This window comes from Nitrosospira sp. Nsp1 (genome assembly GCF_900100985.1).
Taxonomy (GTDB): domain Bacteria; phylum Pseudomonadota; class Gammaproteobacteria; order Burkholderiales; family Nitrosomonadaceae; genus Nitrosospira.
Genome location: NZ_FMUF01000003.1, coordinates 115,344 through 171,619, shown reverse-complemented (window position 1 = coordinate 171,619; position 56,276 = coordinate 115,344). Strand labels below are relative to the sequence as shown.

General features: G+C 53.3%; 58 protein-coding genes and 1 tRNA gene (1 of these 59 only partly in view). 16 read left to right on the top strand and 43 right to left on the bottom strand.

Annotated elements, in window-relative coordinates; genetic code table 11:
- Positions 1–412 precede the first annotated feature (412 nt).
- A complete protein-coding gene (gshA, locus tag BLP78_RS03045) occupies positions 413–2,077 on the bottom strand; it encodes a glutamate--cysteine ligase (protein ID WP_090456372.1) in 1,665 nt (554 codons plus the stop codon).
- 116 nt (positions 2,078–2,193) lie between these two features.
- Between gshA and BLP78_RS03040 the strand changes: the two genes are divergently transcribed.
- The 3 genes from BLP78_RS03040 (at position 2,194) to BLP78_RS03030 (ending at position 5,077) form a co-directional block, all read left to right on the top strand.
- Entirely contained in the window at positions 2,194–2,568 is a 375-nt protein-coding gene (locus BLP78_RS03040; protein WP_090456369.1) for a winged helix-turn-helix transcriptional regulator, read from the top strand.
- 482 nt (positions 2,569–3,050) lie between these two features.
- Positions 3,051–3,779: a c-type cytochrome gene (locus tag BLP78_RS03035; protein WP_176752767.1), complete on the top strand. Its 729-nt coding sequence runs from the start codon at positions 3,051–3,053 to the stop codon at positions 3,777–3,779.
- On the top strand, positions 3,776–5,077 hold the full coding sequence (locus tag BLP78_RS03030; protein WP_090456365.1) for a c-type cytochrome: 1,302 nt from the start codon (positions 3,776–3,778) through the stop codon (positions 5,075–5,077). Before BLP78_RS03035 ends, BLP78_RS03030 begins: the two co-directional genes overlap by 4 nt.
- Before the next feature lie 145 nt (positions 5,078–5,222).
- Here the strand turns inward: BLP78_RS03030 and BLP78_RS15105 are convergent, their stop codons facing one another.
- The 3 genes from BLP78_RS15105 to BLP78_RS03020 all read right to left on the bottom strand — a co-directional run bounded on the left by BLP78_RS15105 (position 5,223) and on the right by BLP78_RS03020 (position 6,820).
- Positions 5,223–5,456, bottom strand: a complete 234-nt coding sequence (locus tag BLP78_RS15105; protein WP_143002879.1) for a hypothetical protein — start codon at positions 5,454–5,456, stop codon at positions 5,223–5,225.
- A 76-nt stretch (positions 5,457–5,532) separates the two neighbouring features.
- Positions 5,533–5,988 carry a CHRD domain-containing protein gene (locus BLP78_RS03025; protein ID WP_090456363.1) on the bottom strand — a complete coding sequence of 152 codons (456 nt, stop codon included), beginning with the start codon at positions 5,986–5,988 and terminating at the stop codon, positions 5,533–5,535.
- A gap of 340 nt (positions 5,989–6,328) precedes the next feature.
- Positions 6,329–6,820: a CreA family protein gene (locus tag BLP78_RS03020; protein ID WP_090456360.1), complete on the bottom strand. Its 492-nt coding sequence runs from the start codon at positions 6,818–6,820 to the stop codon at positions 6,329–6,331.
- A gap of 420 nt (positions 6,821–7,240) precedes the next feature.
- Here BLP78_RS03020 and BLP78_RS03015 point away from each other — a divergent pair, with 420 nt between their 5' ends.
- Entirely contained in the window at positions 7,241–7,588 is a 348-nt protein-coding gene (locus BLP78_RS03015) for a DUF488 domain-containing protein (RefSeq protein ID WP_090456358.1), read from the top strand.
- Positions 7,589–7,821: 233 nt separating this feature from the next.
- Here the strand turns inward: BLP78_RS03015 and BLP78_RS03010 are convergent, their stop codons facing one another.
- The gene (locus tag BLP78_RS03010; RefSeq protein WP_143002878.1) at positions 7,822–9,222 is read right to left on the bottom strand and encodes a Dyp-type peroxidase; all 1,401 of its coding nucleotides are present in this window, start codon (positions 9,220–9,222) and stop codon (positions 7,822–7,824) included.
- A 43-nt stretch (positions 9,223–9,265) separates the two neighbouring features.
- The gene (locus tag BLP78_RS03005; protein ID WP_090456353.1) at positions 9,266–9,772 is read right to left on the bottom strand and encodes a hypothetical protein; all 507 of its coding nucleotides are present in this window, start codon (positions 9,770–9,772) and stop codon (positions 9,266–9,268) included.
- Between BLP78_RS03005 and BLP78_RS03000 the strand changes: the two genes are divergently transcribed.
- Together BLP78_RS03000 and BLP78_RS02995 are read left to right on the top strand one after the other, a co-directional pair.
- On the top strand, positions 9,771–9,962 hold the full coding sequence (locus BLP78_RS03000) for a hypothetical protein (RefSeq protein WP_090456351.1): 192 nt from the start codon (positions 9,771–9,773) through the stop codon (positions 9,960–9,962). The genes BLP78_RS03005 and BLP78_RS03000 overlap by 2 nt on opposite strands.
- Positions 9,963–9,985: 23 nt before the next feature.
- A complete protein-coding gene (locus tag BLP78_RS02995; protein WP_025040172.1) occupies positions 9,986–10,624 on the top strand; it encodes an SRPBCC family protein in 639 nt (212 codons plus the stop codon).
- A 143-nt stretch (positions 10,625–10,767) separates the two neighbouring features.
- Here the strand turns inward: BLP78_RS02995 and BLP78_RS02990 are convergent, their stop codons facing one another.
- Positions 10,768–12,354, bottom strand: a complete 1,587-nt coding sequence (locus BLP78_RS02990; protein ID WP_090456348.1) for a phospholipase D-like domain-containing protein — start codon at positions 12,352–12,354, stop codon at positions 10,768–10,770.
- A gap of 79 nt (positions 12,355–12,433) precedes the next feature.
- Entirely contained in the window at positions 12,434–12,748 is a 315-nt protein-coding gene (locus BLP78_RS02985) for a phage protein NinX family protein (protein WP_090456346.1), read from the bottom strand.
- Between the two features lie 394 nt (positions 12,749–13,142).
- On the opposite strand from BLP78_RS02985, the gene BLP78_RS02980 reads away from it, so the two are divergent.
- A complete protein-coding gene (locus BLP78_RS02980; RefSeq protein WP_090456343.1) occupies positions 13,143–13,328 on the top strand; it encodes a hypothetical protein in 186 nt (61 codons plus the stop codon).
- Positions 13,329–13,403: 75 nt separating this feature from the next.
- Here the strand turns inward: BLP78_RS02980 and BLP78_RS02975 are convergent, their stop codons facing one another.
- Positions 13,404–16,784: a bifunctional diguanylate cyclase/phosphodiesterase gene (locus BLP78_RS02975; RefSeq protein WP_256329986.1), complete on the bottom strand. Its 3,381-nt coding sequence runs from the start codon at positions 16,782–16,784 to the stop codon at positions 13,404–13,406.
- 341 nt (positions 16,785–17,125) lie between these two features.
- Between BLP78_RS02975 and BLP78_RS02970 the strand changes: the two genes are divergently transcribed.
- Positions 17,126–17,998, top strand: coding sequence for a hypothetical protein (locus BLP78_RS02970; protein ID WP_090456341.1), 873 nt, complete (start codon positions 17,126–17,128; stop codon positions 17,996–17,998).
- 12 nt (positions 17,999–18,010) lie between these two features.
- Here BLP78_RS02970 and BLP78_RS02965 read toward each other — a convergent pair whose 3' ends face one another.
- The 3 genes from BLP78_RS02965 to BLP78_RS02955 form a co-directional block, all read right to left on the bottom strand.
- A complete protein-coding gene (locus tag BLP78_RS02965; RefSeq protein ID WP_090456339.1) occupies positions 18,011–18,730 on the bottom strand; it encodes an HAD family hydrolase in 720 nt (239 codons plus the stop codon).
- Between the two features lie 6 nt (positions 18,731–18,736).
- A complete protein-coding gene (locus BLP78_RS02960; protein ID WP_090456337.1) occupies positions 18,737–19,735 on the bottom strand; it encodes an aminoglycoside phosphotransferase family protein in 999 nt (332 codons plus the stop codon).
- A gap of 130 nt (positions 19,736–19,865) precedes the next feature.
- A complete protein-coding gene (locus BLP78_RS02955) occupies positions 19,866–20,549 on the bottom strand; it encodes a dioxygenase family protein (RefSeq protein ID WP_218118902.1) in 684 nt (227 codons plus the stop codon).
- Positions 20,550–20,905: 356 nt separating this feature from the next.
- Between BLP78_RS02955 and BLP78_RS02950 the strand changes: the two genes are divergently transcribed.
- Positions 20,906–21,970, top strand: a complete 1,065-nt coding sequence (locus BLP78_RS02950) for an NAD(P)/FAD-dependent oxidoreductase (protein ID WP_176752766.1) — start codon at positions 20,906–20,908, stop codon at positions 21,968–21,970.
- Positions 21,971–22,181: 211 nt separating this feature from the next.
- On the opposite strand, the gene ygiD is transcribed toward BLP78_RS02950, so the two are convergent.
- Positions 22,182–22,916 carry a 4,5-DOPA-extradiol-dioxygenase gene (gene ygiD, locus BLP78_RS02945; RefSeq protein ID WP_256329995.1) on the bottom strand — a complete coding sequence of 245 codons (735 nt, stop codon included), beginning with the start codon at positions 22,914–22,916 and terminating at the stop codon, positions 22,182–22,184.
- 230 nt (positions 22,917–23,146) lie between these two features.
- Positions 23,147–23,338: a hypothetical protein gene (locus BLP78_RS02940; protein ID WP_090456333.1), complete on the bottom strand. Its 192-nt coding sequence runs from the start codon at positions 23,336–23,338 to the stop codon at positions 23,147–23,149.
- A 593-nt stretch (positions 23,339–23,931) separates the two neighbouring features.
- Here BLP78_RS02940 and BLP78_RS02935 point away from each other — a divergent pair.
- Positions 23,932–25,959: a GumC family protein gene (locus BLP78_RS02935; RefSeq protein WP_090456330.1), complete on the top strand. Its 2,028-nt coding sequence runs from the start codon at positions 23,932–23,934 to the stop codon at positions 25,957–25,959.
- 417 nt (positions 25,960–26,376) lie between these two features.
- Here BLP78_RS02935 and BLP78_RS02930 read toward each other — a convergent pair whose 3' ends face one another.
- Complete coding sequence (locus BLP78_RS02930) at positions 26,377–26,730, bottom strand: hypothetical protein (protein ID WP_090456327.1); 354 nt, start codon at positions 26,728–26,730, stop codon at positions 26,377–26,379.
- Positions 26,731–26,960: 230 nt separating this feature from the next.
- Between BLP78_RS02930 and BLP78_RS02925 the strand changes: the two genes are divergently transcribed.
- Positions 26,961–28,385, top strand: coding sequence for a homospermidine synthase (locus BLP78_RS02925; RefSeq protein ID WP_090456491.1), 1,425 nt, complete (start codon positions 26,961–26,963; stop codon positions 28,383–28,385).
- A 1,077-nt stretch (positions 28,386–29,462) separates the two neighbouring features.
- Here the strand turns inward: BLP78_RS02925 and BLP78_RS02915 are convergent.
- Complete coding sequence (locus tag BLP78_RS02915; protein WP_090456323.1) at positions 29,463–30,701, bottom strand: vanadium-dependent haloperoxidase; 1,239 nt, start codon at positions 30,699–30,701, stop codon at positions 29,463–29,465.
- Between the two features lie 263 nt (positions 30,702–30,964).
- Between BLP78_RS02915 and BLP78_RS02910 the strand changes: the two genes are divergently transcribed.
- Positions 30,965–31,192: a hypothetical protein gene (locus tag BLP78_RS02910; RefSeq protein ID WP_090456321.1), complete on the top strand. Its 228-nt coding sequence runs from the start codon at positions 30,965–30,967 to the stop codon at positions 31,190–31,192.
- A 482-nt stretch (positions 31,193–31,674) separates the two neighbouring features.
- On the opposite strand, the gene BLP78_RS02905 is transcribed toward BLP78_RS02910, so the two are convergent.
- Together BLP78_RS02905 and BLP78_RS02895 are read right to left on the bottom strand one after the other, a co-directional pair.
- Entirely contained in the window at positions 31,675–34,362 is a 2,688-nt protein-coding gene (locus tag BLP78_RS02905; protein WP_090456319.1) for a tetratricopeptide repeat protein, read from the bottom strand.
- A gap of 461 nt (positions 34,363–34,823) precedes the next feature.
- Positions 34,824–35,042, bottom strand: a complete 219-nt coding sequence (locus BLP78_RS02895) for a hypothetical protein (RefSeq protein ID WP_090456314.1) — start codon at positions 35,040–35,042, stop codon at positions 34,824–34,826.
- Positions 35,043–35,235: 193 nt separating this feature from the next.
- Between BLP78_RS02895 and BLP78_RS02890 the strand changes: the two genes are divergently transcribed.
- From BLP78_RS02890 to BLP78_RS02880, 3 genes are all read left to right on the top strand, one after another.
- Positions 35,236–36,369, top strand: a complete 1,134-nt coding sequence (locus tag BLP78_RS02890; RefSeq protein WP_090456312.1) for a PEP-CTERM sorting domain-containing protein — start codon at positions 35,236–35,238, stop codon at positions 36,367–36,369.
- 271 nt (positions 36,370–36,640) lie between these two features.
- Positions 36,641–36,796 (top strand): hypothetical protein, encoded by a 156-nt coding sequence (locus BLP78_RS15490; RefSeq protein WP_176752765.1) that lies wholly within the window; start codon positions 36,641–36,643, stop codon positions 36,794–36,796.
- A 310-nt stretch (positions 36,797–37,106) separates the two neighbouring features.
- Positions 37,107–37,182 (top strand) — tRNA-Asn (locus BLP78_RS02880).
- Here the strand turns inward: BLP78_RS02880 and BLP78_RS16180 are convergent.
- The 20 genes from BLP78_RS16180 to BLP78_RS02780 form a co-directional block, all read right to left on the bottom strand.
- Entirely contained in the window at positions 37,141–38,721 is a 1,581-nt protein-coding gene (locus BLP78_RS16180; RefSeq protein ID WP_371128849.1) for a recombinase family protein, read from the bottom strand. The two genes, BLP78_RS02880 and BLP78_RS16180, sit on opposite strands and share 42 nt — an antisense overlap.
- Positions 38,722–38,729: 8 nt before the next feature.
- Positions 38,730–39,224 (bottom strand): hypothetical protein, encoded by a 495-nt coding sequence (locus BLP78_RS02865; RefSeq protein ID WP_143002877.1) that lies wholly within the window; start codon positions 39,222–39,224, stop codon positions 38,730–38,732.
- Between the two features lie 234 nt (positions 39,225–39,458).
- On the bottom strand, positions 39,459–40,460 hold the full coding sequence (locus BLP78_RS02860) for a tyrosine-type recombinase/integrase (RefSeq protein WP_176752763.1): 1,002 nt from the start codon (positions 40,458–40,460) through the stop codon (positions 39,459–39,461).
- Entirely contained in the window at positions 40,453–41,322 is an 870-nt protein-coding gene (locus BLP78_RS02855) for a DNA adenine methylase (protein ID WP_218118901.1), read from the bottom strand. Before BLP78_RS02855 ends, BLP78_RS02860 begins: the two co-directional genes overlap by 8 nt.
- A complete protein-coding gene (locus BLP78_RS02850; RefSeq protein WP_090456303.1) occupies positions 41,312–41,581 on the bottom strand; it encodes a hypothetical protein in 270 nt (89 codons plus the stop codon). Before BLP78_RS02850 ends, BLP78_RS02855 begins: the two co-directional genes overlap by 11 nt.
- A gap of 460 nt (positions 41,582–42,041) precedes the next feature.
- A complete protein-coding gene (locus BLP78_RS02845; RefSeq protein WP_090456301.1) occupies positions 42,042–44,759 on the bottom strand; it encodes a toprim domain-containing protein in 2,718 nt (905 codons plus the stop codon).
- The gene (locus tag BLP78_RS02840) at positions 44,746–45,159 is read right to left on the bottom strand and encodes an ASCH domain-containing protein (RefSeq protein ID WP_256329982.1); all 414 of its coding nucleotides are present in this window, start codon (positions 45,157–45,159) and stop codon (positions 44,746–44,748) included. Before BLP78_RS02840 ends, BLP78_RS02845 begins: the two co-directional genes overlap by 14 nt.
- Positions 45,146–45,334, bottom strand: coding sequence for a hypothetical protein (locus BLP78_RS02835; RefSeq protein ID WP_090456297.1), 189 nt, complete (start codon positions 45,332–45,334; stop codon positions 45,146–45,148). Before BLP78_RS02835 ends, BLP78_RS02840 begins: the two co-directional genes overlap by 14 nt.
- A gap of 6 nt (positions 45,335–45,340) precedes the next feature.
- Entirely contained in the window at positions 45,341–46,507 is a 1,167-nt protein-coding gene (locus BLP78_RS02830) for a DNA cytosine methyltransferase (RefSeq protein ID WP_090456294.1), read from the bottom strand.
- Positions 46,504–47,172, bottom strand: coding sequence for a hypothetical protein (locus tag BLP78_RS02825; RefSeq protein WP_090456292.1), 669 nt, complete (start codon positions 47,170–47,172; stop codon positions 46,504–46,506). Before BLP78_RS02825 ends, BLP78_RS02830 begins: the two co-directional genes overlap by 4 nt.
- Before the next feature lie 5 nt (positions 47,173–47,177).
- Positions 47,178–48,008 (bottom strand): hypothetical protein, encoded by an 831-nt coding sequence (locus BLP78_RS02820; RefSeq protein WP_143002876.1) that lies wholly within the window; start codon positions 48,006–48,008, stop codon positions 47,178–47,180.
- A complete protein-coding gene (locus BLP78_RS02815) occupies positions 47,948–48,358 on the bottom strand; it encodes a hypothetical protein (protein WP_090456288.1) in 411 nt (136 codons plus the stop codon). Before BLP78_RS02815 ends, BLP78_RS02820 begins: the two co-directional genes overlap by 61 nt.
- Before the next feature lie 128 nt (positions 48,359–48,486).
- Positions 48,487–48,771 carry a DUF6378 domain-containing protein gene (locus BLP78_RS02810; RefSeq protein WP_090456286.1) on the bottom strand — a complete coding sequence of 95 codons (285 nt, stop codon included), beginning with the start codon at positions 48,769–48,771 and terminating at the stop codon, positions 48,487–48,489.
- On the bottom strand, positions 48,768–49,154 hold the full coding sequence (locus tag BLP78_RS02805) for a VVA0879 family protein (RefSeq protein WP_090456281.1): 387 nt from the start codon (positions 49,152–49,154) through the stop codon (positions 48,768–48,770). The genes BLP78_RS02810 and BLP78_RS02805 overlap by 4 nt, the downstream gene beginning before the upstream one ends.
- Positions 49,151–49,828, bottom strand: coding sequence for a tyrosine-type recombinase/integrase (locus BLP78_RS02800; RefSeq protein ID WP_176752761.1), 678 nt, complete (start codon positions 49,826–49,828; stop codon positions 49,151–49,153). The genes BLP78_RS02805 and BLP78_RS02800 overlap by 4 nt, the downstream gene beginning before the upstream one ends.
- A 31-nt stretch (positions 49,829–49,859) precedes the next feature.
- Positions 49,860–50,090, bottom strand: a complete 231-nt coding sequence (locus tag BLP78_RS15100) for a hypothetical protein (RefSeq protein WP_143002875.1) — start codon at positions 50,088–50,090, stop codon at positions 49,860–49,862.
- Positions 50,091–50,235: 145 nt separating this feature from the next.
- On the bottom strand, positions 50,236–50,436 hold the full coding sequence (locus BLP78_RS02795; RefSeq protein ID WP_090456277.1) for a hypothetical protein: 201 nt from the start codon (positions 50,434–50,436) through the stop codon (positions 50,236–50,238).
- The gene (locus tag BLP78_RS02790; protein WP_090456275.1) at positions 50,433–50,897 is read right to left on the bottom strand and encodes a phage regulatory CII family protein; all 465 of its coding nucleotides are present in this window, start codon (positions 50,895–50,897) and stop codon (positions 50,433–50,435) included. Before BLP78_RS02790 ends, BLP78_RS02795 begins: the two co-directional genes overlap by 4 nt.
- Positions 50,898–51,016: 119 nt before the next feature.
- Positions 51,017–51,640, bottom strand: coding sequence for a hypothetical protein (locus BLP78_RS02785; RefSeq protein ID WP_090456273.1), 624 nt, complete (start codon positions 51,638–51,640; stop codon positions 51,017–51,019).
- Between the two features lie 52 nt (positions 51,641–51,692).
- The gene (locus BLP78_RS02780) at positions 51,693–51,884 is read right to left on the bottom strand and encodes a ribbon-helix-helix domain-containing protein (protein ID WP_090456271.1); all 192 of its coding nucleotides are present in this window, start codon (positions 51,882–51,884) and stop codon (positions 51,693–51,695) included.
- A 31-nt stretch (positions 51,885–51,915) separates the two neighbouring features.
- On the opposite strand from BLP78_RS02780, the gene BLP78_RS02775 reads away from it, so the two are divergent.
- Positions 51,916–52,686 carry a hypothetical protein gene (locus tag BLP78_RS02775; protein ID WP_090456269.1) on the top strand — a complete coding sequence of 257 codons (771 nt, stop codon included), beginning with the start codon at positions 51,916–51,918 and terminating at the stop codon, positions 52,684–52,686.
- A 49-nt stretch (positions 52,687–52,735) separates the two neighbouring features.
- On the opposite strand, the gene BLP78_RS02770 is transcribed toward BLP78_RS02775, so the two are convergent.
- The 5 genes in view from BLP78_RS02770 to BLP78_RS02750 are tightly spaced (at most 41 nt apart) and all read right to left on the bottom strand, a layout consistent with a single transcriptional unit that may run on beyond the window.
- Positions 52,736–52,963 carry a hypothetical protein gene (locus tag BLP78_RS02770; protein ID WP_090456265.1) on the bottom strand — a complete coding sequence of 76 codons (228 nt, stop codon included), beginning with the start codon at positions 52,961–52,963 and terminating at the stop codon, positions 52,736–52,738.
- Positions 52,964–53,004: 41 nt separating this feature from the next.
- Complete coding sequence (locus tag BLP78_RS02765; protein WP_090456263.1) at positions 53,005–53,286, bottom strand: hypothetical protein; 282 nt, start codon at positions 53,284–53,286, stop codon at positions 53,005–53,007.
- 28 nt (positions 53,287–53,314) lie between these two features.
- Entirely contained in the window at positions 53,315–53,737 is a 423-nt protein-coding gene (locus BLP78_RS02760) for a hypothetical protein (protein ID WP_090456260.1), read from the bottom strand.
- Between the two features lies 1 nt (position 53,738).
- Complete coding sequence (locus BLP78_RS02755; protein WP_090456257.1) at positions 53,739–54,635, bottom strand: gp53-like domain-containing protein; 897 nt, start codon at positions 54,633–54,635, stop codon at positions 53,739–53,741.
- A protein-coding gene (locus BLP78_RS02750; protein ID WP_090456255.1) for a phage tail protein crosses the window boundary here: on the bottom strand, positions 54,636–56,276 show its 3' portion. 1,329 nt of this gene lie beyond the right edge of the window; the window shows 1,641 of its 2,970 coding nt (coding positions 1,330–2,970); the start codon falls outside the window, past its right edge; the stop codon is at positions 54,636–54,638.

The window sequence follows — 56,276 nt, the reverse complement described above, 5'->3', positions numbered from 1 at the left end:
GTTTGTTCGCTGTCAGAGCGAAGCAGCTTTCGCTGTTAAGGGAAAAGCACACCTTTCAGGCGAAGCTTCTTTCGGCGCTGGTATGTATTAGGGATGTTGCGGAAACTGCTAGAGGGGTCTGGGGAGCAATGGGGCAAAAAATAAGAAGTGTAGTGCGCTATTGTATTTTTCCGACCAGATCCTCAGGGTCGGATTTCAAAGGGTGTCATTTTCTTGGGGAGATAATTCTGAGTTGTATCCGGTGGCATTGTAAATACGGGATCAGTTATCCTGAATCCGGCAGTTGCCCGCTCATTTATCAGTTAAGTACTATAACCAAAAAGGATTTTTCGTGTCCTGTAAGCTTCACCTTTCTGGTGAGCTCGCTACGCACGTTCATCGCGCTGTTTCAGTTTTTGCTTCGCTTCTTTGACTACCCGCAATTCGTCAAGCAGCTGTTCCAATCCTGAATAGGTATTTTTTTAGATTCTTGCGAACAGATTTCATTAGTGGCGGCATCTTCAGAAAAATAATTATTCAAGTACTTATCGAACGGGATCTCGGTCATTGTATCCAACCGTTCCTGTTGCTTCAGCGACGCTTCGACCTGGAAATCAAAGCTTTTCTTTACCGAAGCCTCAAGTGTTGCATTCTGAAAATAACGTGTGTATTCATCCGATTTTTGCAACACCAGTTCAGTAATCGAAAGCTTCTGGTCCCGCATCGCCGACAACATTCTTGCTGAGGAAGTCAGCTCGGAGTGACGAACGACTTCTATCTGTTTGCGTAATGCCTGGGTATACGGTTTATGGTCATTCCCTTTATCCAGAACCTCGCAAATCTCCTGCATTTCTTCGCACACGCTCAACGCCCAATCTTGCAGGGAGACCGCCTGTCCGTTGTCGGATAGCTTCAGCGTTGGATCTCTTCCCTGGTTGGCGACGGATAACGCATTATTGTTAACCTCCTCGTACTGCTTCAAGTCATGGCCTGGGTTTCCGCGAAATAAACAATGCAGGCTGAGCGCTTCAAGAAACCGCGTCGTTTCGATCGAAATTCCCGCAGGTTCAAAAACATCAATATCGAGGGATCGCATTTCAATATATTCGATCCCTCTGCTTCCCAAGGCCTTGAGCGGTCTCTCATTGGGTCTGGTAGGTTGTTTCGGCCGTACCGAGGTGTAATACTCGTTCTCGATTTGCAGGAAATTAGTGTTCAACTGCCGATATTGATCGTCTGCCTTCACGCCGATTTTTTCGTAATCCAGATAAGATATCGTTGTCGCGTTGGCCAGATCCCTTATATATTCATCAAGACTATTAAAGGAAATATGAAACATTGCCTGAACCGGATTTACATATCCAATCTCGCTCATTCTCAGCGAAGTCGCAAAAGGTTTGTAATATGAGGCTTTGTCGAATTTCTCCAAAGTATGGGAACAAGCGGAGTTACGGCTGTCGACGAAGCTTTTACTGACCGCCGGTGAAGAGCCAAACAGGTAAAGGATGAGCCAGCCATAGCGCTGCAGGTTTCTGATCATTTCCATATACGCATTGGTGATGAATGATTGCAGGTCACCCTTATGCTTCTTGAACTGCTGATATTCCGGCCAGAATTGTTCAGGAAGCGAGTAATTAAAATGGATCCCGGCGATCACCTGCATGCAACGGCCATAGCGATAACCTAAACCGCGGCGATATATGTGCTTCATCATTCCTACGTTGGAGGAGCCATATCTCGCGATAGGAATCGCCGAGTCCTGCAAGGCGCCGACAGGCATACTTGCGGCCAGCAATAATTCGTCATTAATATTTGCACAGACGTATTTATGCAAGGCCGTCAAAAAATCCAACGTTTCCTTTCCATCCGATAATGCCGGTGTGATCAACTCAAGCAAAGCCTCGGAATAATCGGTTGTTATGTGCGGGTGAGTCAATGCGGCGCCTAGCTCGATCGGATGAGAGGATAGTGATATGAACCCCTCCCAGTTGATTCGGAGGCTTTCCTTTTCGATGCCTTTCAGGCCACCAATCAATAGCGGCTGAAGGGATTCGTGGATGGGTGCCTGGCGCTGACTATGAGATAATTGGTTTGACATTTTATCCTCCGATATTACTTGCAATAAGCAAGTTTGCGAAGCTTATCTTACAATATTGCAAAATGCAAGTAACTATACTATATTATTAACTCGCCAATTTTTCCTGCAGGCAAGTTATGAAAGATGACAAGACGGTGGAAGGAAAAGTCGCTTTTGAAAGGTCGTGCTGCCCCATCACTCATGCGCTGGATATTTTTGGTGATAAATGGACGCTGCTTATTGTCCGGGATTTGATTTTAGGCAAGAGCCGCTATCTGGAATTGATATCGTCAGCTGAAAAAATCGCTTCAAATATCCTTGCCGACAGGCTGAAAAGATTGGAAGCCGCGGGCCTTATCACGCGTCGAGCCTATCAGCAGAAACCGGTACGTTACGAGTATTCCCTGACCGAGAAGGGCGAGAGTCTGAAGCCTGTACTGTCTGCCATCATCTCATGGAGCCAGAAACATCATCCCGGTACTCAAATATTTCCCGCGGTTGAGCCGCGCTAGCGGTCCACCGGACTTGAGTTCGGTTATGGTTCCGCATCATTGACGACCCGCGCTCGGCGCAAGCAACGGTAGCGTTGTTTTGATGACATACTCGATGTCTGCCATTCCAGACAGGTTTCTGCCCCAACAAAAAATGACCAGGATTCGAATGTGCCAGGGCAGGCTCGAACTGGTAAGGTATTACTATAAAATCTCCAAAATTATTGTGCCTGACCTGCTTATTCCCTGCCATTCGACAAACACGATAGTCTGGATTTAATCCCTCAAAAACTTGCCGAAGCAAACGTCGCGAGCAGGCTCGGCTGTAGTGAATTTCCCGACCGCATCGGATTCCCGATGCAGAGAAAACGTCTTAGGCAGCGATAGGACGGGCCTGAGCCTACCCGCATTTCTGGACAAACTGAACCTCAGCCCTTGCGGCAACTTTGGCAGACTGTCATAGTCTCATCAGTGAAATTCCATAGGTCAGCATACAGCGGTTCATGAGACGACTTATTTTAGTGACATTTTTATTTGCTGCCGGGCTCGCCAATGCCGCGAAAGCAGTTCCTACCCCTGTGCCGGTTGATGTGCCCGACACCATGGCAGAACGGGTCAAGCCCTGCGTTGCCTGCCACGGCCTCGAAGACAGGGTAGGGCGGGACGCTTACTATCCACGTATCGCAGGCAAGCCAAAAGGATATCTTTTTAACCAGTTGCGCAGTTTCCGGGATGGGCTGCGTTATTATCGCCCTATGACCCTGCTGCTTGCAAATATGACCGACCAGTATCTGCTGGAAATGGCTGCCTATTTTTCGGCGCTTAAACAGCCTTTCCCGCCACCCGAGCGCATGGCCGCGTCACCGGCCCAAATCAAGCTCGCTCGCCAGCTTATCCATCAGGGAGATCCTGCACGGCAAATTCCTGCCTGCGTTCAATGCCATGGTAACGAACTGATGGGTACGGCGCCTTTTATTCCGGGTTTGCTGGGTCTTCCGCGCATTTACATGATCGCCCAGTTCGGCGCTTGGCAGAATGGGGGGCTGATACGCGGGCAGACTGCGGATTGCATGTCGGAAATCGCAAAGCGGCTTACTCCCGAGGAGACGAATGCAGTTGCGGCATGGTTGGCTGCCCAGTCCGTTCCGGAAAATACCGGCCCGGCTGCTACGCTTCCGGTTGAAATGGCAAGGCGTTGCGGCAGCATCGTTCAAAGCGCTACCATTCAATGAAACGCAGGATCGCTGTCGCAATAGCCTTACTCGTCGGCCTGGCGGGTCTCGCTTCTATGGGTACCTCGTTTACGTTGACCGGCGCGTCGCCTCCAGGAAAGACGGCAAATACCCCGAAGACGATATTTACCGAGCAATCGCTGAGCCGTGGGGCCTACCTTGCGCGCGCCGGTAATTGCATGGGATGCCATACGGCCCAGAGTGGGTCGGCTTACGCAGGGGGCCGCAGCCTTTCCACACCCTTCGGTACATTCATCACGACCAATATCACTCCGGATAAGGAAACCGGTATCGGCCACTGGAGCGAAGAAGATTTCTGGAAAGCGCTGCACGAAGGGAAGTCACGCGATGGACGGCCTTTATACCCTGCATTTCCTTATACCGAGTATACAAAAATTACGCGCGAGGATTCCGATTCGATTTTCGCTCATCTGCAGACGCTTGCACCCGTCGCGCAACGCAACCCCCCGAACCAGATCAAGTTTCCCTACAACTATCAATTGTTGTTGAGTGTCTGGCGCGCCGTATACTTCAAGCCCGGTGTCTATCAGCCGGAGCCCGGAAAAAGCGCCGAGTGGAATCGGGGCGCCTACCTGGTGCAGGGGCTCGGCCATTGCAATGCCTGCCATGCGGAACGCAACCCGTTGGGCGCGACGGCTGGGGATGATGCACTGGGAGGCGGACAGATCATGGGGTCAAACTGGTATGCGCCATCCCTTACCTCACGCGTGGAAGCAGGGTTTACCCATTGGCGGATCGACGAAATCATCCAGTTGCTCACAATGGGTGTTTCACCGCAGGCGACCACCTCGGGTCCCATGGCGCAGGTTGTCATGGAAAGCCTCCAGCATCTGACAAAAGAGGATGCGCGTGCAATGGCCGTCTATCTACAGTCATTACCCGAGAGCAATTCACTTTCCGCCAATAACGGTCCAGCCATGACAGAACAGGTGCAGGCCTGGTTTCGGCAAGGTGCCGCGATTTATGAGAAGCACTGCCAGGACTGCCACGGCGCTTCGGGTCAGGGCGCTCCAGGTGTATACCCGCCTCTGGCGGGCAACCGGAGTGTCACAATGACACCTCCGATCAACGCGATTCGCAGTGTTCTCAATGGTGGTTATCCTCCAGCCACCATGGGCAACCCACGTCCTTACGGCATGCCGCCTTTCGCCCAGACCCTGCATGATGGTGAGGTTGCGCTGGTGTTGTCATATATCCGCAATGCATGGGGTAATCATGCCAGCCTGGTCACGACAGCTCAAGTCGACAAGAGCCGGGAGGGCATCACATTGAAATGAAGTTCGGATTTGTGTTTGCTTGAGGTGCTCAATTTGTTTGAAGCACTTCGATTGCCGCTCTCAGCCTTGCTGAGAAAAGAACCGGACGCCTGCCGGCATTGTTTGCTCAGTTGCCGCCAGGCAACGCGCTGAAGACTATTTAGCGTTATGCCTGGAGTAGAGGTTCGTCCGCAGGATCGACGATCGGATCTCCCGGTGTCGGGTCGGGATCATACGGTCGAGGATCTACCGGCTTGTCCGGGTCGAAGGGTTGCGGATCTTCTCGTGGTTTATCGGGATCGATGGGGCGAGGGGGATCCTGTACCGGCTTGCCGGGGTATGGCTCATGCCCATGGGGCCGACCGGTTCTATACGATCCGGTTTGAAAATATTTTGTCATGGTGAGACTCTCCCCTCAGGCATATCTCAATGATTACCCTGTCTGCTGACAGGGTAATCCAACAATCCCGGATCGATTAGCGGGAACCGGTACCCAGGTCACGTTTCAATTGCCCACGTATCTCCCCGCTCTTGTTCGCGTCGCTATGAACGTTAACATAGAGGTTTCCCGCCTTGTAGGCATCATATTGGGCGTCGGTCAACTTTGCGTCACCGGGAACGGACCATTCGTTATCGGAACTCTTCTTGAGCGTGATGATATCCGGACCGTTTTTGCCAACCGCTCCCTCATGGATATGCGCGCCTGTGCCCTTTAAATCGGAAGTGGTTATCTTGCCTTTGACAGATCTGTCGTCCTCGACCGTTATCGTGCCGCTGCCGGATGCGGAGGTCTGGACAGGGGGGACTTCCTGATCGCCGCTCAGATTGACCTTGATTTCGCCAGCGGTCGCGAATCCTATACCCCCAGCCAGTGTGCCGGCTATTAACGCAACAATGGCCAGGGTGGATCGCGTACGAAGAACTGTATTCATGGGGTGCCTCCTTTAAAATAATAAATTATGGATTGTGATCGCTTTCTCAACCGCTCAACTGGTTCGCGCGCACCGGTTTTTATATTTGCCGCCTGGTTTTGTTTGGGTGTGCGCGGCGTCAATACGCAATGCTATGCATGAATTAATGATGAGTCCGTACGGTAGCGCACGTATAGAAATGAGTCTCATTCTTATTATAGAGCGATTGAAGCAGTGATTCTCTGAAGATGCCGGGCGGGACGTGGGGTATTGAACTCGGCAATTACTCCCGCAGCACCTTCCCAGGGCAGTTTTTAATGCGTCTGCTCACAATCCGAAATTATTGCCAACCCCCGGAACCCTACTTGACCGGAATGGGATTATTGCGTGCTACTGGAACAGCGGTAATACTGTTTTGCGGACTGCCTTCAATCAATCTATCGGAATAGGTCAGGTATATAAGCGTGTTGCGCTTGGAATCGACGACGCGCACAATATGCAGGCGCTTGAATAAAATAGACATGCGTTCGGTGAATACATCTTCCTGCCTTGGGATTTTCTCGGGAAAATGGATCGACTCCGTTACTTGCCGGCACGCAATGGACGCCTCCGCCCTATCCTCTGCCAGACCCACCGTACCTTTTAGACCTCCCGTCCTCGCACGCGAAACATAGCAGGTTATACCGTGAACCTTGGGGTCGTCATACGCTTCCATGACCACCCGGTCATCCTTTCCCATCCATCGGAAGGCGGTGTCCACCTCACCGATGAGTTCGGCTTTTACGGGCGTGCAAAACGCAACATACAGTAATGCCAGCGCGACCGTTTCCACGGCAAATCCAGTTTTCAGCATTTCTCCCCCTTGCCAGATTATTTTACCCGTTCAATACCGTCTATCAAGCCAGCGCCTGGCATATGGCGAACTACAGTGAACCTTCGTTTCCATCATTGATGTCATCGAATCAAAATGCATACCCGTTCAGGGTAAAACCTGCTGGAGTAGAACAGTCTTGGTTCTTGAGACGGACATGAGTATGAGATAACATGAGATCCGGGGCGATGACTGTCATCCAGCCCTGCATGTATGGCCTCTCATCTGTGCGTCGTACCAGAAATGGAGCGTTGCATTGCTACCTTTCTGGTTAGCTGGAACCAAAGCTGTGCTTGAACGATATCATACCTTGCTTATCCAGACTTTATTACGATTTAAGTCGGTAACGGCAAGCGCCATGCCGGTAAATTATCGGCAGATTATTGCGGAGAAGAGCCACAGATGAATATCGGCATAAAACGCGTTTATGAACCGCCGGAGAAAGAAGATGGGGTGCGCATCCTGGTCGACAGGCTTTGGCCTCGGGGGTTGACAAAAGAGAAAGCAAGCGTCGATATCTGGTTAAAGGAAATTGCGCCAAGCACCAATCTTCGAAAGTGGTTTGCTCATGACCACGACAAGTGGACCGAGTTCAAGACGCGTTATCGGGCGGAGCTCAAGGAAAACGATAAGCAGGTCGCACTGCTCAAAGAACAGGTAAAAAAAGGAAAGGTCACACTGATGTATGGCGCCAAGGACGAAGAGTGCAATGAAGCCGTTGTCCTTCAGGAGTTTCTGGAGAAACTCTGAACGGTATAGGGTTTCATATCATATGTCCCTTATTGATCGATCGCTCTCGCGGCAACCTTTCCGACCTGTCTTCCCTTAATGTTGGACACATCAGGTCACTGGGCCATAGCGAGTCGGCCCGCTTATCCGCGTAGGATCATCGCTACTGCCGAAACTGCCTGAAATAGGGTATAGACCAAAGTTTCAGGCCCTCGCGAGCTTTTTTTTAATGCAGAGATAAGCCGTTTGCCCTGTCAGGAAAGCGGCACGTCGGGTAAAGCAGAAATATAACGAAGTGCGGTGGCGCTGGGGAGGAAGCAATAAGCTGCGCCACGGCAGGTGACAAAACGGGAAAGTCCAGTAAGCTCGACGGGATGCTTCTGATTTTCCATGGGAACGAGAAAAGTTGCGCCTGAGGCCGAATTGTTCCCAATGACAGGATCTTTGGTATTGCGCAAGCCCGGCGCAAAGCTTCCCTTATTGCTCCAGTCGGACATCAGAAATTCGAACTGATCCTTGAGGCTTACGCCGATAAACAGACCCAATAACCCGCGCTCGATTCCATCATCGGGATTGGCCGGATCATAAGCGGGGCCATAGGGAAGGCCGCGGCGGATAATGCGATGCTTGAGGCCGCCGTTTCCGGCCACCACGGAGCTGCGCGGATTCATGCGGCGGATATGCGATCCCAGCGGGCAGCGGTAGCCGCGAGCATCATCGAATGCATCCGGTACGCTGCCGCTAGGTACGTAGTCGAAACTGTTGCGCTGCTCCATGGGGATTTGTTCGTCGGCGGAATGAGGCGAAAGGGAAAGCGGAACGCCATTTCGCCAGCGGCCGCAGAGCTTGGCGGCTATCAACTCCGGGTCGAGCCCGGTTTGACGGGCAGCGTCTGCCAGAAACTGTTCGAAGCCGTGGCAGTCCTGGGCCAGAATGCGAAAAGCCGCAAAGCTCCCGTTTTGGCCAAGCGCGGCAGGGACCGGCACCGGATAGGTAAAGTCGGCGTACTGGCTGGGGTAGCCGAGAAGGAACTCTCCTGCCGGCGCTTTTGGAAGTACATCTGGCATCGCCGAGGGAAGTCCGCCATCGATGGACGGTTGTGCGAAACCGTCGCGATATCCGAAGTGTGCCTTGCTTTCAGGCAGGCTGCGGGCTTCATGTACGGAAAGCTCGGACATTGCGCCGTGCGAATAAGTTGCCCTGAGCTGGGCGGTGACCTGCGCCAGCACATCCTCCGTTTGGGCGAAGAGGAACAGCAGGATATGGAGATCAGGGCTGGCGAATGGGTCCTTCCAATGCTCCGGGCTGCTTTCTCCTGTATCTCCCACCCGTTCGGCACGGGCTACCGCCCCTGCCACGAATTCCTCCGGAAAAGATGCAAGCGAACAAGCGGGAAGCCCAAGCGCGGCAAGGCCTGCGTAGGTAAGCCCGACATTGAGGCAATACTGCGGTTTTACCGTCCAATCCGTAGCGGTAGCGAGCTTGGGCGCGACATCGGCGGTGCCGGCAGAACCATTACTGCCATCAACCAGGCCGCCTAAAACTTGCCTGGCAGGTTCCGCTTGCTCTATCTTCAAGGCAATTACACGCAGGATCGGCATCGCATAAGTGCGGAGGATGAACCCCTGGATGTCTTCGTATGGTAGGTCAGGCATTGGAAACGGAACTGATAAATAGGAGGTTGTCAGAGAGCTGCGCTCAGGTCTGACTGAGCGCAGCCTGGATATCCAGCACTGTTGCCTGTGGGTAGGCGCTGTAGAAAGGCGCGATGCCGCCCAGATCGTTGGCTTTTATATAGTCCCGGAAAGCACCGCGATTGCGTTGAACAGGCAAGGGCGGCGCATCCTTCATGTGCTGGAGAAGCACATTGAACACGTCGCCAATCTCATCGATGAACTCATTCAGGTAGTCGTCGAACGAGCCGTCGTACGTCGTAATTATCGCCAGCTTGGTATTATTTTCGAGGAACACAAAACGTGCGAAATGTACGATCTTGAGCTTATCGAGCGCAACCCAGATGGGATTTCGTTCTGGCGGGGCCGATTGAATTTCTTTTATTCGCTTATGAAGAACCTGGAAATCCTCAGGTGAGCGAAGGGTCATGACCAGGGTAAGAGGGCTTTGTACTGCTTTTGATGCCTCTGATATGGAGGTGCTGGTGTCGGACGGGGGTGCTTTGTCGATGCCGAAATGAAATAGAGCCATGGAACTTCTCCTGAGATTGGCGGGTGTGCTTATGGCTAATTTTAGAGCCCGTCGTTTTGCTATTGTAGACCACGGAAGCGAAACCGGAAAAATTCACAGTGGGGCAAACCGATATGCCGTACCCTACCGCTCATTCTCATCAAAAAAAAATATTGTTCCTTTGCAAAAATCGGCGAATAATAAACGCTAACGCAGAACTACGGGTTCTGAACGATGAATAAATTCCAAGGTACTTTCGCCGCCATTCTCTTGAATCTGGTTCTTGGAGATTCAGCTTGGGCGCAAGAGGAGACGCAACCCGGGAGGGAAAAAGTACAGGCTTTGCATCCGGTCAAGCAGGCGCTCGAGCCCCACGATAAAAATATCAGGGTGGATGTGCGGAATGATGGCGACCAGATCACCATTGACGTCAATTTTGTCGTTCCGGTCGCGCCCCAGAAGGTATGGGCTGTACTGACCGATTTCGAAAACATACCCCAGTTTAATCCCGGTATTCTATCCAGTAGAATCACCGGCAGAACAGGCAATCATTGTCATGTTGCGCAAAAAAGTATCACGAAATACGGTTTCATTGTCTTTTCATTTGAATCCGTCCGAGAAATAAAGCTTGTCCCCTTCGAGAGAATCCACGAACGCATGATCAGCGGCAATATGCGGAAAATGGAGGAGACTACGGAACTGCTGCCAGAACGAGGGCAAACACGCATCATCTATCGTGCGGTTTTAGTTCCTGGCGTATGGGTTCCTCCAATGGTGGGGGATGTGTTCGTCAAACAGGAGGCGCGAGAGCAATTCCAGACATTAATCGATGAAATAATCAGACGAGAGCGGGTGAAAACCGTTAGCCGATAATGTAACGTCGCATCTCATTGCACCGGTTGGTAGATGCGGTTTTTCATTATGAAGGAATGAAAGGCTGGAAAGCGCAAATTGTCTTTTTAAGAAAATTAGAATGGATGGATTGATCTGTCTGCTGGATTCCCGGTAAGCTTGCTTCAAGGTTCATCTTGCGCGTCGCGCGGTTCTCGAGGCGGCGGTTCGGCAGCGGATTCACGGCGCAAGCCCGGAATCTCGACCACGTTGTCTCTGGCTCTGTCGGATGCCACATCAGCTGCGCTATCGTCTTTCCCGCTTTTGTGTAGCTGGTAAGCCTGGATCAGCAGCGAAATACCGAACCAACCAGCGATCAGCGCGAAAGGAATCACCATCAGCAGCGGCTCCACCAACGCAAGCACGGCCAGAACCAGCAACGCAGTGCCGCCGGATAGCATGATTTTCGCCTCGGCCGCGCCGAGGACAAGGCGGTTGGTAATGGCTGCCCCGACGGTGTTGCCGACCCGGATCGCGCCGGCGGTAAGCCTTCCCGCACTTCCGCTCTTGCCGCTACCCGTACCCATGCGTTGCAACCTGGGGAGAGGTTCGCGTTCCGCCACAGGACGTACACGGTCCTTTTCACTGAGCACGATTTCCGTAGCGTTGTCCAGATCCTGTAGATACATCTGTTCCATTTCATGCGCGAACCCCGGGTCTTCCACGGCAACATCCAATTCCCAATTGCCGAGCCAACTGGCCAGATTGAGGTTGCTTGATCCAACGCGCGCCCATCGCCCATCCGCAACGGCTGTCTTGGCATGCAACATCGATCCATTCCACTCAAATACACGCACTCCGGCTTCCAGCAAAGGCCGATAACCCGCGCGCGATATCGGCCGCAAGAACTTGAGATCGCCGCTCGATCCCGGCACCAGCAAACGGACGTCCACGCCATCCATTGCCGCGCCTCTCAGCGCTTGCACATAGCTCGTGGTGCCCACGAAGTAGGCATCGGTAAGCCACAGCGTTTTTTGCGCCAATACCGTTATCAGCTGTTCGAGACGGTATAATCCAGCGGTGGATGCGACATGGCCCAATACTCTCATGTCGACTGTGCCCGCTACAGGAATTGATTTCTGGTCCGGCAGTTCATCGGCTGGGATTTCCGGCCCAGCCTCAGCCCAGGCGCGGAAAAAGGATTGCACCACATCGGCCACTACCGGGCCGCGCACTACGATGCCCGTATCGCGCCACGGCGGAATATCGCGTTCGGGATAACCTGCCCACATCTGCCCGACACATAATCCGCTGACAAATGCAATACGATTGTCCACGGAAAGCGACTTTCGGTGAAGCCGGCTTACCCAGCCCAACGGGCTGTTGAAGCGTGGTGGATTGAAACAGCGCACCTCGACGCCGCCATCGCTGAGGCGCCGCCAGAAGCTGCCCGACGTTTCGGTCAGGGCACCCATCCAGTCATATAGAACTCTTACCCGAGGACCTTCTTTTGCTTTTGCGATAAGCGCATCGGCAAACTGCTGGCCAATATTATCGTCACGAATAATATAATTCTCGAAATGAACGTTCTTTTCCGCTGAACGGATTGCCTCAAGCCACGCGGGATAATTCTCGCTTGCATCCTTGAGGAGGCGAATGCTGTTACCGTGCACGAGCGGAGCGCCCGCCGCTCGTGAAAATGCCTGGGCGGCCAGAATTCGCGTAGACTGCGACGCCTCACGCAAATGTTCTTTCAGTTTTACGTTTGCCATATGTTATCGCATCATGCGCGCGTATCGCACAGCATACCTGCTTCAGGCCGCCTCAATTTTATGAATGACAGCTCGGGCATTACTCCTCAACTTCCTCGCCAAACTTGAAATCGACATAGCACCGCATGGCGGCGATCAAGGGCGTGAGTCCCTTTTGCCGGTTTCTTCCGGATCTCATATAGGCAGTGCAGTGCTCCGAACCGGCCTCCAGGCTATGGCTGAGGTTTATTCCCTCTCTTTCTATAATGGGTCCACCTTGCGACCAGTTGCGCGACGGCTCCCAGCGAACATGATTGATGACGCAGTGCGAATCAATTACGTGCACGTCCGTTGCACCATTTGCTTTTGCTGCCCAGTAATCGAGCAATTCATCTTTAAGCTCGGATACTTTCATAACCGTTCTCCTTTAGGAACTTTTCGATAGGGTCACAGGGGCTACAGCTTCTGCGTGCGGTTTGCGTAATCGTTCCGGCTTGCCTGTCACCGACAAGATTCATGATGGAGTAAGACCGCCATGATCCGACTCTCGTTTCATCTGGAATCATGAAATCGTCTTTCGCACATCATAGCTATATGGTCAAGTCGGCGGCGCTTCGTACGCGATGGCGGCGGTAACAGGATAATAAGAAGGGTAATAAGGACCCGTTTATATTCTAGTATACTGCGCGTACGCGATGACAAACGTTTGCAACCGCACAGACTTCAATGCGCATTCACTTATGATTTTAGCGATACACGGCTTTAAGCGGGACCACAAAACCAGCATTTTTTAACTCAGGAGATCGTTAATGAAAGTACGGACATTGCTTTATCTGGTAACGCTTTTGCTGACTGTACCCATGCTGTCAGGCTGCTGGCTGCTGGCAGCAGCGGGCGTAGGGGCTTATGGCGGCTATAAGGCAAATGAAGAGGGTTATACACTGCAGAATCCAATCAAAAAGGAGAAGACCGAGAATCGGGAAGGGAAGGATTAAGCGAGAGCGGCCAAGCCGCAATACGGGCCACTCGACTGATCCTGGTGGATTTCAATGCGCCTTTGCTTCTTCGATTCAGACTGCGTGCGACTTCCTGTCCGTTCGGCTCTGCCACTCCACTACCCATGCTTCAAACTCGTCGGCTGCCATCGGCCAGGCATACAGGTAACCCTGGCCTTCCTTGCATAAGACGCTTTGCAGAAATTCCGCCTGCGCTTCGGTCTCCACGCCCTCGGCAATAATGCGCAAGCCGAGGCTGAGGCCCATGGCCACAATCGCCGCCGCGATGGCTTCAGCGTCAACATTGCCCGGCAAATCCCGTACGAAGGACTGATCGATCTTCAATCTGGCGACCGTAAACTGCCGCAGGTATGAGAGGCTCGAGTAGCCGGTGCCAAAGTCATCGATCGCGACCTTTACCCCAAGCGCGTCCAGTTCCCGTAATTTTCCCAGGGTGGGTTCCACCCCCTGCATCACTACGCTTTCGGTGAGTTCCAGCTCCAGGTTGCCGTGCGATAATCCTGTATCCCTGAGCGCGCGCTCAACGGTGGTTACGAAATCGGTTTGCCGGAATTGGACCGCCGAAACGTTGACCGAGATACATATATCCAGTAACCCCCGGTCGCGCCATATCCGGGCCTGCCGGCAGGATTCGCGCAGCGCCCATTCTCCGATCGCGAGAATCAAGCCGCTGTCCTCTGCGACAGGAATGAATCGAATCGGCGAAACGAGCCCGCGCGCAGGATGCTGCCAGCGCATCAGCACCTCTACGCCGATTATTCGCTCTGTCGCAAGCTCGATTTGCGGCTGATACACCAAAAATAGTTCACCGCGTTCAGCTGCGCCTCGCAGATCGTGTTCGAGACTGAGCCGCTCGATTGCCCGCGCCGTCATGTCATGTGAGTAGAATTGATAACGGTTCCGGCCGGCCTCCTTAGCGGTGTACATCGAGGCATCTGCGTTACGTAATAGAATATTGGATTCCTTGCCATTATCCGGATAGATGCAAATGCCGATGCTTGCAGTCAACAGCAACTCATGCGCTTCGACCAGATATGGCTGCGATAATCCAAAAATAAGCTTTTGCGCAACACGTGCCGCATCCTCTGCCGTTTCAATCTCACTCAATAGAACAACGAATTCATCGCCCCCGACCCGGCTTACCGTATCAACGCTACGAATTGAAGCCAGCATGCGTTCCGCGACGGTTTTCAACAAACGATCGCCAATATCGTGTCCAAGCGAATCGTTGATCGGCTTGAAACGGTCGAGATCCACGAATAGCACAGCGAGCCGGCCAGCACGCCGTTCTGCACGTTTAATCGCGACCTTCATCCGGTCCGCTAATAACGCGCGGTTGGGAAGCGCAGTGAGAGGATCGTAGTGAGCGAGTTGCATGATGCGCTGTTCGGATGCTTTGCGTTCGGTGATATCGCGTGCGAGAACAATGAAGCGAGGCTCCAGCTCGGCACTCGGTTGCTTTCGGGAAACGGAGAGTTCGAACCACAACTTGCCTTTTTCTCCTGAAAGCTCCAGTTCCACTTGCTTGCCGGAGGACAATCCTTTTTTCCGGGCCTCCAGCAATGCTGACAGGACAATATTGGCCGCGCCCGGCGGAAGGACATCTGAAATTTTCTTGCCAAGCAGATCTGCAACAGGAGAGCCGGGCAGGTAAGTGCGAGCGGAATGGTAGGCATGGCAACAGCCGTCGAGATCGAGCTCGAATAGCAGGTCGGGTATGGCATCCAGCGTGGCTTGCAACTGACTTCGCGCCGCAAGAATTTCAGCCTTTTGCCGCTCCTGCTCGGTGACATCGCGGATCATGGTGACAACGTAATGCACTTTACCATTATTGCTGTGCACGCATTTGACATCCATGTTGGCCATTACAATCGAACCGTCCTTGCGGATGAAGCGTTTGTTCGTTGCATAGCCTTCCGACTCTCCCCGCAGGACACGTTCCAGATCGGCAGTGTCTTTTTCCATGTCCGCTGGATATGTCATCTCAACCAGATTCTTTTCGGCAAGCTCCTCGCGGGAATAACCGAGCATTTCGCATAACTGGTTATTGAATCGCAGCCAGCGCCTGGTATCGGGAGAGATGATTGCCATACCGATAAATGGCAATTCGTAAAAATATTTGAGGAGCCGGTCTTGCTCGGCGGTGCGGACAATCAACGCCAATTGATGAGCGCGCTGCTGCTGACGCCAGAGCAGAAACAGCATTACGCCTACTGTAGCCATCGCGATCAAGATTACCACGCTGACCCAGAACACCAGGGTCCATAATTGGGCAAGTACTTCGCTGTGATCGATTTTTGCGAGCAGCTGCCAGCCAGAGCCGGAAATTGGCCGGTAGACTGCAACGACCGGCTCGCCGCGATAGTCGGTTCCACTCGCCGTCCCACGCTGGCCTTCTCGTGCTGCAATGGCGCCAGGCAAGTCTTCTCTCGCCGCTAACGACCGGCGTTGCGGCGCGGTCACCCCGGAGCCGCCGGGGTAGCGCAATTTATTAAGATAGGTGATATTTTCACCTTCTTTGCGGACTAACAATGTTTCCGCGCTGCGGCTGTGGCCCGGCCATTTTTCGACCAGGGGGACCAGAAATTGCCCGAGATCCGCACGCAAAATGACTACCGCCACAGCCTCGTCGCTTATCGTATCGTGAACCAGAGGCACCACCATATCCAGCCGGGCTTCTCCACTTTCGTCCAGAAACAGGTCACTGCTCTGTATCTGGCGGGTCTGCAACGCAATAGACACCAGCCTCCTGGTAATGGGGGCCAGTTTATGCGACTCTCCTAACGTCAGGAGAGATTGGCCTCTCGTATCCATCAGCAGCACAGACTCGTAGCTATAAGCCTGTCGAACCGCTTCCAGCCGGTTGCGGATCAGCTGTTGCAAATGCTCATTCGTATCGTGCTTCAGATTCACTATCCGCTCGATGAGCGCCTGGCTCATCGCTAATGTTTCTGCATCGCCATGCCGCTCGGAGAGCCAGAGCTCGATCTGTTCTGCTTTAAGGTCAACGATAGTTTGGAGATCTGCGTATGCATCCCGCTCTATTTGTGGCTCATATACCTTGACGATGCCGATGCTGACCAAGGGTGCGACCATGGCCAGCGAAAAAAATATCAGCAATAACCGATTTGGCGAGACGTTTCCGGGATCAGGTACGGGTACGCCTAAAGGAGTGGCGGTGCCTCGCCCCCACTTAAGCAGCAGATAAAACATGACACTACTGATCGCGACAAGAATCAGTTCTTTCGCGAGATAGGCACGGCTCCGCAAAACCGGATCATCGAGGGAGAGCGAAATCAGATAGCCCGCAACGACAATCCATAGCGTTGAAAAGGCGGCGTAAAGCAAAACGATGAGCCATGGGTTGCGACTCGTCATATTACGGTTGAGCGGGAAAGGAACTTTATCATCGAGTATCAAAAAAGTGGAAGCCACTCCGGAGATGAGAACGTTCCAGTAGATGATGCGTGACTCTTCCGGTCATCTTGCCAACCATGAAATAATGGCGGGGCTTCCGCTTGTAAGTTGAGCATAAGAGCAAAGCGCTTTTCTGTGTGATGGCTAACAAAGCGGAGCATTAAAGTGCTCGTAATTCGCTGCAACTCTATGGATTTCTTCCCCATGGAGCAGAAACATCATATAACGAGCGCGAAAAAAAGAAGCGACCTGCTTTCTTGATTGAGCCGGCCATAAAAACGACTCCGGGGTCGATGGTTCCTATCTTATCCAGGAGGCCCATCTTAGCTATACTATGCGTACTGCCGCGGAGGAACATCATGAAAAACCGGAATGCCGTCATTGCCTTCATTTTATCCATTTCGTTTACTGTCTTCATCTTGCCGGGAAGCGCGTCCGCTGGAAGCGCCTGTCATAATATTCTTACGAACGGGTTCTACAGCGAATATGCCCGAATCGACGCTCGGCTGAGAGACCGATCGCTATACGCGGAATTATGTTCCTCCAATTTCGAGCAAGCATTGACCGCAATCAAGCGCGCGCGTCGATCCGCCGATGATGGCTCGTTAGGTCTTTCATATGGGCTCTTCACCCTCGACGATGGCGGAACGAGCACCGGTGCGAACTCCGGGGCAGGCTCATCGGGCCTGGTCTTGAACGAAGAGCGATTCATGCAGTGGAAGAGCGGCTACTGTTCGAAGAATTCAGCGGTGGATTCATCCCAGGCAGCCGAGTTTTTCATGCAGAAGGCAGCTGTCGGGCATCCGGTCGCCTTGAAGGCTGTGGAGGACTGGTCTGCCTGCATGCAAAAGCGGGAAGGGCTCAGCTGCTGGGCTTCCCCGAGCTTTCCTTTGCCGCGCAATGAAGAGTTTCTGCTGAATGTCAAATGGACAAAGACCGGTTCTTCACAATCCCGGGCGCGGCCGGAAGTACGGCATTCTTTCCTCACACGGGGTGCAGTCTCAAAATTTGAAGGTACGGAACCCCGGAGGATTTTACCGGTCGGCTATAAGCTAAACGCAGAAACGTCGCAGATTGGGGTGACACGACCCGTGGATAAAGCAATATTCGCCAATCTCAAGATAAACGATGAGGGTGCGGAGCACAGCTGTAGTGTTTTCATACCGAGTGACAGCGATTTTACACTTTCAGCACCCTTCGTTAACCGATTGAAGTTCAGGTATCCAGGCTAATAGTAGCGCTGCTTACCTCAGCATTGCCACGCCCTTTAGAACATCCGCGAATTGCTGGGCACGGTAGTCCGGAGCCACATCCTTATAGGATTTTGCGCCCTGGTTGGAATCAATGAAGATATTCTTGATGCCGAGCAACTTTGCTCCATGGATATCCCTGAACATGTCATTGCCCACCCAGATCACTTCCGTCGGCTTGAGGTTCATATTGCCGAGCATTCGTTGAAAAAGACGGGAGTCAGGTTTTCTGAAACCATAATTGCTGGAGATAACGGTAGATTCGAAGTAGCCTTCCAGTCCCACGGCACGGATTTCAGGCAGCGCAAAACAAGACTGGGCATCGGATATGAGCGCCAGGCGATAACTCATCCGCAATTCATTCAACACTTGTCTGACGCCGGGATATAGCTGAAGGCGATTGCAGGATATGCCGCGGTAAATATGGGAAATAACCTTGGCTATCTGCCCCCGTACGGACCCTGATCGGATGCCTTCCTGCATGAGTAATTCGTTCCATATGGCTTCCACATCAATTTCAGGATATTCCTCGCCGCGCGCTTCCTTCTGCTGTTTCATGATTTGATAGTAGCGGTCCCTTACTTCCCAGCGGTGCAAATATACGCCCTGGTAGGTCAGATAGTGAGCAATCGCGCGGTAGATTTCCTCCATCGACTCATCGGTCTCGATATCGATCAGCGTGCCGTAAAGATCAAATAAAATGCCTTTTATCATCGTAAGTTACCTCAACGTTTTTCTGGCTTCATCCAGTAATCGCCGGCTATATTTTTTATCGATCCATGCATTACGGGCAATGCGCAGGAGGGTGAGCCCCGAATAAAAAGGGATACGCCGCGTGATAGCGCCGAAAGCGGCGTCCCGATCAGGGAAGTGACAGGCATACTCCCATAAAAAGTGTCCGATAAACGGCTCGGCCAGCCATTTATCACCGGTTCTCTGCATGAAGAAATGCTGGAGTTCTCCGACCACCCTCCCAAGATCAAAAACCCTGTCCGCCGATTTCATCCGTTCCAGATCGATAACGATCACCCAGGGGCCGTCGCCAAAGAGAATATTAGCTGGGGTGACATCGCTGTGAACAAGGACCTGCTGGTCTTCCCACATACAGGTTTTCTCCCGCCACCGGTCCTTGAACCGGTAAAACTCCAAGGTCTCGTCCTGTCCCACCCGTTGGGCATTGGTCAATTGTTCCATAATGCGATCAAAATATACACTGTCTTTGTTGAAGTCTACTTTACTGTCCTGCGCAGTTCGGTTGTGCAGCGTAGCGAGAAAATAGGCTAGAGCAGCAAGTTTTTGAAAAAGAATATCGCGGGCGTTTTCGCGAATCGCCTTGACGATGAAATCCGCAAGCGGCGTGCCGTAGCAGAATTCTTCTACCAAGACCTTATTCAGATCGGCGTTTCGCCCCAAGGGGCGCGCGACGTAATGCGGATAGCCATTAAAGCCGATGCTTCGGAGATAATTCAGGTTATTGAATTCTCGCTCCATTCGATGAAAGGCGACCTCCGGCCCGAAGCTGGCGACGCCGCCAAAAAATTTTCCGATAATACGGGTGTGGCTGTGGCGGTCTTCGTAGAGGTAGACGTGATTGGAAGCCGGTAGCCGATATACACGGAAGTCGGGAGAATTCATGCCGACGCCCAGCAGAGGAACAATATCGTTACGAAGATATGTATAGAAAGGATCGTGCGTCGAAAGACGACCGAGGTATTTCACGTCCTATGGATTGCAATAATCATTGAAATTCTCATTGAAATTCTCAAGGTCATGCATACGTAAGACTCACGATTGATCTCTTTGCTATACAACCGGCCGAGGTTCAGGTATCCGTAATCGGCCAGCGACATCAACCTCTGAATACAATATCAAATACCGCGACCATGAACTCAGGTTCCTCTGTTGTCGGTGAGCGCAGTTTTACGATCAACGCTTCGGGATCGGGAGTGCTCTGGAGGTATGGATCCTTGTTGTTGTATGGATCGCCTTCGAAGTACATCTGCGTTACGAGGACGTCGTGGCGGCCTTTAACGTCGAAATGAATATGCGCCGGCCTGATGCCTGTGATTCCCGCGGGGTAATGTATCGGTTTGATTGTCTTGAACTGATAGAGGCCATCGGAACCGGTGGTTACCGCCCCGAAACCCTGGAAGTTCGGATCGAGCGGCGCCGGGTTCGTATCGTCGGGATGCGCATAGCGGCCAAAAGCATTGGCCTGCCATATTTCGATCTCCGCGCCCGCCACTGGGCTGCCTGCAGGATTCCGCACGCGTCCGGTAACAATAAGAGGCTGCCCTTTTGCACGACCCGACCCGCCCGGTACCCGAGTCAGGTCTCCGCTACGATCGGGCTTGCTCATGATGGGATAAAAGGGGCCCAGGATCTGATCTTGTGTCCGGTTCAGAGCGGGTTGCGCAAAAACCGCAGTGGCCGATGGCAACATGCCTGTGGCGAATAGTGCAGCCGATGCTTTCAATATCATGCGGCGACTCAACATGACGGGATGATTTTGCGTTCTCTTATCCGGACTCATGGTGGATATCCTCTTTCATAATAGCAGGTTAAAATTTGACGCGGTATTCTGCTGCGGCGCAGTACGATCCTCACCAAAAGGGGAAACATATCCTGTCTCCTGGAAGGGAAGCCTGCTCCTCCAATGAATTCTTCCATATAAAATTACGTTGGTACAGAATGAGTATACGCTTGCGCAATTGATGCTTGTTCTCGATACAGACGTTAATCGGCTTTTCTATTTTCCCATTATGTATCTGATAATGATTTTTAATACAGCTACAGCTGCCCTCGTGGATAACAGGTTGAGCGTTGAATCTGGGCATTTTTCAAGTGCGGCAGCCAGCGTTGCAGCGCATGCCCGGGTGTAGCCGGAGTATGGATATCGCTGTCGTCGGCGGCGGACCGGCCGGTGCGATATGCGCGCTCATGCTCGCGCGCGGCGGCGCGCGCGTGAGTCTTATCCATTGGGGCGGTTATGCCGCTGGCGGCATCGAACTCGTGTCTGGCCACGCGCGTCACCTTATTGAACGCTGCAGCCCCGATTTTTTTCGGAAGGCATCGCTCGGGGTAGAAGTCCTTGAGACGATATCATTATGGGATACGCCCGAGCCCGTCACATTTAACGCAATGTTCAACCCATGGGGTGCCGGTGTCGCAGTAGCGCGCCCGCTTTTCGACCGGGCGCTGCGTCATCTGGCTTGCACGGCGGGTGTATCCATCATTGACGATGCCAAAGTTATGAGTATTGAGCGCAGCAAGGATCAGTGGCATCTTCTGATGCGCTCGGCCGGAACCACCGCTGATGAGGCCGAAAGTCATGTATCCGCCAGTTTTCTGGTCCTTGCTACTGGCCGCGTGGCTGCACAGTTTGTCGATCGATCACCCGTAGCCGAACCATCGGGAATTGCCTTGATGACATTTTTACGAATGCCGGGTAGCGAGTCAGTCAAATCGCATGGAAATACGCTTTATGTCGAGGGCGCGGACAACGGCTGGTGGTACGCATTACCTGCCGGGGACGGCAGTTACTTCGCCGGTTTCTGTACTGATCGTGATGAGGTTAAAAAACGACCCGCCTCCCTGAAGGATTTTTTTGTCCGCGCGCTTCGCAGCACTCGGTTGATTGCACCTCTACTGTCGACCGCTTCAGGAAATATACAAATATCCGGCCGTATGGCTGGTGTCCAGGTATTCGACAGGATGTCGGGAGAAGGGTGGATCGCTGTCGGTGATGCTGCTTATGCGCCAGATCCGCTCAGTGGGATGGGAATTGAATTGGCGATTGAATCCGCGCAGCTCGGGGCGCATGCGCTGCTGGAGGCTACGCAAGGATCAACGCAATCCCACGCACTCACGGGATTTGCGGAGTATGAAGACGCGATACGAGAGCGCGTGGCCCGACAGGAAAAGACAGCGGCATACCATTACGGCCGCCTTTGAAAACCTGGAGCGCCCATGGTATTGTCATATCATGATCCAGCTGATCTTAACCCGGATGTTTCATAAATTGACGCGCGCCCTTGCTGGTCTTTTGTTTCGTATGAAAATTTCGTTCAGTCGGGCGTATGAATAGCTACGCCACTCTTTCACAAAATCTCCCTACAAAACAAAATCCTGCGCAATCATCACGCGAATTTATGAAACATCCGGGTTAGCCGATTTTTACGGCCAACATGGAAATTGAGCCCCCATCGAATCCTTCCACCGGAAAACTGATTTTCTCATTTTTTCGGCGTTGTGCAAGGACGTAGAGAAACGGAAGGTAATGCTCCGGGGTGGGTACCGATAACAATGCGTCCTGCCCAAGTTCTTCATATGCTATGAGCGAATCGACATCGCCCGAGCTTAACGACTCACGTATGACATTCTCGAACCGGACAGCCCAATCGTATGGTTCTACATTGTGCTTTCCCCACGCATATGCGTGCAGATTATGTACGATATTCCCACTGCCCAGGATAAGCACCCCCTGATCGCGCAACGATGTCAGGCGTCGGGCCGTGTCATAATGCCAGGCTGCTTCCCGGGTTTCATCTATGCTCAACTGAACGACGGGAATATCGGCATCGGGAAAAATATGCATGAGAACCGACCAGGCGCCGTGATCAAGACCCCAGCTTGTGTCCATGACCGCAACTGGCATCAGCAAATCCGCGACTTCCGCCGCGAATTCGAGGGATCCCGGCGCGGGATACTGAACTTGATGAAGTTCGGGGGGAAACCCGCCAAAGTCGTGAATAGTCCGCGGATGCGCCATGGCCGTAATTGCTGTTTTCGGCACGTACCAGTGTGCCGAGATGCAGAGAACAGCTTTGGGTCTTGGGATTAGCGAGGCGCCGATGGCAGACCACGCTGCGGTATACCGGTTGCGGGAGATCGCATTCATCGGATTGCCGTGGCCCACAAACACTGCGGGCATCGATGCCTTGGGGTAGGGCATGGGATTAAATGAATATAAAAAGAAAGGCGGGGAGTATCCCGTGACTCATCCAAATTTTCCAATCACTGAATCATCGCATAATCCGGGGGTTTCCGGTGGTATAGCTCGCCGGCAGCGTAGCCATGACGGGAATGCCCGAGTGCAGGTCAAGATGCGGGACCGACAACAGACTTCAGTCAAGCGCTTTCTTTATGAAGCAGCATGGCGCTCTCATGCTTTTTCCTTTCCGGTATTTTTTCGATACTTATCCAATGTTGGTGGCCACTCGATTGGAAATGTCTGAACATTTTTTGTCGGAAGGCTGCCGACCTGTAATCGAATAATGCAGAATCTATGCCGAACACATCCTGATCATTACTTTTTTTCATTGTGCGCCCCTGAAGGGAGTAAATAAAAAGCCGAATAAACCATTAATAAGTTTTCGAAGCGGTTATTCGCCAAAAAAGGACGAAGGCGTTTTAGGGTTTCCAATATTTTTTCGTCCGCTTTCGAAAAGCATGTACCGCTCCAGCTACGTCTTCAGCTTAAAACGAAACTTTTACAGTAATATGAAAAGCTTCATTTTTCGAGTTCCGCACATTGTCATGGAACGGATCGGGTCTCGTTCGTGCGGAACCGAACGGAAGTCGCATTTGTGGCAAGATTTTATAAGTTCGCGTTTTCACGGAACCGATGAGAATCCTGATATGAAAGTGATGAGGTTGCTATCGTGTCGTTTGATCTATTGACCCTCTCTTCGTAATTTTTGATTGATGGACACGCGCCGCCAGGAAACAATAAGATGAATTTTAATTTTCCTCACCTCAATGCAGAGTTAGCACGTCTTTTGCTTGCAGCGTGAGATGGGTTTACCGAATCTTTACCTAATTGCTATTCCTGAACATATCCGGCTATTATTTTGCCTATCCATTGAAATCCGGATTGCGTTCTCTGTATCGAATTTTTGGATGTAACCCGGTTTATGAAAAACAGAATCGATTCGCACTTTACTCCTGATTTCCGTGCTGCTGTCGACACGGATGAGCATCCCTGGTACCGATCTCGCAGATTCAGTATCTTCGGCTTGGTATTTCTAATCAGCATCGCGATAAGCCTGGCTTATGTTTACAGCCGACCGGCCATTTACGGTAGCGCCGCGACATTGCTGACCTCGGCGATGACTGCGATAGACCGTGAAAGCAGCGAGGCGGATATTCAACATGTCGCTATTCAGCGACAGATTTTCCTGCGGCATGAGCTTGCTGCAGAGGCCGTGTCGCGACTCAAGGCTTCATCAGCAGGCAAATCTCTGCAACAGCTGACCGCGTCCGATATTCAGAATCTGTTGAATGTCGAGCCCATCGCTGAAACCAATCTCGTTGAGATAAAGGCAGAAGGACCGGACGCCAAGTTTTTGCCGCTGCTCATTAATACGTGGATAGATGTGTACCTGGATGCACGGACTGAAGAAGTCAAAAGATTGACAACCGATACCGAACATATTGTGGAGGACGAGGTAAAGCGGCTGGCTGATAAGGTTAGCGCTACCCGGCTGGAGCTGGAGGCTTTCCGAAAGAATCACGACATCTCTTCCACGGAACGTGAAGAAAATGAAGTAGCAGCCCGCCTTAAAGGCCTGAACGATTCTCTCAACAAGGCCAGTGAAGATGAAGTGAAGGCGAGGGCCAACCTGAATTCCATCCAGACCGCCATCGCCCGGGGAAAGGCAGTGGTGCCCGATGATGAGAAGGGCAGTCTGGTCGATCTTGAATCGCGTTTGCAGGACTTGCGCGAAAAGCTGGCGGAACTCGATAAAAAATTTACGCGGGAGTATTTAAATCTGCAACCCGATTTGAAATCCATTCCGGAACAAATCAAGGAACTGGAGGCTGCGGTCAACAATAAACGTAAATATGGTGCAAGCGTCGCATTGAATGATGCCGAGATGGCATTTGCGGCCGCACAACAAACTGTTGGAGAAATTCGTGCTCAATTGAGCGAGCATAAACGGCAGGCATCCGCATTCACATCCAAATTTGCTGAGCACGATGCCTTGAAAACCGATCTGGAAGGTTTGGAGACGCTTTACCGGGACGCGCAGGAGCGGTTGGTACAAGTCAAAACCGGCCGCAAAGATAAATATCCCCAGGTAACGGTCATCAGCAGGGCTTTTGAACCAGTGGAACCGCTCAGGCCCAATTATAGCCGGGATGCTTTGATAGCCATTGTGGGGTCACTATTGCTAGGGCTCTTCAGCGTATGGGTTTTCGAATATTTGGCAACGCAAAAAAAAGAGCAACAGCCGCTGGTTGCGGTTTTTGGCGTGCAGGGCCACCCGGCTCCCGCTGCCCCATTAATCGAACATCCTCATGCCGCGCTGGGCACCGTGGCGGGTCAGCTGGGGCAAAAAACAAACAATGCCCTGGCAGGTCCGGCGTGCCGGGAGCTTTCCAGTCATCAGTTAAGAATTTTGCTCAACGCTGCCAATCTAAAGGGAAAACAACTGATTGGCTTATTGCTCAGCGGATTGACCATCGACGAAGCCGCAGCGTTAACGCCGGACCAGATCGACCTGGATGCCGCAGCCATCAATCTTGCAGGAAGGTCGCCCAGAGCCATTCTTCTAAGCAATCCCATTAAATCGTCGCTCATGCAGTCAGGGGGTCATCCGGTATGGAACCCGGATGACCCAGGGACGCACATCGATCTTTCCGCCGCATTAGTCTGTGCAGCAGTCGACTCGGGTTTGCCTGACCCCCAGCAAATTACCGCCGAAGCGATCCGGCATAGCTATATCGCCTATCTTGTACGCCAAGGTCTGCGACTAGCGGATCTCGAGCAGGTCACGGGCTATCTGGAGCCTTCGGTCATTTCCAGCTACAGCGCGTATTCACCGCCGCAACAAGGCCGGGATATTTACGAGATTGAGCTACTTCACCCTGCGTTGATGACGATGTCGGGCGAAGCCCGACCTACAAACCAGCAGGGAGGAATTTATCCTCGAGGATAAACAACAACCCGCCGCAACAACCCGCCGCAACAACCCGCCGCAACAACCCGCCGCAACGACCCGTAGGGCGGGTTTCACCCGCCGATCAGCCGCAATCGGTAGAGCAGCATTCACCCACTGGGATAAGGCAGCGGTCATAGAGCAGGCTTCACTACCGCAGATTTCCCGCCGCAATCAGCAACAACCCGTAGGGCGGGTTTCACCCGCCGCGATCAGCCGCAATCGGTAGAACAGCATTCACCCACCGGGAAATAAAGTAAAGCAGCGATCCGCCAAGGGCAGCGATCCGCCAAGGCAAATTTCACCCGCCGAAACGAAGCGGGTGCATAAAACCTTACCCGTTCCGATATAAAATTCCCATCGTCGAATGAACCCCGCCAGTGGACCCGCGCGTGGCTTGTCCAGCGGGTTCCCCGATCAAGCCACCGTAACTGCCCCATGGTCATCGCAATGACCGTCGTGCGGATGGTGGAGGTGGCCATCGACCAGATAATCGATATGCTTGCCATGCGGTACGGCTTCATGACCGCAGCCAGGCCCATGTACATGTTCTTGCGCATGGCCTGCGCATTGATGTTCAGGCGTGCAGCTTTCCGGATTGGCCGTGGTTATGTCTATCACATGCTCATCGATATGGCTGCCGTGCGGGTGATGCAGATGCCCGTCATGCAGGTAATCGACGTGTCCGTTGTGCACGATACCTGTATGGCCACATTCCGGACCATGCGGATGAGTATGATTTTCATGCTGTGGCAGGATACAATTGGTCATTTTGCCGCTCTCCTCCAAAAGAAATACGAAGCGCTAAAATATCAGTTTGACCCAATCTGCGACGTGCAGTTCCTGCTGGGCCGGGCAACAAGGCGAAACAGGGCCAAAGCGTGCGCGCGATTGGGATTTTGTTTGGTCGGTTATCGAGTTTGTCCGATGGGAAATGTTTGCCCAGCAGGAGCCAACGAAAGAGGGAGAATATGTTCAAAGAAGCACAGGAAAATCTTAGCATGGAAAAGACGGCGTATGAAAAATACGGGCGTTTGCACGGTAAGTTGATAATGGTAGGTTTCGGCAGCATAGGACAAGCCTTGCTCAGGCTATTGTTTCAACATCTCGAAATACGCCCTGAACAGGTCAGGATAATTTCCGCCGATGCGAGTGGCCGGGATATTGCGCGGCAATTTGGCGTGGAATTTACGCTTCATGTGCTGACAGAAGAAAACTACCCTGCCGTAATCGAGCCTTGGCTGAGCAAGGGAGATTTCCTGCTCAACCTGTCGGTGGACGTCTCCAGCCTTGCCTTGATCGAACTGTGCTCGCAGCGTGGCTCACTGTACCTTGATACTTGTATTGAGCCGTGGTTGGGTGGTTATACCGACAAATCGATATCGGTATCGATGCGCTCGAATTATGCATTGCGCGAAAAAGCCCTGGCGTTTGCACGCGAAAAGCGTGGAGGCCCCACGGCCCTCGTGGCGCACGGCGCCAATCCTGGCCTTGCTTCAGCCTTTGTCAAACAGGCGTTGCTTAACATCGCCGCGGATACCGGCTTGACAGTAAAGAAGCCGGTAAACCCTGGAGATTGGGCCGAGTTGGCGTCTCGCCTTGAAATTAAAACGATCCACATCGCCGAGCGAGATACCCAGACTGCCAACCTGTGTAAGCGTGACGATGAGTTTATCAATACCTGGTCGGTCGAAGGGTTCGTAGGCGAGAGCCTTCAACCTTCAGAACTGGGATGGGGAAGCCATGAGCGCCATTGGCCCCAGGACGGTGCACGTCATGGATTTGGCTGTGATGCGGCCATTTACCTTAACCAACCCGGCGCTGCTACACGGGTGCGCAGTTGGGTTCCATTCGGTGGCGCTTACCAGGGTTTTCTGATTACGCATAGCGAATCCATTTCCATTGCCGATCATCTGACGTTGAAAGAAAACGAAAAAGTAATTTATCGTCCAACGGTGCATTACGCATACCTTCCTTGTGACGACGCCGTGCTTTCCATCCACGAACTGGCAGGCAGGAACTGGCGCTCGCAGTCCAGCAAGCGAATCCTTCGGGATGAAATAGAAGACGGAATGGATGAGCTTGGCGTCCTGCTCATGGGTCATGCCAAGGGCGCCTACTGGTACGGTTCACGTTTGTCGATACAGGAAGCGCGGCGGCTGGCACCACACAACAATGCAACAAGCTTGCAGGTTGTGGCGGGCGTTCTGGCCGGTATAGTTTGGGTGCTTCAAAATCCGGATGCGGGTGTGGTCGAGCCCGACGACATTGACCATGAGGTCGTTTTGAAGATCGCGCGGCCTTATCTCGGAGAAATGCTGGGCGTATATACCGATTGGACCCCTCTATGCGATAGAGGGTGGTTATTCAGCGAAGATGTGGATAGGAGTGACCCGTGGCAGTTCAAGAATATCCGCGTGAGTTGAAGTTCTGGCCGATGTAATCGTAGAGAGCCACCTCTGAAGAGAGATTGTTTTTCCACTGAAGATCGATGGAATATGACTACTGTAGCAGGATTTCCCGTCTGAAATTGCGGAAGGCGAGAATGCGCAGAATTTGAACCCTGCTACCCGGTTTACGGCGGTGTAATGCCGCCGTTATAAAGCCTATGCCTGCCGCTTTGCCAGTTTACGGCTAGTCCTGGTTCAATGGTTCCTGAGCGGACCTCGATCTGATAGCTGACATTTTTTCTTGCCAGTCGTTTTTTATGTCATTTCCATGTTGCCGGGCTTTTGATTGAGAGTGTGTAAACCTTTTTTTCGTAAAAACTTCCGCTCCATGATCGAGCAAAGCAGTAACGGCAGTGGGACCATCCGGGTCGTTATGTTTTTTCACTTTTTTCTCCTTACAAGATCAGCAATAGAAAAAACCCAACCTTGTCCACCTTCAACGCTGAGGTAGGACACATAACTATATTAGTCAGAGACGATTCACTTTGGTTCCCGGCAATAGTAGCCGGCAGCGCGCGCTATAGCAGATCCAAGCGGCATGGTGCAGTGGTAACTAGCCAATTTGTTGTCCACATTTCCTGTGGATAAGTTTGTTGATAACCTATGAGCATGATGACTAAGTAGTCTTTATGTAACGATGTTTCTGTTTTTGTCTGCTTTTTAATCCTTACAGAACCGCATTTGTTATCAGCGGCTTGAACAGGGGGCTACCACTCAAGCAGGTTTGTCCAAAGCAATTTTGGGTAATTGTACCGATTGCACATTGCTTGTGGCCGGATGTGGATTATTACCAAAATGTCAAGAAAAAACTTTGCTATTTTATGGCAGAGCCTGGGTCGATTCCGGGAGTTTGCATCCAGCGCAAGTTTATGAAATTTATCTTTCGATTGATCGAACGCACGTGCTGAGGCGTTGAAATTGCAAGCCCTGACGCAGGGCATGGGCGCTCGCTACTGCAACCTGGGCTGTAGACTGTAGCCTGGGGGTGCATGTCAGGCGGCGTTACTTCCTTCCGCAGGAAGACGCCGCCTAATCGGTATCGTCCTGACCGCTCTACTTGAGCGGCTGCAAATACTTCGTTACGGCCAGTTCGCCGATCTGTCGACCCATGGCAGTGCCCACTTCTCCAGAATTGCGGTAATGCACGCCATCGTAAATGCGTGCATTGTTTACTTCTTGCGTAAGATCATCAATTTTCGTCCAGCTTCGTGCTACGCCACCGGCCGCGTTACTGGTGGTGGTCAAGAGGGGCGTAGGTCCCGTTCCGATCTCCGCTTGCAGCACCGCGCCAACCGCTGCGGCAACAATGCAGTGCGCGCATGGATATTCGGGATGCATCGGCGTCTCAATGAAAGGCAGCCAGGATGGGTCTCTTTCTGTTGCGTCGTTTCCATCGATGTCTCCATTACGAATCGCCGTGACCGGCCGCCAGAAGCCATAATGATACTTTGCATCAAACACGGCGATTAGCGCATCGTGCGATGCTTGCGTCACAGCGGCGAACAAGCGTGCGTTCTGCGTAATCTCTCTCCCGTCAACCTCGGCAACGGAGCGCACGACCCCGTGGTAAATCGGCGGCATCACTTCTTCCCAGAAGAGGGCGATATTGGTCTGTTCGGTAGTACGGCGGTCGCTGTGTTTGCCGCCGAGAGTCTTGACCTCGTTGTAGTCGCGTGCCCATAGCGCACTGTCAAGCGGTGGCGGCGGGCCGGGACGGAACTGCGCAGGACCTGTCATCAGCCACGGTTTCATCTTCGCCCATTGAGGCGCCTCGGGTATTACGGTAGGCACATAGATGCCTGGAGAAGTACGAGGCCGGTATGTTTCACCTGCCGTCGACCCATCGTCGATGCGCCTGGCTAAAATCGCCGCCGCTGCTTCGTTTCCTACCGAAATGCCGTCCGTCTTGGCTCGGCCATCGGCGATGATAATCAACGCCGCCCGGTAAGCAACGTCGATTTCCGCCAATCGGGACGGTACGAGTTTTGCCAACGCGGCACGGTTTGCCGCCGCGATAGCGGCGTCCACCGAGGCCCCTGGGGCCGCTTTAAGCTTGACGTCGCTGACGGGATAGCGCCGGGTAATTGCGTTCACTGCTTCGTATACGGAAGCGTGAACGATAGCCAGCGCCCGATCAACCGGTAATGGTCCCAACCCTGAATCGACAAGAATCTCACCTGCTTTCCGGTTCCAATCGGTCACCGTATCGGCTTTTGCTATTGAACCGGCGAGCATCACGGCTGCAGCAATCGGTAACAAAATCTTCCAGCGTGTCCTGACACTCCAAGCCATATTTTCTCCAAGGTGAGTTAAACAATGCATATAATTTTGGTAGACTGGGCTTCGGCCAGCCTCTTACTCGAACAGGTCAGCATTCTTGCGACCGCTACAAGTTCGATGGCATATTGGTTTTTCGCCTCAAGCGAGAGCCGGAATACAATTTACGTGCGCTGACGCGCATGACGGGCCTCGAATACAAGCGCTCGATTGGATTGATGGGATGCGGAGCAGTTATCTCACTGTTTCATATTATAACCTGCGGAGGAGCTTGAGCTATGGACTTGGAATGGAAAATAGTTGACGAACATCATCAAGAGGTATTTATAGACCAGCATGTCAGAGGTCTCCTATGGATCACGGCCGCAGGTTTTTCGTTCTGGCACAGCTATCCTAATCCGGCCGTTGATCTCTCGCGTGTCAAAACGGTTGAAGAAGCGAAAAAAGCCGTGGAAACCGCACTTCGCATGGAGGAGTATAAAAATCCTGCCGATACAGATAAATAACCGGGGTTAGCCAGTTAACCACGGGCGACGTAATTGACGTGAGCAAAGAGAAAAGGCTTTGAAACTCGCAACATCTTTTGTCGTGAGTTACTCAGGCTCAGTCATGTAATCTCTCAAATTGTGATCAAATTACTTTGGGAGGATGTTTTTTAGTAGCGATAGGATGAGTTTTTATTGTCCACAATTGCTGTGGATAAGTTTGTTGATAAACTCTGCAAAGGGTGGGTAAGTCACGTGCCTGTAACAATATTTTCTTACTTGGCTATTTTTTAAACTTTTTAATATTTGTTTATAATCAATTAGATATGTCAAGAGCTAAGCCTCATGCGAGTTTGCAGGGGATGATCTCGGGAATTTGTACGATTATTATGACAGTGTGGATTACTTCAGAATGTCAAGGGAAACATCCATCGAGTCGATAGGGTCTTGCCTGAAAAAGTCGCTGGAGCTGAATCGTCGTCAATTGCAACTCGCTTCTTCCATCAATGCCGGGTATTCACCGGTTTCTGTAACCAGAACTGATACATGCCCTTAAACGTATCGGGGTTCTCGATCTCAAAGGTATGCCATTTATCTAGGTCGGTTTGGGATATATCCTCGGGAAAACACTCTCTATATCGTTTGGAAATGTCGGGTTCAAGTGAAAATCCGAGAAATGCGAGGTCCAGTTCCCGCAGGTTTTCTTTAAGCAGAGGCAGCGTATAGTGATGCTCTTGAACGTGAAACAGCAAATCACGGCACTCGCTCATCGTATAAAAATCCCTGGCGGACAAAACTTTTTGGAACCGTAGCGCATTTTCGGGTGACATCATGTCCTGCCGGCACCGCCGGATATCTTCCGCATTCGGCGCATATCCCTTCTCGGCAATATAAAGCCTCGCATCAGCTTCATTTTGCCGGGCGAATTCACTGTAGAAGCCCAAACGCATGAATCCACCGGGGCGTAGTAAAGCAAGCAGTTCTCGCCATCCTGCCAGCGGATTTGCAAGATGATGCAGCACGCCGACCGATTCGATGAGGTCGAACATTCTACCGCCCATTTCAGGCGAACCGAGCGTACTCAAGCTGGTAATGTCGGCCTGTGCATATTCGATGTTGCCCAAACCCAATTCCTCGGTTTTTCTTCTTGCGTAACACAGGCTCGTTAAACTCAAGTCCACCGCAAGGACATTAGCATTGCCATGTCGCTGGGCCGTTGCAATCGAATGCTGACCCGTTCCGCATCCGGCTATCAGAATATCGATTCCTGCATCTGCCTCATCGAGCCGGCTCATCGGGATGAACTGCGAAAAAGGAAATCGGTTGTGCAGATAGCGATTAAGCGAGATAGTTTCGCGGCATGAGGGCAGCTTGATCCACCTTGGATACGGGTTTTCCTCATACTGCTTCTGCACCAGGCGGGACGTATCGCCAACGATAGGTGTCAGCTGCGGGATGAGCGAGCGAAGCCGCCGTTCTTCCAGCGGTTCCCGTACCTGTTGTGCTAGCAACGCAGCCACGGCATCGGGTACGGAACGATCCAGCAGCGGCTGTACGAGGGCCTCAGGGGGCGCCACTGAGATCAGCGGGAAATACGCCGCCACGGCTGCCAGCCATAACGGGGAAACCCGCAGTGAGGCTGCCAAAGGCGCAGCAAGACGCTCTTTCAGCCGTTGCGCCAATTCTAATTCTTCGCCTGAGCAGGCAAAAATGTATTCGTTGATAAAACACTGTCGAGCCAGGGCACAATAGAAAACCAGCGCTTTCCCTTCCGGCGCATTGGGAAAAGCATCGGAAAAAACGGCGGGTGAATCAACGGTGATCCTGCTGTGATCGTGCTCGTGGATGGCGGCATGCAACATGGCATATCTTGCCATGGTTAAAAACCGCTCCAGTTCCATATCGCATACCGGCGTAGTTTCCAGCACGGACTGAAGCAAGACGTCGCTGCAGACGTTGGCGAAGCCGGACAGGCCATCCGCGTTATCCGGACTATCGGGGCCAAGGTGCCTACTGGAGCCGTTTGAACCTTGGGTTTCAAATAGCTCTTGCGGCGAAAGTGGATTGGGCCAGGCGCTATTCGCCCGGTCTATGCATTGCCTGATGCCAGGGTTCAACTTGATGAGCGATACAGCCGGGTTTCCGAGATCAGCCGGGCGGCTCCGTGCCTCGGATAGGGCTCTGGCGACAAAAGCACGAATACCGGGAATCTCGTGAGTAAAGTAAACATTTCTAATGCATTGAGCGAATCCGCTTTTTATTTCCGGGTTTTCGCTAATCTGTAGTGCGCATTGATAATTGAATACTGCCTCGTCCAGCTTCCCTTGCTCATTCAGCGCATTTGCCAGATTACTGTATGCCTCGGCATAATCCGGTTTGCGAGCGAGCGCATTGCGATAGCTCGCAACTGCCTCATCCAGCCTGCCCAGTTCTCTTAGCGCATTTCCCAGATTGCTGTGCGCCTCGGCAAAGTCCGGCCTGAGAATGAGTGCTTTTTGAAAGCTGGCGAGGGCGTCTTCCAGATTGCCCCGTTCAATCAGCATATTCCCCAGGTTGCTGTGTGCCTCGGCGGAGTCCGGTTTGAGCATGAGCGCTCTACGATAGCTTGCGATCGCTTCATTCGGCTTATCTTGTTCTCTCAGTGCGTTCCCAAGATTGGTGTGTATCTCCGCAAAATCCCGGTTGAATGTCAGCGCTTTTCGATAACTGGCAATCGCTTCATCCAGTTTGCCCTGGTTCTTCAGCGCATTGCCCAGATTGACGTATACCTCCACCATGTTCGGCTTGAGCCTGAGTGCGGTGCGATAACTGGCAATCGCATCGTCTACTCTGCCTTGCTGCCTCAAGGCATTCCCTAGGTTACCATGGGCTTCCGCATAGTCCGGCTTGAATACGAGCGCTTTGCCGATGAGCTCGATGGCGATCTCGGTTTTCCCCATCTGTCTCGCTATTAATCCCAAGAAATGCAACGCGCCGGGGTGATCTGGCGCTACCTGGAGTATTCGCTGATAGATGGCTTGAGCCTGATGCAGGTCTCCGCTTTGATGATATTGAATCCCTGCCTGGAGGTATTCCGAAATGGACTGAGCGGAGGGGGCGGATGAGGCTCCCGATTCGTGTTTCTGGCAGCAGTGCTTGTACTTCCGGCCGCTATTGCATGGGCATGGGTCATTGCGAGAAATCTTTTTCATGCGTTCAATCGTAATTCATAAATCGATTCGTAAACCAAAATCCGGGCACCGGATAGCACCGGCCTGGAGTTGCGATACAAATATTTGGCGACGTACAAAACGCCAACAAAACGGCCATGTATATCTCCCACAATACCTTGGGTTCCGGCAATAGCATGATGCTGCTGGTAGATTCAAGCCAGGGGCGGTAAACAAAACCATCAGCCGCGCGTTGCCTCATAACAAAAGGATACCGAAGGTCAGGAACGTTGCCTCAAAACTGAGGTAACTTTGACCATAGAAAAGATAGCTCGTAATTTAGCATCAATCTGCTGTTTCAGATCAAACGGGTCCAATGTTTCATGCCGTGTTCGCAGTTTTAACTTGATATCGTCCGTCACAGTTTCGCAGCTCATGACACGCTGATAAGGTGTCTCTGGTGTGTGATACTGCTTGCAATAGCGCGCTCCGATGCGCTCCTTCTATACCATGAGCAACGCCGCTTGATTGTATTGCGAAGGACGTCCAGGACGCCGTGGTGATTTACCAAGTTTGCTTCCCAGCAACCGGATGGCGTACTTGCGCTGATATCCGCACACCGAGCAGAACTCGTCCAGGATCTTGCCCTTGTCACCCCGTCCAGCCCCGCGATGGCGCTTGCGTATCGCCTCAAGATAGACCCGTCTCTCATGCTTGCCCATGTCGATAACCTCCACTTAGTTCGGTTACCAACAATTTGAGGCAACGTATCCTCTTGATGTACTCCTTCGGTTACTTTTTTATTGAGGCAATTCGCGCCGATTTTTTCACCTTGAAATTTTGATTACATGGTCTATTCTAAAAAGTTATTAGATTTTATTTTCAAGCGACAACGTTTACTGGAGTGTATAAACCATGAAAGCTATCCACAACTGTAAAGTCGGAAACTTGATTCTGGTCACAGCCTTGGGCGTCAGCCTTGGTTTCGCGCCGACGGCTTTTGCCGGCTTCCGTTCCTTCATCGTTGACCCCAACAGCAAAGCGGTAGTCGATATCGGTACCCTGGGCGGAATAGATGCGTTTGCGCGCGGCATCAACGATGCCGGACAGGTGGTCGGTTGGTCCAGAACGTCTGGCGGAAATACGCACGCTTTCATTACCGGTTCCGATGGCACAGGCATCAAAGACCTTGGCACCTTGGGTGGAAGCGACAGCTGGGCCTATGGTATCAATGCTGCCGGACAGGTTGTGGGACGTTCCCTCATAACCGGGGATAAAGCTTACCATGCTTTTATCACCGGCCCCAATGGGGTTGGCATGACCGATCTCGGCACCCTGGGTGGGAGTACCAGTTGGGCCTACGGCATCAACACCGCCGGGCAAGCTGTGGGAATCTCCCTGACGAGCGGCGATAAATCCTTCCGTGCTTTTACTACCGATGCGAAGGGTGGGAACATGACTGACTTGGGCACGCTGGGAGGAGATTACAGCGCGGCCCATGGCATCAACAGCACCGGACAGGTAGTGGGCGACTCATTTACGAATACCGGGGATCAACGTGCGTTTATCACGGGTGTTAATGGTGGGAGCATGGCCGACCTCGGCACGCTGGGCAGAGATACGTTCGGGTATGGTGTTAATGATACCGGGCAGGCAGTAGGGCAGTCGAATTCCCATGCTTTTATTTCCGGCGCTAATGGCATGGGCTTGACCGACCTCGGCACGCTGGGCGGATTTGAAAGTGTGGCCTACGGCGTCAACAACGCCGGGCAAGTGGTGGGTGCAGCCCAAATTCCCCTGCTGCCGGAAGAATCGGTCAGCGATTTTCATGCTTTTGTCACGGGTCCAAATGGAAGCGGCATGACCGACCTTAATTCACTGGCAAACCTGCCCGGCGATCCCTTGACGGAGTCCTATGGCGTCAACAACCTGGGGCAAGTTATTGCAGGCGGCTTTATTGCCGCTGTTCCAGAGCCAGAATCTTATGCCTTGATGCTTGCCGGTCTGGTCCTAGTAGGATTTATGGCGCGTGGTAGGCAGGCATGCTAGCTGTTCGCTTCAAAAGCCGGATTTTATAATGCCGAAAACGGATGAACCGGCCTTGCCAGAGAAGAGAGCGTGGATACCTGAAGCTTAGCCTGATCAATCAATAAGTAGTTGATGGACGCGAAAACACGAAAAACCCTATCCTCTTTTACCGGGTAAAAGAGCGTGCAGCAACGCCCATATGTACGGTAACAGACAGTTAGAGCTAGAGCTTCAGGTTATCTTGTATACACGGCGGTTTCCAGTGCCGTCCTTACTAAAAAGGATAATCGAAATGAAAAAATTAAAACTATTCACGGTGATTATGATGCTTGCCGGAGTTGCGGGCTGCCTATCGATAGATACCAGCAAGTCTGGACCACAAGGTCCAAAGGGAGATCCTGGAAGCTCTACGGAAAAGATTATTGTCGTTCCCGACAAGGATTATTAAAAGGCGCTTTCAATGAACGAACCGCTGGGCTCCTGTGATGTCACCGGAGCCCAGCGGTTGAGTAACTATCGGTCATTCTGTTCTATTTCTCACTGATCCACGCCTGTCTGCCACGCTCGCTCGAATGCGAGTTCCTTTCACGCCTCGATTCTCCGTCAGATTAGGCTACGCTACCTGATTTAGCCGTTACATGTTCATAACGGCATGAGAAGGGCGTTTGAGCCTGAATTCAGGCGTCATCAGCTGCTACTGATGGGCGGTTTTGATTGACCCGCATCGCCCAAGCTATTAGTATATGCACCTCTCCAATTCCCCGATAGCTCAGTCGGTAGAGCGACGGACTGTTAATCCGCAGGTCCCAGGTTCGAGCCCTGGTCGGGGAGCCACCGAGCCTTACTACGAACCGTATCAAATCCGGTCTGATTTACCAGTTTTTCCGCGCGGTATTCAATCCTCACGCCCTTGTCATTCACCACGATTTGATCAATGAATGACGAGAAAAACAGCCTCAGTTTTTTCTGATCGTCCGTAGTCACCACAATATCTCGCAGCAAATCCGCCATCTCCTGCACATCATCCTCGGTAATGGGGAGCATCGGGATTTCTTCCTCCTCGAGGGCCACGAGCTGGAGATCAAGACTACTCCGCTGCTGCTTCAACTCGCGCAGGCGTTCGGTGAGGTCTCCCATGTTCGGGGCATCTTTTCCATGCAACTCGAGCACGTCGAAGAGTCTTTTTAATCTCAACTCTACATCGCGCAGGGTTTTTACTATTTCCTCCCGTCGCCTGGCACGGTCTTTTACCCAGCGTCCGGTAATTTCTTGCAGTTCGGAAATCGTTTCGACCAGTCTTTCCCGGGTGAGCACCTTGTCCATGATCGCCTCGATGAGCCACTGATCAAGATCGGGCGCAGGTATCCGCCGATTTTCGCAGCCAGCCCCTTTTTGCGCGGTTTGGCAATTATAGTAATGGTAACGACGACTACGCCCGGTGCCATTCTCCGATCGCATCGCCAAGCCGCATTTTCCGCAGCGCAAGAGCCCTGTAAAAACAAGTCCGCTATGCGGGGATCCCCCGCCGTCAGACTGTGTCCGCTCGCCGAACAATTCTTGAACGCTCATGAAAATTTCCTCCTCGATAATTGCAGGGTGACTTTGAGTAATTATCCACTCATCTCTAGATCTAGCTCGTCCGGTTCGGCTATCAGTTCGGTTAAATACCACCTTACCGGTATAAACCTCATTTTTCAATGTCGCGGTCACCACGTTCTTATTCCACCTCATGCCGCGACGCAATTGGATCCTTTCATTCAGCGTCATGGCGATCGCTTTACATCCAATCCCCTGAATATACAGGCCAAATAACTCCCTGATTATTTGCGCCTCCTCATCAAGTACTGCCAACCTTTTCCGCTTGCCATCCGGTACCGTAATATAACCAAATGGGATACGCCCGCCGTTAAAAAACCCATCTCTCGCGTTCTTTACCATGCTGCGGAGCGTATCCGCGCTGACCTGTCGACTGTAATGCTCGTCGAAAATCTCCAGCATTGACTCCATCATCCAACCGGAATCAGTCCGATTGTCCAGGTCCACGCTGACATAGACTACGCGAGTGCCGCCTTTCTCCAAATCCCGCTTGTACAACGCCGCATCAAGCTTGTTACGGGCAAAGCGCGATGTACTCCAGCAGATAAAGTACTCTACGCTGTACGCCTTGCAATAAGCCACGGCGTCCCGGAAGGCCGGCCGTTCATCCGTCCGGCCAGATATGCCCGCATCGGTAAATACTCTAACCACGCCCGCGTTAAGTGCAGCGGCCTTCTTGTGCCCCTGTTCTATTTGGCTTTCGATTGGCAACCCGTCATCAGCTTGGCGAGACGTCGACACTCGGGTGTAAATAATTGCTGTCGGATTATCCGCCATACCTCAGTTTATCCCCGCTTTGCGATACGTAGAATGTTACGGATGCTGATTTTTTCACATAGCTGCCGCTCCAGCTTTTCCTTGATTTCGCGCGGGGTCAGTTTCATATCCACCAGAGCCTCTATATATCGGTTCCGTTGATATCGGATATACGTGCTGTACCGCCTGATCGGTATTAATAAGCGCCCGTCATCGCCATGATTTGTTTCGTCGGAGTCGAGCATGCGCCAGGCGATCAGCAGATTATCCACACCTATTTTTTCCGCAATATTGATCCAGACACGCTGCAGCCCCATTTTTTGCAGTTCGTCCAAACGCGGGTCCGGTTTTTTTTCGCTCGCCGGCTCGAAGTTCAAAACCATGCAGTTATCCTGGTACCCACCCCCCCGGTCGGGGAGGGGCGGTTCGGCCTGCCGACCCCCCACCCCATCGGTAGGCGAGTCCACTGGCTGACCTGGTGCGCCAATTCCCCCCTCTGAACTTCGCTTTTCATCATCAATCATCACTCTCAAACCCTCATGGTGCCGTTGCCCAACTGCGCTTTATCCTCAAACTGCGCATCTCACTGGTTGTGGGAACCAGACAGAGTTAGCCCGATATTTGTCAAAGTTGCCGACACCTGCCAGATCACCCCGAGACGCCCACTGCTGCTTACTTCCTCTCTCCGATGATGCATCCCCTTATATGGGTTGCGCCATCCACAAACCCGAATCACGCGTTTCGATGCCTGCCTTGAATTACGGCCGCTTGTTGAGTCTCTTCAAAAGATCGCTGACCGGCGTCTTTATTTTCGCCAAGGGGTTCGCTCGATCCGCTTCGCGGGTCAGCTTACGCATGGCCATGTGATCATAGATGGCTGTGCTCTTGACGTCTTTATGGCCCAGCAGGCGTTGGCGGGCAATGATATCAACGCTATCCTCGGCCAACTCGGTGCCGAAAAGGTGGCGCATGGCGTGGGGGTGGAGCTGATCCTCGGATATGCCGGCACGCTTGCCATAACGCTTGACCATCTGCAGCACCGCTCTGCGATTGAGACGCCTGGCCTCGCCGTGATACTGGTCAGGCGTTACTGTTCGGTTCATTAGGCTCACAAACAACACCTGGTCACCGTCAGGCAAGCGCCGGTTTACCTGTTTCAGCTCCGCGTGGTCGAGGTAGAGCCGTAGCAGCAAGTCTGCCTCGGGCGGGATTGTCAACTTGCGCTCTTTATCGCCTTTTTCTACCACCTTGATCAGCATGCGCACCTTGCCGTCGATTTCATCCTGGATGATATTGCTTTCGTTGAGGGCTACCAGTCCGGACACGCGCAGCCCGCAACCTACTAGCAGTGCCAGAATGGCGCCGTCTCGCACCCCGGCAAAAGTATTGAAGTCGGGTTCCCACATCAGCTTGGCGGCGCTGCCCAGCGTCATCACACGCGGGATGCGGCGACCTCTATCCGGATACGGCAGATTCTCGGCCGGGTTGCTACGGATCCGCTTGGTCGATGCCAGCCAGCTGTAGAAACCACGGACTGCGGCAACGTGCGGGCGACGGCTCACAGGGTCGCGTAACCCCATTTTATGGAGGTATGGCCCCGTAAAAGCGAGCAGCTCATCCTGTGTAATTCGCAGGAGGTCCTGATCGACAAAATACGCAGCCATCCGCGTAAGCGCCAGGCGGTAGGCATGAATAGTGCGATCGGACCGGCCGGCGTTGCGTTGCTTGAACTCGAGGAAGCTTTCTATCAGATCAGCCACGGTATGCTCCAAACAGACCACTTGCGGCATGCAATGCCTCCGAGCAGGCAGGGTTGATCCATACTATCTCTGTACGAGGTTTAGCCCCGTCCGCCATGGACTGTTTTTCAAACCGTTCCCATTTAGCATATAACTCATGTTCATACAGTTTGCTCGAATACCCGCTTAGAACAACCATCCCGGAGACGGAATGAAGCAGCTTCGCTAAAGCGCGATGCTCGTCATCGCTCATCTCGTATTTGTATCCGGTATGAGCGGTATAACTCTTAATTCCCCCACGTAAAGACCTGGTGCTGAGCACGTAAGGTGGATCAGCATAGATTAGCGTTTCCTCGGAATCATGCTGCTGGATTACCTCAGCCGCGTCCCGATTTTCAACGATCACTCCGCGTAAACGTTCGATGATTACTGGTAGCGCATCGGGATAGTTTTTCCAGTCGTAGGCCGGTGTTGTATGAGATCGATTGGAATTTGCCCGAAAACCTGTTCTCTTGCCACTGGCAGCAGCAGAGCCAAAGCCCATAAAGCTCCGGACGATCGTTCTCCTCGCTTGTTCTACTGGACATGTGCTGATTTCATAGGAGAGATCGAACTCTGCACGGGCGAAAGGAGTTAGCTTCAGCGCTTCTAGAAGCTCATCTCCTCGATTACGAAGCACACTGAATACATTTACGAGCTCATCATCAAGATCATTATAGATTTCGGCATAGACCCTAGATTTTCGCAACAGAAGGGAAGCGCCACCGCCAAATGGCTCGACATAAACCCGATGTGGCGGAAAGAATTTTATGATCCAGGCGGCCAGGCGAAATTTTCCGCCGTGGTAGCGCAGCGCCGGCCGGGTCACTTGCTCAAGCATCATGCCCAAGGCACCCTTCCCCGGAATAATCAAAGTTATCGCACTTACCGCAGGGAATAACCTCGCGCCCTTTGGACAACTCGTCCAGCAAAGCAGCTTTAGCCTCAGACGCGGCCATAGGCCGCCCATCGTCATGTGTGAACACTCCCTTGAAATTCCTGTTCGACCAGTTTGTTAACGCACCTCTGACACTCAGGCTCAAGTGGTAATACTTTGCCATTTCATACCCTCCCGAAACAAAACCAAAAATACCCATACGCATATCTTTCCGTGGACGCGTGGATCACCTCAATATTAGCCATAACCACATGATTATGCACAATATTTCTTCCGCGTATATCCACGGAAAACCCGTGGATGTGGTTCATAACCCGTGGATGCATTTTTAAGCAGCTCTGCTAACCCGTGGATTGGCGCCTTTCTTTTCCAGGTCCTTTTTCTTCTTCTTTCTTCTTTTAAAAGAAAGAGATAGATATAGATACGAGCCGTGTAGCGAAAAAGTGAACCCGTGGAAAAAACGGCTGAACCCGTGGAAGCGGAAGCGTAACCCGTGGAAAAACAGGGTGAACCCGTGGGGAGGTTCCCCTCCATGATCAATGACTTATATAACTTACAGGTATAAATCCACGGGTTAGCGCGCACACGCCCCCCATCCTTTTTAGAAATTGCGCAAAGCGCAAAAAAAAGCGGCTGCATTCCTGCTTGGGGGGTGCGGGGGGACATTAAAAATTAGCGTCGAGGTGTGGTGTGGCGTGCAGGCCGAATTGATCGAGCCGTGAGAGGCTCAAAGCAGATAGGTGAGATATCCGTCGCATGCCGATGGTGCGCTCAACCGTGTCGGAGATGATCACGCCGGCCTTCTGGATCTGTTTCTTGAATACCCGATCAGACTTGACCGGCAGGCCGTTCCATTTCTCGCGGAGCGCCGGCGTGTGCGCCAGGTGTTCCATGATGTGGCTGGTACGCACCAGTAGGCAATTCTCGCCGTCCACCTTGTCCCATAGGTAGGGATACTTGAACTCGTTGCGGGCTATCTCGGACAGCACGGTTTCAAGGATCCACACCCACGGTTCGCGGTCGGAGCTGGTCTCGGTGATATGCGCATTCATCTCCGCGATCACATCCTCGGCAAAGCCGCCCTGTTTCACATCTATCTCGGCAAACTCGCACAGGAAGCGCCAGGCGGTGAGCAGCGCGGCATAGTTACCCGCCATCCGCACCGCGCCATCGTCAGCGCCGCTGGCGCGGCTGTTGCGCAGGCAATGATCCTTCAGGCTGTCATAGACGCCGATTACCTGGCCACGCGTGAGACCGGTGAGAAATTCAATCCATTGCCGAACAGGGAAGCGCGGCATATCCTCGGGCATGAGCGGGCCTTTCTTGCCGGTGAGCTCAGTACGCACGATCTTGCCGATCAGGCTGCGTACCGGCACATCCTCGCCGGCGAGCATCACTGGCGCCGAGCTCAGGAATTCCGTCATCTCGGTACCGCGACGGTTCAGCGTGTATTGGTAGTTCTCCTGCAACAGGCCGACCGCCTTGTCGATGATGTCCTGCTTGCGAGCGGACAGCTCCTCCCAGCCGACAGGATGCGAGGTGTGCGATATCGAAGTAAGCAAGCGGAACTCCGTCTGCAGGGACTGGCCGGAAAACATGGTGAAGCCGATGCTGCGCTCCAGGCGCTTGATCAAGGTCGATTTACCGTGTCCCTTGTCCGCTTGCATCATCAAATGCGGCCAAAAACCCAGCAAAACCTTGAGATGGCCTCCCAAGCCCCATACAAGGGGCAAGGTTGCGGCGTTACGCTTGAAGGTCATCTGGTATTGCTCAATGACTTTTCGTGCGTCCTGACGCGTTCCTGAAGGGAAGGTCAAATTATGGTATGGGCACTGCTGCTCGGGATTCGTGAAATAGCAGTCAGGACCCTCGTTCAGGATCAGCTTTCCCTCGCGATAGCACAAACCCACGAAATTGGCCGCGTTGCGGGCGCCCAGATGCGCGCCACGCTCCAAAATATTGACCATGCGGAGAAAGGCGGACTGATTCCAGACCGGGCCGATCTTCTTCCAGGTGTCCACGTTATGCAGGCGCTCATCTTCCACCACGCGGCGCACCAGGTTGGCGCCGTGGCGGGGCGTCTGCACGCTGATGGCGAACAGCGTGCGCGGCTGGGTGTCCGTCTCCCCGCTCATCGTTGCCGTGGCGCCAGCGATCGTCACACGGGAAAGGGAGGCGATTCGGAAACCGGCCAGATCCGTGAATTCCAGTTTCTCGTTACCGTCCTCGTCTTTTTTCACCTCGCTGATGTAGCTGGTGAAATCCTCGCGGACCCGATAGCGCCAATATTTAGTGTCATCGTGGTAGGGCAGGTATACCCGGCGCTTGCCGAAATCCTCCTCGACCCGGCCTGGTTGCCCTTGTATCAGCCAGGGCTCCAGCTTCCACAGTGCGCGCTTGAGCGCTTCGAGGCCCTGCAACCGGAGATAATCGTTCACATCGTTGATGGGCTCGTCGTTCCCGTCCTTCCACTCGGATTGATCGACCATCATGGCCGCCACATCCAGCGCCGTGAGGCGCTCGTGCAATGTCCACGCGGCCGCCCGGCCGGGCCGGTGGCCTTTCTCGTCCGGCTTGTCGTTATCCGTCACGATGACTGCATGCTTCCCCTTCATCCACTCCAGACCGACATTATCCGCGTTGCCCACGCCGCGGATGGCATAGGATGCGCTGTAAGACAGGTCGCAGCATTCGATTGAGAGCGCATTGATGGGCGACTCGACAAAATAGACCGTCTTCGCATTCATCAGCCGGCGGATATCACTGGTCCAGCCATAGCCGGATTTCTCGCCCTGGCACTGGGTTTTAACGTTGCCGTTGATCGCGGGATCCAGATAGCGCAGATCCACCGCCATCACGCGGCCGGGGTTGAGGCTGCGCACGATGAACGCAGCGGCTGGGCCACCGTGCCCAGGCTCACCCTCGGCAACCTTGCTCGATCGCCAGTCGTTGAAGCCTACCGTGCCTTTTTTAATTGCACGCCGGATAACTTCTTCAGTGATGCCGCGCCCGGTCAGGTATTCGACCGCACGCTCCGACTGGCTCAAACAGCGGTCAGCGATATACTCGGCCCGGCTCTTCTCACGCGGCTCGCCGCCGCGCTCGGGCTTGTCCAGGGGGATGTTGAGGAATTCATGCAGCACCTTGACTGCTTCGCCCACATCCACACCCCGGACGAGGCACACCATGTCAATGCACGTGCCGCCTTCGTTGCGTGAATGATCCTTATATTTGCGGTCGCCGCCATAGATCGACAGCGACGGGGATTTATCGTCATGATGCGGGCTTTTATAGTTGCCCTTGCCACCCGGACGCTCTAACCCGAGCCACTCGGCTAGGTCGTGCAGATCGATACGCTGCTTGAGTTCGTCAATCGTTGCCATGGGACTCCGCCACAGCGTCTACCGGCACATTAAAGAATCCGAGTTGCCCCCGCCACGGAGTAAATGGCAAAGGTTTTGGATTGCGCAACACGAAGCCATATCGGCCAAAAAACCATGGCGATTTCGACCGGGTTACGCAGTCCACAATTTCAACGGATCCAATGATTCCGCCGCGTTCAAGTTGTTTAAAAGAAGGCAGGTCGAAAACCGGTAGCATCTCCGCTATGCACAGTGAGACCATCAAGTATTCATCTTTGGTCATGCCCTTCGCGGCATGTATCAGCACGCGGCCGCGGAGCTTAGTGGACCAGCTGCGGTTTTCAATGTCTTTGCCCGCATGCAGAATCAGCCAGGCCCAGGGCTGTCGGATCGATAGCGCTTTCATATCAATTGCTGCCATCAGGTTCGCTCAGCACAATAGCTTTGTTGTAATCATCGACCAGGATCTCGATCGGGTTGCCCGGGAAGAGCGGACTATTCAGTACCTGCAATTCCAGGATCAGGTGAGGCGGCCCCACCAACGCTTGAAGCACTTGTCGCAAGGCTTCCTTGTTCACTGAAATCTTTTCATTCATTGCTATTTACTCCTTCCGATAGTCCGCTGATGCACCCACATGCTCGACACGATGCCAAGCGGCCCGCCGGCCACAAAAGCCGAGCGGCTTACCAAGACCAGGTGCACGTGGTTGCTGCCCTTCGCGCTCTCCGTATCCAATCTCGACAAGTGTCGGCATAACAAGCAAATGCTCATTCTTGGAAACGATGGTGCGTAACGGCTCGTCAGCTGTGTTGGAATAATCGCCATTTCCGCCGTTATGGCCTATGCGGGTAATGCACGCCGTTGCCAGCGCCTTCTCGCCACGGTGCGCGCCGGTAATGGTTCGCATCGGTTCATCAATGGATTCCACGCGATCGCTGCCTTGATGCGTTACCGGAACAATAAACGGCCGGTGTGCGTTCACCACGTACCGCACGATTCCCTTTGCGATCCGCCGGCAGGTCGCGTCAGCAAGAGGCCGCTTGCGCTCGAAAATTGAAGGGCAGGGGATAGACCAGTCAATGCACTCAGCGGCCGTACGCCACGGCTTCAGTCGCTTGGCCTTGACCGCCGGGCTCTTGGGATCGCCATGCGTCGGATCCGGCCAGCTTATCGGCTGACCATCGCACCTGGCGATGAGAACCAGCCGCTTGCGGATGGTCGGCGCACCATAATCACATGCTCGCAATTCCCGGTATTCGACGTCGTACCCATGACGTCGCATCGCGTTGCAGAATGCGATAAAGTCCCGGCCTTTGCGCTTGGGGCAGGGATACAGCTTGCCGTCCGGTCCCGCAACCAGAGGGCCCCAGGTCACGAACTCTTCCACGTTTTCCAGCATGAGGACGCGCGGTTTTGTCTTGGCTATCCACCGCAGCGCCACCCAGGCCAAGCCACGTATTGATTTCTCGACCGGCTTGCCGCCTTTGGCCTTACTGAAATGCTTGCAGTCGGGAGACAGCCACACCAGGCCGACGGGGCGGCCTTGCGTTACCGCTAGCGGGTCAATTTCCCACACACTTTCGCAATAGTGCCTGGTCTGCGGGTGGTTAGCTGCGTGCATCGCAACCGCTTCAGGATCATGGTTGATAGCTATGTCGACGTGACGGCCGAGCGCCAGCTCGATTCCAGTCGATGCGCCACCCCCACCGGCGAAGTTGTCAATGATGAGCTCGTGGTGCACGTCGAGGATGAACTGATCGGAGATCATGCCCGCACCTTGTTGAGTGCGGCTTGGAGCTTCCCGCTGACCAATCCAATATTAAAAAATACTTCGTGCTTGGTGGCGGAAGACTGAATGGAGGCAAGCAGACCTATGGACTCTATAAGAGCATGCTCAGTAAATTCTGCGCCCGCCGCCTTCCTCAGCTTGTCATTTGCGGGGTGTGTGTAGAGCGGGATTAATCTATAAGGTAAACTGCATATCTCGTCAGCAATCGCATCATTGATATGCTCGTTAACGAGATCTCGAAACGCGCTGATGAAATTAAACCCTTCCTCGGTATCGTGCGCCGCCCAAGCAATCGGCTCAGATTCAAAATCTGGTCGCTCTATCGCTTCCAGGGCGTTCTGCCACGGCGAGTTTAGATTGCTATGTTCTCCAATCTCAATCCAAAACCGCTCGGAAATCGCATTAGCCAATTTATCTGCCCAATACTCAGCACGATCTTGCTCGTCTATTAACCGTGTCAGATCTTGCTCAGCCTCTGGCGCTGGCGGTGTCGGGGCAAAGTTTGCTTCCTCCAGCGCCAGCTTGAGTTCGGATACTACATAAGCACGACCGTAGTACATCCCCTCCGACAGGATCGCTTGGATTGCCTTCGTCAAGCGATCGTAGTGCCCATCTGGTAACACCTTCCATCCCGGTATATTCATTTCCGCTACCTGTTCGCCATCAGATCGATAAACCAGAACCGATCCACTTTACGCAGATCGACCTGGACCGCATGCGAGCCTATCCAAAGGCGCAGCTTCCTGACATTTATCCGCCACAGGTCGCCACCCTGCTGCGGGGTGCGTTTCGTCCCTTGGCGAACGGCAGGCAACCCTTCCAGCTCGATCCATCGCTTGACGGTGCCACTGTCCACTCCCATCAAGCCGGCCACTTGCCGCGCGGTCAGATGATCGGGGTCCGGGTTCAGCTTGAGGCCGAGCTCGAGGCGCTTGCGTTTGTTAACTATTGCGGTCGCCGTCCGTTCATAGCCATTCTTTTTAAAAATCAGCTTGATCACTTCCGGGTTTTTATGCGCATGCCTGTCCAGCAGCTCCAGTTCCACGTCGGACCAGGGCTCCTCCTTGAATCGCGGCACCACAAGGCCGAGTTGCCACGCGCGCCTGGACACCCACCAGCGCGGGCGCATTATTCGGCTTGCCAGCGCCTCGATATCGCCCTTTTTGGGAGTAGATTGATACGTCACGCGAATCGCTTGATCGATATGCTCCGAGCTCTTGTAAGGCGGTTTCCTTGCAGATGTTTTAAGGCCGATCTTGGCCGCATGCGCATAAATGCTCAAAATAGTGCGATTAGGCAGCTCAGACGAGCACTCTATGGCGCCACCGGACTGATAACGCTCCCGCAACACCTGCTCTTCTTTCGTTGTCCAGAAAAGATGTTCTTCCGCGCGAATCGGCGCCTCTACTTGAGTGCCTGTCATGATGTCCTCGCCTTCGCCACCACCCATTCCACCTGCACCCCATGGATGTTCACGCACAGCGTGCGCTCGTCGAAATCATCCGAGACAACGCGTTTGATTTCCGTGCCGCCGAGGTCTGCGCACCTCGGTATTGCCTCGATAGAAAGCCGCGCATTACGCCAGCCGATGCGACCCTCGAGTACAGTGAAACCGCGATGCGCCAATATCACGGCCGCCCGGCGCGTGGCAGTCAACGCATCCAGCATTCCCTGGTTCTCGGCGCCGCCGATGCTGGCGTATACCTTCGCCCCCATTACCGGACGCGGATTCTCTTTGCGCTGTTCCACGCGTTCCACCACGTGTAGCACAGGCCGTGATCCCGCCACAGGCGGTACGCAAGCAATAATCGGTTCATGATTTGTCTCCATGTTATGTCTCCGCTAATTCAACACTGCGGTTAAGGCCGCAATGACAAGTACCATCAGGATCCCGACAATGCCAATTCCGCGAGTGGGGAAATGGGGTTCGGGCAGTCGATATGGTTCGCGCCGAGGCATCATGATTTTGCCTCTGAGCCCAGGCTTTCGCCGGCCAGCGCCATGAAGGCCGCGCCATCCGTGTAGTCGTCGATTACGTGACGGCCTTGCTGGGAGCGGGCAAGCTTGACAACAGTCATGAAAATCCAGCCGTCACGTTCGCTTAGCGTGCAACCCGTGAGCGCATTGAAGGTGGCCACCGTGCGAGCCATGCTGCGTTCGCCATCCGCGCTGTCGCGTTGATCCGCGCGGTTGGTGATGGCGTCCGCGGCGGCGATCAAGATATCGGGGGCAGTGGTAGTCATGCTGTCGCCCCCGTTTTTGAGTTCATGTGCGCCTGCGCTTCTTCCGGCGTGGCCAGCTCAAATCGTGGGTTGTGAACCCCATCCGGCGTGATTACTTCCAACTCGTGGACCTGGAAAAGACCGCCTAGCGTCCAGTTGCAGCCGCGGCCTGGAGCGGTTCCTCTCTTATGTTCTCCAGCTTTCGTGAAGCGGCCAACGCACGAGAATCCGAGATACATCTCAACGTCGTCGAAGTCCTTTCCTGCCCCGGCCGCAATCAGATCCGACGCCGATTGAATGGTCTCGCAGATAGGGCATTTCACTGCAAAGTGGTCGCGCGGAACACCCTGGGCCTTGAGAGCGGAGACGTATTCGTCCAGCGTCATAGTTTGTCTCGTCCTCATACCCCTATCCTCGCTTCGTAGGCTTTCCGCAGGGCCGGGGCACGCATGCGCCGGCGGGAAGGAAAGATGCGCTCGATCTCGGTACCGACATCGCCCCGGCTCATGCTCAGGTACTCCATGCACGAAGCGATGCTCGTATGTCCGAGCAGGTTTTTAAGGCGCAGCAGCGCAGCCTGCGGGCTACCCTCGCTTGCCTCGAGGAAAGTTACGGCAAACGTATGCCGCAACCAGTGGGGAGAGATCGCCGGGTCTATCCCGGCCTCCCGCGCAATCTCTTTCATGCGCTGCTGATAAGCTCGGGGAGACATCGCCTTGCCGTTGCGCGAAAGCACAAGCGGATGGCTATCCGGCAACCGAGCGACGGACATGTCCGCCATCTCACCGCATACCCCAACCAGATCCCGCAATGCATCCAGCGCTTCGCCCTTGGCGTATACCGCCAGGTCGCAGGCCTCCCGCTTGCGCAATTCCTTGGGAATGAACAGCCGCCCGGTAACAAAGGAAGCCCGCGCATCGCCTATGGTCAGCATGCTGAATTCAGCCAACCGCATGCCCGTCGTCAACAACAGCCGCAGCCAGCCATAATCGCGCCGGCCCATCAAATCGCCCCTGCGGCGCATTACCCTGCGCAGCTTGGCTTCCTCCTCATTGGTCAAACATCTGTTACGTTTCATCGCTCGCCCCTCCATGTGAAAAATTCGTTTTTTAATCTTCGGTGCCCGCGTAGCAGGCTTGGCGCCAGATCCTGTGTCCCTCATCCGTGCCGGCAAAATAAGCGTCGGCAGCGGCGGTTCCCAGCTCATACGTCGTTAAAGTAATTTTTTTCCCGTTGATGCGATATTCGAGCGCCGCGCGCACGCCGGCCTTGTATTCCGGGCTGCGCGGGGTGCGCGGCTGGTCGAATGCCTCTGCCATCAATTCATCCACTGTTTTCATTTTTTGCCCCTTTTAGGTTCGTATGCCCGCCGTGCCATGGCACGGAAACAAATACGCAACACCTCTTTTTGCATCGCCTCGTCAAAGCTCATTGCCAGCTCGCAGCGTGCATAGGCTGCGCGGAGCAGCTGCTCCGGCACCTCGGTTATTCCGAGGGGGAGGGCAAGCTGCTGCCGGGGTTGGCGGCACATGTCTTTTTCTTCTGGAAAATGCGTGCTTCCAGCTCGCTGCGAAAGATCAGGCAGAACATCCGGCCAAAGCTCACCTGCTGCCCCGGCTGAAGGTTGTCCTCGATAGTCAGCAGTCCATGCTTCGCCAGCGAGGCGGGTACAGGGTTGGCGCTCACTGCGACATCTCCTTCATCCGCTCTAGGCCTTCCAGGATCACGGATATCCATCCGTAAGCCTGGCGTTTGATAACCTCGAATTCGTTGGAGCTGATCAGGCCGTCTGTTTCCAGCGCCTGGTGGATGGCCCGGTAGAAATCGCCGCTGACAGCTTCGGTGCGGGTAATGTGGGAAACAAGAGCGGTCGTGGAGAGGTTGGAAAGGTCCGGCAGTGAATAGCAGGCCTCCCCTACCGTGGCGGCGAACGCATGCAGAATGCGCTTGTCGCCGCTGATCACGGTTGCCACCACAGCGTCAGCCAGAGTTGGCTTGTGATGGCTGCTTTCGTTGGTGTTGGCTTTGTTGTAGAGTGTCCCGGTCGGGATGCCCATCTTGTTTGCGAGTGCCTCGACCCCTTCCGGATAGTCGTGGATCACCCGATAGAACGCGTCCTGCACGTTCTTGGGAATAGAACGCCCCATGTGTACCCCTCTTGAAAATTAACCTATTATTTTTTGGTTATTGCGGGGACACTATGGCTTGCGAAAGCAGCACCCCGCAGAGGCCTATCACACGTTGGCGCGTGTGGTAGGCCAATTTTTTAGCTGAATAAATCTCCCTGCTTACCTAATTCCAGGGCGCCATCCAGCAGATCGTCGATGTGGCGAAGGGCGAATTCGCGGAGCTTTTGATCCTTGATGCGCTCGGCCTTGGAAATCAGGTTCACCACTTTTGCGGCTGAGTCGAAGCGCGACTGGTCACGCTTGACTTCGAGCGTTCCGGCGGCAACCCGAGCCGCTTTTTCTGCTTGCAGGAGATACAGTTTGATGGCGTCGGCAGCTGCGGTTGTGGAGACCATGCCGGCGACGAGGAAGGTTTGCCACGTCACAAAAGTAGCGTGGGCCGATTTTTTATGAATCCCAAATGCCTCAATCAGGATGTGACGGACATTTTGTCCGTAAGCTCCTATTTGATATGCCTCCAGGTCGTATCTATCGACCAGTTTTCGCAGCCCAGATGGGTCTGAGTACCCGAAAACAACCCCTAGTAGGGGGAGAAAGGTGATCCTTCGTCCGCCACATTCCGTCGTTGCAAATCCAAAATGTTCTCCGGCTCTTAGGAACATTTCATTTTCGGTACGGCGGTCGATCTCACCCAGCACGGTATGCACGCCGGATTTGTCACCGTTCATTACCGCTATCTGTAATTCGAGTATTGATTTCATGTTATCTCCCTGTTGTTTTCATCAAGCGGCTGTACGATGACCTGCCAGTCGTCTAATCGGTCTGTTCAGGCCGATCTGATTCCTGCTCCAACCTATCCATTCCATCCCGCAGCAGTTTCGCCGCCATATTGCTGAGGCTTCGGTGTTCACGAGCAGCGAGCCTTCTCAGACGTTCCTTGTCTTCGCCCAAAAAATGCACGATCAGAGGACCATCCTTGCTTGGTTTGCTATTGCCTGGGCTCATGTTTAGAATCTATATATATGAATAGGAATTAATGTTATTCCAGTTTTATGGAATAGTCAACGGCATAATACAAGAAAAATTGAATTCATTTATCGACAGACTTACGGCGGTACTCGCCGACAGAGATAAACACCCCTGGGGAACCACGCTTGGCATAGGTCGGGGAACCGTTGGCAATATGTTCAGCGGCACAGTTCCAACATCCGAAACCTTGAATGCCATCAGCCGCCATGAAAATGTCAACATCACATGGCTATTGGATGGGCGGGGAGAGCCCTACAACGTCCACAAGTTTCCAGACGATGAAGAATGCGTGGAGTACCTCGATTCGCTATTCGATGAGAAAAGCTGGACGGTATATCTCGTCACGGACCAGAAACGCCTGGCTTTGGTGCTGACCATGCCGGCGCAATACAAGGTCAAGGAAGAATGGATCAGCTATTCGGTTGTAGAAATATTGGCGGGTAGATGCGGCAGAAAAACATTGAACCGGGTGAGGGCGGAAATCCCCGCCTGCGAGGTGTTTATCATTAACGCGTACTCGCAGACATTGACTGATCTGTCACGCGGCAATATTGGCACGTACAAGCTGCTGCATTCGAATCCGCCCCTATTGCATCAGGATGTTCCGGTAACAAAGGATCACAAGATTTTCGACTGGCCGGAAGAAACCATACTACTTACCCCGGAAGAGCATGTCCTCGTGGAAAATTTCCGCCATATGGCCGCGGAGCAGAGGACGGCATACAAATCAATTGGCGATGCGCTGGCGCAATCAAAAAAAGATAAGCTGGCAAGCTGATTAAATGACCTCCGAACTTTCCGGTTTCCCGGAAAGTTCACCAGGCGGCTTACCCCACAAACGCCCTTGCTGCATAGCCTATCAACCCTCCCATCCCCAGCATGAATGCCGAGAAGCCGGCCACAATCGGCGCGGAGTACTTCGATTGTTCTATCGCATCCAGCCCCTTGTCCACCACGGCATCAGCTCTGGCGTTGAGGTTTTCGGCCTCGGTTAGGGCGTTCTTCAGGGTCTTTTTCAGTTCCTCGATTTGCGTCTTGATCTGGTTTACATCCATGGGTACGTCTCCTGTTGTGGTTGAAATAAAACCCGGCCGGGTCATACCCACTGCCGGATGCTGAGAAATATCGATAGCGGGTCGGGAATGCCCACCGTGTAAAAAGCGGCGATGAAGAGGGCGCAGCCCACCGCCCAGAAGATCATGTCCAGCATGCCGAAATCCCGCCACTCATGCTGGTTCAACTCCCGGATAAGAGCGACGGTCATCACCACCACAGCCAGCATCAGGATAGGAAAATGCAGGAAAAGGTACATCAGCGCGACCGCAGCCGACGCATGCGCCAACTGGTCGCGGACCTCCGCTAGTTTCGACTTCACCATTAGGTGGCCTCCCTTTGAGGGCGATAACTCATAGCGTATTCGCCAGCGTAAACAGATTGTCCAGCTGCTGAGCAGTCAGCGGCAGCTCCGACGCGAGCGCGGCCACAAGCGGATGTGCCCGCTCAACGGTCGCGGCAAACTCCCATTCGATACGACTTGAGCTTGGCATGGTAGCGATCAGCGCATCTACCTGGCCGAGCAAGTTGGACTGAAGCAACGCGAGGCGGGCTTGGCGCATCGTTATTTTCTCGGGCACATACGGCACAGGCGCAGGAAAGGCGGTTTTGACTACAAAGCCATTCACAAGCTTCCAGATCCCGTCCTGCTCATTGAGCGTACGAAAAAAAATCTCGTCCGTAATCTCCATCGCGCCGGATGGGATATCTGGATTGATCTTTGAGTCATAGCGGGCATTCAGCACACCACCGCTGTCGAAAGTCGCGTATCTCATCTCAATACCCTATGGCAAAATAATTCACATAAAAACTGGATTGGGCAAGATCCGTGTATTCGTCATACAAAAAAGCCGCCTGGGATAGTGTCGTCTCTGACAATTTCCAATTGACCGTGGACTGCATATTCACCGCGCCGGACGTGGAAATAAAAGGAACCACGCTCAGGACCGCTCCAGGGAAGGCAATTGGGAAAGTCAATTTCAGCAAGACGGAAGAATTGCCAATGTTGCCTTGATCGGCACTCTGCCCCCACTGAATAATCAATCCAGGGGTTCCCGGCAATTTCTGATAGCCATTCGTTGAAAAAGCCCGCGGCCAATTCAGCCCCGCTGGCGTTACAACCTTGTTTGCAACAACGCCCGCCAGCACTTCGGCGGTAGTTGCAAGCTGCATCACGCCCGTCGCAGACTCCGTCGCTGCCTGTTTGATCGCAGCAAACGCGGCTGCGGCGGTACCCGCTCCTGTTCCACCTTCCGCAATCGTCAATGTATTTGTTCCACGTGCCAGCCGGACGATTTGCCAGCCGTTTGACGTTCCGCTTGTCGTCGTTTTCGGCCAGGCCATCAGCACATCACCAGCCACCAAGACGAGATCGGCGTTGCCCGGACAAAGTAGCGTGGTCGCGTTTTGTTTAATCGTTCCGCTGCCGGCCACACGGATCAGGATAGGCCCGGTGTAGGTTGTCCCGAAAGAAGTAATCGTCCAGCCTGAACCTGTAATTTTCAGCTTGCGCGAAGCCATGGCACCGATATCGCAAGTAGAAGCCCCCGCGATATCGAGTTCCGCTTTTTCCGTGATTTCGTTGAGTACGTCGAACATCGCGAGCAGGCCGATGTCCAGGTTGCCGTAGGTAGTGCCTATAGCTACGTAAGCGCGATTAGCTAATGCCGTCATTTAATACCCCTGCAAAATTATGTCCACTTTTGCCCCCGATACCGCCGCCCCAGCGGAGTTGTAAACCTTGATGCTTGGAGCGAGCGGTAAAGTCTTATCAGTCTTAGCTGATACACCGCCGCTGCCGTTCTCTTGTAGCGTTACATTTATCACCTGAATTGCAGTGAAATCCTTGCTATAGGGGATGGCGGTGCCACTCGAACTAACGGTCAAATCGGAGATACGCTCCTCGATGTCTGGCGCGTCGATTACCATTGCCATATAAATGATCTTGCCCTGCGTCGCGCCGTAGCCGACGGTCACGCGGAACTGGTAATTGTCGGCCTGAGCCGTGATTTGCCCCGGCCACGGCAGCCATGCGCCAGTGCCGGCTTTGTATTCCGCAATCAAATTATTGCCCTGGGTTGTGAGAGAGAGCGTGATCGCGGATCCGGCCAACACACTCGACACAGTCACGGCATTGGTCGTGTAGATCATCTTTGCATAGCTGTCCGCCTTATAAACGGGATCATCCGGAGGCCCATAAAACAGGGCAGCAGGATCCCCATAGAATGAGCTTGTAGAATCCGCCACCAGTTCCCCGCCAATCACGGTGCAGTTTTCCAGCGTGCCGGCAAAAGTCGGTTCAAAAGCAGTGCTCGCCACCACGTTCGCAACCGGGGCATCACCCAAGTTAGTAAAAATCAAGGCAGCGTTTAGCGATTCGTTTCCGGACGTATCCAGCGCCTTGCCGAGGATCGTGACCGCGCCATAGGGCAGGGTGATCAGGTCGAAAGGCGAGGATGTAGCTACCCCCTTGTGTAGTGGTGCAGCGGTTCCCCAGTCGGTATTCGCGCCGTAGTGGAAACGGAAAATGTAGCCATCCAGATCCAGATCGGTTACCACTGTCCATGACAGAATGGATCCATCGATAGCCAGATCGGTTATGTCGCCTGGTGGCTCGGACTTGCCGACCACTTTATGCAGATCACCATAAGTCCAGTCGGATCTGACGTTCAAATATGGATTGACCGCCCGTGCCCGCACCACATACCAGGCGCTATCTTCTACTGGTGAGAGATAAGTACTCGTCTCGCTGCCGGTAGTTGAAGTCTTGCGCCATGCAATGTCTCGCTGATCCTGCCACTCGATCTCGATAAAGCCGCTCGACGCCACATCGCCGGTCGCAGCCTCCCATGTCGCCTTGATGCGGGAGACGATGGTGCCGTCCTGCTGAGTGATCAACGCGCCTGTACCGGAGTCGAGCGTGACGTAACCCAGTGGGGCGATATGGAATGGGTTGGGCAGATTGGTATTTGGCGTATCGTCGAGCGTTATCGTGTCGGCAACATCCCAGATGCTGGCCGCATCCTCTTTCAGTGTCAGCTCGATAGCTGAATCGGGCGCATATTTCTTATCGCTTATCCGGTAGACCTTGTCCGTCTGCCCGAGAAAAGCGCTGGTCAGCGTCACCCGGTCGCCGATGCGCAAGTCCCAGGCTTTGAGCGAAAACTCGGCTTTTACCGTAAAGCCATTACGTTGATCCTCCGTCTCGATTCGTGCCAGGTTATGCACTCGTTGAGTCGTGTTCGTGAAGGGATAGGTTATATCCCCCCATTTCTCCCGGCCATCGGCAGCGAGATAGGCGGAGTTCTGATACGG

Excerpts from the sequence above, each read along its gene's own strand:
- gshA (WP_090456372.1), bottom strand. The coding sequence starts at position 2,077 with ATGTCAAACCAATTATCTCATAGTCAGCGCCAGGCACCCATCCACGAA.
- BLP78_RS03040 (WP_090456369.1), top strand. The coding sequence starts at position 2,194 with ATGAAAGATGACAAGACGGTGGAAGGAAAAGTCGCTTTTGAAAGGTCG.
- BLP78_RS03035 (WP_176752767.1), top strand. The coding sequence starts at position 3,051 with ATGAGACGACTTATTTTAGTGACATTTTTATTTGCTGCCGGGCTCGCC.
- BLP78_RS03030 (WP_090456365.1), top strand. The coding sequence starts at position 3,776 with ATGAAACGCAGGATCGCTGTCGCAATAGCCTTACTCGTCGGCCTGGCG.
- BLP78_RS15105 (WP_143002879.1), bottom strand. The coding sequence starts at position 5,456 with ATGACAAAATATTTTCAAACCGGATCGTATAGAACCGGTCGGCCCCAT.
- BLP78_RS03025 (WP_090456363.1), bottom strand. The coding sequence starts at position 5,988 with ATGAATACAGTTCTTCGTACGCGATCCACCCTGGCCATTGTTGCGTTA.
- BLP78_RS03020 (WP_090456360.1), bottom strand. The coding sequence starts at position 6,820 with ATGCTGAAAACTGGATTTGCCGTGGAAACGGTCGCGCTGGCATTACTG.
- BLP78_RS03015 (WP_090456358.1), top strand. The coding sequence starts at position 7,241 with ATGAATATCGGCATAAAACGCGTTTATGAACCGCCGGAGAAAGAAGAT.
- BLP78_RS03010 (WP_143002878.1), bottom strand. The coding sequence starts at position 9,222 with ATGCCTGACCTACCATACGAAGACATCCAGGGGTTCATCCTCCGCACT.
- BLP78_RS03000 (WP_090456351.1), top strand. The coding sequence starts at position 9,771 with ATGGAACTTCTCCTGAGATTGGCGGGTGTGCTTATGGCTAATTTTAGA.
- BLP78_RS03005 (WP_090456353.1), bottom strand. The coding sequence starts at position 9,772 with ATGGCTCTATTTCATTTCGGCATCGACAAAGCACCCCCGTCCGACACC.
- BLP78_RS02995 (WP_025040172.1), top strand. The coding sequence starts at position 9,986 with ATGAATAAATTCCAAGGTACTTTCGCCGCCATTCTCTTGAATCTGGTT.
- BLP78_RS02990 (WP_090456348.1), bottom strand. The coding sequence starts at position 12,354 with ATGGCAAACGTAAAACTGAAAGAACATTTGCGTGAGGCGTCGCAGTCT.
- BLP78_RS02985 (WP_090456346.1), bottom strand. The coding sequence starts at position 12,748 with ATGAAAGTATCCGAGCTTAAAGATGAATTGCTCGATTACTGGGCAGCA.
- BLP78_RS02980 (WP_090456343.1), top strand. The coding sequence starts at position 13,143 with ATGAAAGTACGGACATTGCTTTATCTGGTAACGCTTTTGCTGACTGTA.
- BLP78_RS02970 (WP_090456341.1), top strand. The coding sequence starts at position 17,126 with ATGAAAAACCGGAATGCCGTCATTGCCTTCATTTTATCCATTTCGTTT.
- BLP78_RS02965 (WP_090456339.1), bottom strand. The coding sequence starts at position 18,730 with ATGATAAAAGGCATTTTATTTGATCTTTACGGCACGCTGATCGATATC.
- BLP78_RS02955 (WP_218118902.1), bottom strand. The coding sequence starts at position 20,549 with ATGAGTCCGGATAAGAGAACGCAAAATCATCCCGTCATGTTGAGTCGC.
- BLP78_RS02950 (WP_176752766.1), top strand. The coding sequence starts at position 20,906 with ATGGATATCGCTGTCGTCGGCGGCGGACCGGCCGGTGCGATATGCGCG.
- ygiD (WP_256329995.1), bottom strand. The coding sequence starts at position 22,916 with ATGAATGCGATCTCCCGCAACCGGTATACCGCAGCGTGGTCTGCCATC.
- BLP78_RS02940 (WP_090456333.1), bottom strand. The coding sequence starts at position 23,338 with ATGAAAAAAAGTAATGATCAGGATGTGTTCGGCATAGATTCTGCATTA.
- BLP78_RS02935 (WP_090456330.1), top strand. The coding sequence starts at position 23,932 with ATGAAAAACAGAATCGATTCGCACTTTACTCCTGATTTCCGTGCTGCT.
- BLP78_RS02930 (WP_090456327.1), bottom strand. The coding sequence starts at position 26,730 with ATGACCAATTGTATCCTGCCACAGCATGAAAATCATACTCATCCGCAT.
- BLP78_RS02925 (WP_090456491.1), top strand. The coding sequence starts at position 26,961 with ATGGAAAAGACGGCGTATGAAAAATACGGGCGTTTGCACGGTAAGTTG.
- BLP78_RS02915 (WP_090456323.1), bottom strand. The coding sequence starts at position 30,701 with ATGGCTTGGAGTGTCAGGACACGCTGGAAGATTTTGTTACCGATTGCT.
- BLP78_RS02910 (WP_090456321.1), top strand. The coding sequence starts at position 30,965 with ATGGACTTGGAATGGAAAATAGTTGACGAACATCATCAAGAGGTATTT.
- BLP78_RS02905 (WP_090456319.1), bottom strand. The coding sequence starts at position 34,362 with ATGAAAAAGATTTCTCGCAATGACCCATGCCCATGCAATAGCGGCCGG.
- BLP78_RS02895 (WP_090456314.1), bottom strand. The coding sequence starts at position 35,042 with ATGGGCAAGCATGAGAGACGGGTCTATCTTGAGGCGATACGCAAGCGC.
- BLP78_RS02890 (WP_090456312.1), top strand. The coding sequence starts at position 35,236 with ATGAAAGCTATCCACAACTGTAAAGTCGGAAACTTGATTCTGGTCACA.
- BLP78_RS15490 (WP_176752765.1), top strand. The coding sequence starts at position 36,641 with ATGAAAAAATTAAAACTATTCACGGTGATTATGATGCTTGCCGGAGTT.
- BLP78_RS16180 (WP_371128849.1), bottom strand. The coding sequence starts at position 38,721 with ATGGCGGATAATCCGACAGCAATTATTTACACCCGAGTGTCGACGTCT.
- BLP78_RS02865 (WP_143002877.1), bottom strand. The coding sequence starts at position 39,224 with ATGATTGATGATGAAAAGCGAAGTTCAGAGGGGGGAATTGGCGCACCA.
- BLP78_RS02855 (WP_218118901.1), bottom strand. The coding sequence starts at position 41,322 with ATGATGCTTGAGCAAGTGACCCGGCCGGCGCTGCGCTACCACGGCGGA.
- BLP78_RS02850 (WP_090456303.1), bottom strand. The coding sequence starts at position 41,581 with ATGCGTATGGGTATTTTTGGTTTTGTTTCGGGAGGGTATGAAATGGCA.
- BLP78_RS02845 (WP_090456301.1), bottom strand. The coding sequence starts at position 44,759 with ATGGCAACGATTGACGAACTCAAGCAGCGTATCGATCTGCACGACCTA.
- BLP78_RS02840 (WP_256329982.1), bottom strand. The coding sequence starts at position 45,159 with ATGGCAGCAATTGATATGAAAGCGCTATCGATCCGACAGCCCTGGGCC.
- BLP78_RS02835 (WP_090456297.1), bottom strand. The coding sequence starts at position 45,334 with ATGAATGAAAAGATTTCAGTGAACAAGGAAGCCTTGCGACAAGTGCTT.
- BLP78_RS02830 (WP_090456294.1), bottom strand. The coding sequence starts at position 46,507 with ATGATCTCCGATCAGTTCATCCTCGACGTGCACCACGAGCTCATCATT.
- BLP78_RS02825 (WP_090456292.1), bottom strand. The coding sequence starts at position 47,172 with ATGAATATACCGGGATGGAAGGTGTTACCAGATGGGCACTACGATCGC.
- BLP78_RS02815 (WP_090456288.1), bottom strand. The coding sequence starts at position 48,358 with ATGGAGACAAATCATGAACCGATTATTGCTTGCGTACCGCCTGTGGCG.
- BLP78_RS02810 (WP_090456286.1), bottom strand. The coding sequence starts at position 48,771 with ATGACTACCACTGCCCCCGATATCTTGATCGCCGCCGCGGACGCCATC.
- BLP78_RS02805 (WP_090456281.1), bottom strand. The coding sequence starts at position 49,154 with ATGAGGACGAGACAAACTATGACGCTGGACGAATACGTCTCCGCTCTC.
- BLP78_RS02800 (WP_176752761.1), bottom strand. The coding sequence starts at position 49,828 with ATGAAACGTAACAGATGTTTGACCAATGAGGAGGAAGCCAAGCTGCGC.
- BLP78_RS15100 (WP_143002875.1), bottom strand. The coding sequence starts at position 50,090 with ATGAAAACAGTGGATGAATTGATGGCAGAGGCATTCGACCAGCCGCGC.
- BLP78_RS02790 (WP_090456275.1), bottom strand. The coding sequence starts at position 50,897 with ATGGGGCGTTCTATTCCCAAGAACGTGCAGGACGCGTTCTATCGGGTG.
- BLP78_RS02785 (WP_090456273.1), bottom strand. The coding sequence starts at position 51,640 with ATGAAATCAATACTCGAATTACAGATAGCGGTAATGAACGGTGACAAA.
- BLP78_RS02780 (WP_090456271.1), bottom strand. The coding sequence starts at position 51,884 with ATGAGCCCAGGCAATAGCAAACCAAGCAAGGATGGTCCTCTGATCGTG.
- BLP78_RS02775 (WP_090456269.1), top strand. The coding sequence starts at position 51,916 with ATGTTATTCCAGTTTTATGGAATAGTCAACGGCATAATACAAGAAAAA.
- BLP78_RS02770 (WP_090456265.1), bottom strand. The coding sequence starts at position 52,963 with ATGGATGTAAACCAGATCAAGACGCAAATCGAGGAACTGAAAAAGACC.
- BLP78_RS02765 (WP_090456263.1), bottom strand. The coding sequence starts at position 53,286 with ATGGTGAAGTCGAAACTAGCGGAGGTCCGCGACCAGTTGGCGCATGCG.
- BLP78_RS02760 (WP_090456260.1), bottom strand. The coding sequence starts at position 53,737 with ATGAGATACGCGACTTTCGACAGCGGTGGTGTGCTGAATGCCCGCTAT.
- BLP78_RS02755 (WP_090456257.1), bottom strand. The coding sequence starts at position 54,635 with ATGACGGCATTAGCTAATCGCGCTTACGTAGCTATAGGCACTACCTAC.